General features: G+C 62.4%; 59 protein-coding genes and 1 pseudogene (2 of these 60 only partly in view). 29 read left to right on the forward strand and 31 right to left on the reverse strand.

Annotated elements, in window-relative coordinates; all coding sequences use genetic code 11:
* On the reverse strand, positions 1–231 hold the beginning of the coding sequence (locus tag AC1RQ5_RS18635; RefSeq protein ID WP_493200903.1) for a glycosyltransferase family 2 protein. The gene continues 1,236 nt to the left of window position 1, outside the view; only the first 231 of its 1,467 coding nucleotides appear in the window; the start codon lies at positions 229–231; its stop codon lies off the left edge, out of view.
* Between the two features lie 163 nt (positions 232–394).
* Between AC1RQ5_RS18635 and AC1RQ5_RS18640 the strand changes: the two genes are divergently transcribed.
* Entirely contained in the window at positions 395–979 is a 585-nt protein-coding gene (locus tag AC1RQ5_RS18640; RefSeq protein ID WP_493200904.1) for a cytochrome b, read from the forward strand.
* Here the strand turns inward: AC1RQ5_RS18640 and AC1RQ5_RS18645 are convergent.
* Positions 976–1,875, reverse strand: a complete 900-nt coding sequence (locus AC1RQ5_RS18645; RefSeq protein WP_493200906.1) for a DMT family transporter — start codon at positions 1,873–1,875, stop codon at positions 976–978. The two genes, AC1RQ5_RS18640 and AC1RQ5_RS18645, sit on opposite strands and share 4 nt — an antisense overlap.
* A gap of 744 nt (positions 1,876–2,619) precedes the next feature.
* Here AC1RQ5_RS18645 and AC1RQ5_RS18650 point away from each other — a divergent pair.
* From AC1RQ5_RS18650 to AC1RQ5_RS18660, 3 genes are all read left to right on the forward strand, one after another.
* Positions 2,620–6,357, forward strand: coding sequence for a vitamin B12-dependent ribonucleotide reductase (locus AC1RQ5_RS18650; protein WP_493203469.1), 3,738 nt, complete (start codon positions 2,620–2,622; stop codon positions 6,355–6,357).
* A 103-nt stretch (positions 6,358–6,460) separates the two neighbouring features.
* Positions 6,461–7,732, forward strand: coding sequence for a pentapeptide repeat-containing protein (locus AC1RQ5_RS18655; protein WP_493200907.1), 1,272 nt, complete (start codon positions 6,461–6,463; stop codon positions 7,730–7,732).
* A gap of 40 nt (positions 7,733–7,772) precedes the next feature.
* Positions 7,773–8,021, forward strand: a complete 249-nt coding sequence (locus AC1RQ5_RS18660; RefSeq protein WP_493200909.1) for a DUF2442 domain-containing protein — start codon at positions 7,773–7,775, stop codon at positions 8,019–8,021.
* A 134-nt stretch (positions 8,022–8,155) separates the two neighbouring features.
* On the opposite strand, the gene AC1RQ5_RS18665 is transcribed toward AC1RQ5_RS18660, so the two are convergent.
* The 3 genes from AC1RQ5_RS18665 to AC1RQ5_RS18675 all read right to left on the reverse strand — a co-directional run bounded on the left by AC1RQ5_RS18665 (position 8,156) and on the right by AC1RQ5_RS18675 (position 9,189).
* Positions 8,156–8,401 carry a DUF3551 domain-containing protein gene (locus AC1RQ5_RS18665; RefSeq protein WP_493200910.1) on the reverse strand — a complete coding sequence of 82 codons (246 nt, stop codon included), beginning with the start codon at positions 8,399–8,401 and terminating at the stop codon, positions 8,156–8,158.
* Positions 8,402–8,669: 268 nt separating this feature from the next.
* Complete coding sequence (locus AC1RQ5_RS18670; protein WP_493200912.1) at positions 8,670–8,897, reverse strand: hypothetical protein; 228 nt, start codon at positions 8,895–8,897, stop codon at positions 8,670–8,672.
* A 106-nt stretch (positions 8,898–9,003) separates the two neighbouring features.
* Positions 9,004–9,189 (reverse strand): hypothetical protein, encoded by a 186-nt coding sequence (locus tag AC1RQ5_RS18675; RefSeq protein ID WP_493200913.1) that lies wholly within the window; start codon positions 9,187–9,189, stop codon positions 9,004–9,006.
* Between the two features lie 131 nt (positions 9,190–9,320).
* Between AC1RQ5_RS18675 and AC1RQ5_RS18680 the strand changes: the two genes are divergently transcribed.
* Positions 9,321–9,497 (forward strand): hypothetical protein, encoded by a 177-nt coding sequence (locus AC1RQ5_RS18680; protein WP_398476644.1) that lies wholly within the window; start codon positions 9,321–9,323, stop codon positions 9,495–9,497.
* A gap of 69 nt (positions 9,498–9,566) precedes the next feature.
* Positions 9,567–10,805 (forward strand): sensor histidine kinase, encoded by a 1,239-nt coding sequence (locus tag AC1RQ5_RS18685; protein ID WP_493200915.1) that lies wholly within the window; start codon positions 9,567–9,569, stop codon positions 10,803–10,805.
* Between the two features lie 35 nt (positions 10,806–10,840).
* Here AC1RQ5_RS18685 and AC1RQ5_RS18690 read toward each other — a convergent pair whose 3' ends face one another.
* From AC1RQ5_RS18690 to AC1RQ5_RS18705, 4 genes and pseudogenes are all read right to left on the reverse strand, one after another.
* Complete coding sequence (locus AC1RQ5_RS18690) at positions 10,841–11,542, reverse strand: alpha/beta fold hydrolase (RefSeq protein WP_493200917.1); 702 nt, start codon at positions 11,540–11,542, stop codon at positions 10,841–10,843.
* Between the two features lie 41 nt (positions 11,543–11,583).
* Positions 11,584–11,886 carry a type II toxin-antitoxin system HicB family antitoxin gene (locus AC1RQ5_RS18695; protein ID WP_493200919.1) on the reverse strand — a complete coding sequence of 101 codons (303 nt, stop codon included), beginning with the start codon at positions 11,884–11,886 and terminating at the stop codon, positions 11,584–11,586.
* Positions 11,886–12,083, reverse strand: coding sequence for a type II toxin-antitoxin system HicA family toxin (locus AC1RQ5_RS18700; protein WP_398476652.1), 198 nt, complete (start codon positions 12,081–12,083; stop codon positions 11,886–11,888). The genes AC1RQ5_RS18695 and AC1RQ5_RS18700 overlap by 1 nt, the downstream gene beginning before the upstream one ends.
* 12 nt (positions 12,084–12,095) lie before the next feature.
* A pseudogene (locus AC1RQ5_RS18705) lies at positions 12,096–12,562 on the reverse strand (translation initiation factor 2).
* Positions 12,563–12,767: 205 nt separating this feature from the next.
* Between AC1RQ5_RS18705 and AC1RQ5_RS18710 the strand changes: the two are divergent.
* The 9 genes from AC1RQ5_RS18710 to AC1RQ5_RS18750 all read left to right on the forward strand — a co-directional run bounded on the left by AC1RQ5_RS18710 (position 12,768) and on the right by AC1RQ5_RS18750 (position 20,320).
* Positions 12,768–13,859, forward strand: coding sequence for a TRAP transporter substrate-binding protein (locus AC1RQ5_RS18710; RefSeq protein ID WP_493200920.1), 1,092 nt, complete (start codon positions 12,768–12,770; stop codon positions 13,857–13,859).
* A 131-nt stretch (positions 13,860–13,990) separates the two neighbouring features.
* A complete protein-coding gene (locus AC1RQ5_RS18715; RefSeq protein WP_493200922.1) occupies positions 13,991–14,947 on the forward strand; it encodes a Bug family tripartite tricarboxylate transporter substrate binding protein in 957 nt (318 codons plus the stop codon).
* Positions 14,948–15,381: 434 nt separating this feature from the next.
* Positions 15,382–16,065, forward strand: a complete 684-nt coding sequence (locus AC1RQ5_RS18720; RefSeq protein ID WP_493200924.1) for a lytic transglycosylase domain-containing protein — start codon at positions 15,382–15,384, stop codon at positions 16,063–16,065.
* 137 nt (positions 16,066–16,202) lie between these two features.
* Positions 16,203–17,198: a DUF808 domain-containing protein gene (locus tag AC1RQ5_RS18725; RefSeq protein ID WP_493200925.1), complete on the forward strand. Its 996-nt coding sequence runs from the start codon at positions 16,203–16,205 to the stop codon at positions 17,196–17,198.
* 51 nt (positions 17,199–17,249) lie between these two features.
* Positions 17,250–17,831, forward strand: coding sequence for a hypothetical protein (locus AC1RQ5_RS18730; RefSeq protein WP_493200927.1), 582 nt, complete (start codon positions 17,250–17,252; stop codon positions 17,829–17,831).
* 91 nt (positions 17,832–17,922) lie between these two features.
* On the forward strand, positions 17,923–18,597 hold the full coding sequence (locus tag AC1RQ5_RS18735) for a nitroreductase (protein ID WP_493200929.1): 675 nt from the start codon (positions 17,923–17,925) through the stop codon (positions 18,595–18,597).
* Positions 18,581–19,099, forward strand: a complete 519-nt coding sequence (locus AC1RQ5_RS18740) for a 2'-5' RNA ligase family protein (protein WP_493200930.1) — start codon at positions 18,581–18,583, stop codon at positions 19,097–19,099. The genes AC1RQ5_RS18735 and AC1RQ5_RS18740 overlap by 17 nt, the downstream gene beginning before the upstream one ends.
* A gap of 131 nt (positions 19,100–19,230) precedes the next feature.
* Complete coding sequence (locus AC1RQ5_RS18745; protein ID WP_493200931.1) at positions 19,231–20,025, forward strand: YggS family pyridoxal phosphate-dependent enzyme; 795 nt, start codon at positions 19,231–19,233, stop codon at positions 20,023–20,025.
* 91 nt (positions 20,026–20,116) lie between these two features.
* Complete coding sequence (locus tag AC1RQ5_RS18750) at positions 20,117–20,320, forward strand: hypothetical protein (protein WP_493200932.1); 204 nt, start codon at positions 20,117–20,119, stop codon at positions 20,318–20,320.
* A gap of 7 nt (positions 20,321–20,327) precedes the next feature.
* Here the strand turns inward: AC1RQ5_RS18750 and AC1RQ5_RS18755 are convergent, their stop codons facing one another.
* From AC1RQ5_RS18755 to AC1RQ5_RS18765, 3 genes are read right to left on the reverse strand one after another with little or no spacing between them, the layout of a single operon-like run.
* Complete coding sequence (locus tag AC1RQ5_RS18755) at positions 20,328–20,813, reverse strand: cupredoxin domain-containing protein (protein WP_493200934.1); 486 nt, start codon at positions 20,811–20,813, stop codon at positions 20,328–20,330.
* A gap of 47 nt (positions 20,814–20,860) precedes the next feature.
* A complete protein-coding gene (locus AC1RQ5_RS18760) occupies positions 20,861–21,220 on the reverse strand; it encodes a hypothetical protein (RefSeq protein ID WP_398476674.1) in 360 nt (119 codons plus the stop codon).
* A gap of 60 nt (positions 21,221–21,280) precedes the next feature.
* Entirely contained in the window at positions 21,281–21,568 is a 288-nt protein-coding gene (locus tag AC1RQ5_RS18765; protein WP_493200937.1) for a hypothetical protein, read from the reverse strand.
* 382 nt (positions 21,569–21,950) lie between these two features.
* Between AC1RQ5_RS18765 and AC1RQ5_RS18770 the strand changes: the two genes are divergently transcribed.
* On the forward strand, positions 21,951–22,925 hold the full coding sequence (locus tag AC1RQ5_RS18770) for a Bug family tripartite tricarboxylate transporter substrate binding protein (protein WP_493200939.1): 975 nt from the start codon (positions 21,951–21,953) through the stop codon (positions 22,923–22,925).
* Positions 22,926–22,982: 57 nt separating this feature from the next.
* On the opposite strand, the gene mqo is transcribed toward AC1RQ5_RS18770, so the two are convergent.
* The gene (gene mqo / locus AC1RQ5_RS18775; protein WP_493200940.1) at positions 22,983–24,704 is read right to left on the reverse strand and encodes a malate dehydrogenase (quinone); all 1,722 of its coding nucleotides are present in this window, start codon (positions 24,702–24,704) and stop codon (positions 22,983–22,985) included.
* 448 nt (positions 24,705–25,152) lie between these two features.
* On the opposite strand from mqo, the gene AC1RQ5_RS18780 reads away from it, so the two are divergent.
* On the forward strand, positions 25,153–25,557 hold the full coding sequence (locus AC1RQ5_RS18780; RefSeq protein WP_493200941.1) for a GFA family protein: 405 nt from the start codon (positions 25,153–25,155) through the stop codon (positions 25,555–25,557).
* A gap of 86 nt (positions 25,558–25,643) precedes the next feature.
* A complete protein-coding gene (gene yghU / locus AC1RQ5_RS18785; RefSeq protein ID WP_493200943.1) occupies positions 25,644–26,525 on the forward strand; it encodes a glutathione-dependent disulfide-bond oxidoreductase in 882 nt (293 codons plus the stop codon).
* Positions 26,526–26,600: 75 nt separating this feature from the next.
* On the opposite strand, the gene AC1RQ5_RS18790 is transcribed toward yghU, so the two are convergent.
* The 9 genes from AC1RQ5_RS18790 to AC1RQ5_RS18830 form a co-directional block, all read right to left on the reverse strand.
* Positions 26,601–26,840, reverse strand: coding sequence for a hypothetical protein (locus tag AC1RQ5_RS18790; protein WP_398482399.1), 240 nt, complete (start codon positions 26,838–26,840; stop codon positions 26,601–26,603).
* Positions 26,841–26,937: 97 nt separating this feature from the next.
* Positions 26,938–28,014 (reverse strand): alpha/beta hydrolase, encoded by a 1,077-nt coding sequence (locus AC1RQ5_RS18795; RefSeq protein ID WP_493200944.1) that lies wholly within the window; start codon positions 28,012–28,014, stop codon positions 26,938–26,940.
* A gap of 91 nt (positions 28,015–28,105) precedes the next feature.
* Positions 28,106–28,519 carry a group III truncated hemoglobin gene (locus AC1RQ5_RS18800; RefSeq protein WP_493200946.1) on the reverse strand — a complete coding sequence of 138 codons (414 nt, stop codon included), beginning with the start codon at positions 28,517–28,519 and terminating at the stop codon, positions 28,106–28,108.
* A gap of 69 nt (positions 28,520–28,588) precedes the next feature.
* Entirely contained in the window at positions 28,589–29,383 is a 795-nt protein-coding gene (locus AC1RQ5_RS18805) for a class II aldolase/adducin family protein (protein WP_493200947.1), read from the reverse strand.
* A gap of 27 nt (positions 29,384–29,410) precedes the next feature.
* Positions 29,411–30,391, reverse strand: a complete 981-nt coding sequence (locus tag AC1RQ5_RS18810; RefSeq protein WP_493200949.1) for a Bug family tripartite tricarboxylate transporter substrate binding protein — start codon at positions 30,389–30,391, stop codon at positions 29,411–29,413.
* 137 nt (positions 30,392–30,528) lie between these two features.
* Positions 30,529–30,858: a DMT family transporter gene (locus AC1RQ5_RS18815; RefSeq protein ID WP_398482408.1), complete on the reverse strand. Its 330-nt coding sequence runs from the start codon at positions 30,856–30,858 to the stop codon at positions 30,529–30,531.
* The gene (locus tag AC1RQ5_RS18820; RefSeq protein WP_493200950.1) at positions 30,858–31,121 is read right to left on the reverse strand and encodes a hypothetical protein; all 264 of its coding nucleotides are present in this window, start codon (positions 31,119–31,121) and stop codon (positions 30,858–30,860) included. Before AC1RQ5_RS18820 ends, AC1RQ5_RS18815 begins: the two co-directional genes overlap by 1 nt.
* Positions 31,122–31,132: 11 nt before the next feature.
* A complete protein-coding gene (locus AC1RQ5_RS18825) occupies positions 31,133–34,276 on the reverse strand; it encodes a multidrug efflux RND transporter permease subunit (RefSeq protein ID WP_493200952.1) in 3,144 nt (1,047 codons plus the stop codon).
* 11 nt (positions 34,277–34,287) lie between these two features.
* Positions 34,288–35,391 (reverse strand): efflux RND transporter periplasmic adaptor subunit, encoded by a 1,104-nt coding sequence (locus tag AC1RQ5_RS18830; protein ID WP_493200954.1) that lies wholly within the window; start codon positions 35,389–35,391, stop codon positions 34,288–34,290.
* 256 nt (positions 35,392–35,647) lie between these two features.
* Here AC1RQ5_RS18830 and AC1RQ5_RS18835 point away from each other — a divergent pair, with 256 nt between their 5' ends.
* Positions 35,648–36,211, forward strand: coding sequence for a TetR/AcrR family transcriptional regulator (locus tag AC1RQ5_RS18835; protein WP_493200955.1), 564 nt, complete (start codon positions 35,648–35,650; stop codon positions 36,209–36,211).
* Positions 36,212–36,288: 77 nt separating this feature from the next.
* The gene (locus AC1RQ5_RS18840) at positions 36,289–36,753 is read left to right on the forward strand and encodes an MEKHLA domain-containing protein (protein ID WP_493200957.1); all 465 of its coding nucleotides are present in this window, start codon (positions 36,289–36,291) and stop codon (positions 36,751–36,753) included.
* Positions 36,754–36,759: 6 nt separating this feature from the next.
* On the opposite strand, the gene AC1RQ5_RS18845 is transcribed toward AC1RQ5_RS18840, so the two are convergent.
* The 5 genes from AC1RQ5_RS18845 to AC1RQ5_RS18865 form a co-directional block, all read right to left on the reverse strand.
* The gene (locus tag AC1RQ5_RS18845) at positions 36,760–37,035 is read right to left on the reverse strand and encodes a hypothetical protein (RefSeq protein ID WP_493200959.1); all 276 of its coding nucleotides are present in this window, start codon (positions 37,033–37,035) and stop codon (positions 36,760–36,762) included.
* Positions 37,036–37,212: 177 nt separating this feature from the next.
* Positions 37,213–37,941 carry a GrlR family regulatory protein gene (locus tag AC1RQ5_RS18850; protein WP_493200960.1) on the reverse strand — a complete coding sequence of 243 codons (729 nt, stop codon included), beginning with the start codon at positions 37,939–37,941 and terminating at the stop codon, positions 37,213–37,215.
* Positions 37,942–38,007: 66 nt separating this feature from the next.
* On the reverse strand, positions 38,008–38,997 hold the full coding sequence (locus AC1RQ5_RS18855) for a Bug family tripartite tricarboxylate transporter substrate binding protein (RefSeq protein ID WP_493200962.1): 990 nt from the start codon (positions 38,995–38,997) through the stop codon (positions 38,008–38,010).
* A gap of 93 nt (positions 38,998–39,090) precedes the next feature.
* Positions 39,091–42,327 carry an efflux RND transporter permease subunit gene (locus AC1RQ5_RS18860; RefSeq protein WP_493200963.1) on the reverse strand — a complete coding sequence of 1,079 codons (3,237 nt, stop codon included), beginning with the start codon at positions 42,325–42,327 and terminating at the stop codon, positions 39,091–39,093.
* 212 nt (positions 42,328–42,539) lie between these two features.
* Complete coding sequence (locus AC1RQ5_RS18865; RefSeq protein ID WP_398482427.1) at positions 42,540–43,748, reverse strand: efflux RND transporter periplasmic adaptor subunit; 1,209 nt, start codon at positions 43,746–43,748, stop codon at positions 42,540–42,542.
* 203 nt (positions 43,749–43,951) lie between these two features.
* Here AC1RQ5_RS18865 and AC1RQ5_RS18870 point away from each other — a divergent pair, with 203 nt between their 5' ends.
* From AC1RQ5_RS18870 to fabG, 6 genes are all read left to right on the forward strand, one after another.
* Positions 43,952–44,539 (forward strand): TetR/AcrR family transcriptional regulator, encoded by a 588-nt coding sequence (locus AC1RQ5_RS18870; protein WP_493200965.1) that lies wholly within the window; start codon positions 43,952–43,954, stop codon positions 44,537–44,539.
* Between the two features lie 129 nt (positions 44,540–44,668).
* Positions 44,669–45,886, forward strand: a complete 1,218-nt coding sequence (locus AC1RQ5_RS18875; protein ID WP_493200967.1) for a sensor domain-containing diguanylate cyclase — start codon at positions 44,669–44,671, stop codon at positions 45,884–45,886.
* A gap of 113 nt (positions 45,887–45,999) precedes the next feature.
* A complete protein-coding gene (locus AC1RQ5_RS18880) occupies positions 46,000–46,422 on the forward strand; it encodes an endonuclease domain-containing protein (protein ID WP_493200969.1) in 423 nt (140 codons plus the stop codon).
* Between the two features lie 181 nt (positions 46,423–46,603).
* Complete coding sequence (locus tag AC1RQ5_RS18885) at positions 46,604–47,779, forward strand: MFS transporter (protein WP_493203471.1); 1,176 nt, start codon at positions 46,604–46,606, stop codon at positions 47,777–47,779.
* A gap of 52 nt (positions 47,780–47,831) precedes the next feature.
* The gene (locus AC1RQ5_RS18890; RefSeq protein ID WP_493200971.1) at positions 47,832–49,046 is read left to right on the forward strand and encodes a multidrug effflux MFS transporter; all 1,215 of its coding nucleotides are present in this window, start codon (positions 47,832–47,834) and stop codon (positions 49,044–49,046) included.
* Between the two features lie 16 nt (positions 49,047–49,062).
* Positions 49,063–49,743 (forward strand): 3-oxoacyl-ACP reductase FabG, encoded by a 681-nt coding sequence (fabG, locus tag AC1RQ5_RS18895; protein WP_493200972.1) that lies wholly within the window; start codon positions 49,063–49,065, stop codon positions 49,741–49,743.
* Positions 49,744–49,963: 220 nt separating this feature from the next.
* On the opposite strand, the gene AC1RQ5_RS18900 is transcribed toward fabG, so the two are convergent.
* Both AC1RQ5_RS18900 and AC1RQ5_RS18905 read right to left on the reverse strand, forming a co-directional pair.
* Entirely contained in the window at positions 49,964–52,108 is a 2,145-nt protein-coding gene (locus tag AC1RQ5_RS18900) for a DEAD/DEAH box helicase (RefSeq protein WP_493200974.1), read from the reverse strand.
* A gap of 211 nt (positions 52,109–52,319) precedes the next feature.
* Positions 52,320–52,796: an MgtC/SapB family protein gene (locus AC1RQ5_RS18905; RefSeq protein WP_493200976.1), complete on the reverse strand. Its 477-nt coding sequence runs from the start codon at positions 52,794–52,796 to the stop codon at positions 52,320–52,322.
* Positions 52,797–52,929: 133 nt separating this feature from the next.
* On the opposite strand from AC1RQ5_RS18905, the gene AC1RQ5_RS18910 reads away from it, so the two are divergent.
* Both AC1RQ5_RS18910 and AC1RQ5_RS18915 read left to right on the forward strand, forming a co-directional pair.
* Positions 52,930–53,613, forward strand: a complete 684-nt coding sequence (locus AC1RQ5_RS18910; RefSeq protein WP_493200978.1) for a DUF2161 domain-containing phosphodiesterase — start codon at positions 52,930–52,932, stop codon at positions 53,611–53,613.
* Between the two features lie 127 nt (positions 53,614–53,740).
* A complete protein-coding gene (locus AC1RQ5_RS18915; protein WP_398482985.1) occupies positions 53,741–54,040 on the forward strand; it encodes a hypothetical protein in 300 nt (99 codons plus the stop codon).
* Positions 54,041–54,235: 195 nt separating this feature from the next.
* Here the strand turns inward: AC1RQ5_RS18915 and AC1RQ5_RS18920 are convergent, their stop codons facing one another.
* Both AC1RQ5_RS18920 and AC1RQ5_RS18925 read right to left on the reverse strand, forming a co-directional pair.
* The gene (locus AC1RQ5_RS18920; RefSeq protein ID WP_493200980.1) at positions 54,236–54,871 is read right to left on the reverse strand and encodes a GNAT family N-acetyltransferase; all 636 of its coding nucleotides are present in this window, start codon (positions 54,869–54,871) and stop codon (positions 54,236–54,238) included.
* 169 nt (positions 54,872–55,040) lie between these two features.
* Complete coding sequence (locus AC1RQ5_RS18925; protein WP_493200982.1) at positions 55,041–55,439, reverse strand: PaaI family thioesterase; 399 nt, start codon at positions 55,437–55,439, stop codon at positions 55,041–55,043.
* A gap of 104 nt (positions 55,440–55,543) precedes the next feature.
* Here AC1RQ5_RS18925 and AC1RQ5_RS18930 point away from each other — a divergent pair, with 104 nt between their 5' ends.
* Positions 55,544–55,815 carry the 5' portion of a cobalamin-binding protein gene (locus AC1RQ5_RS18930; RefSeq protein WP_493200983.1) on the forward strand. The gene runs 511 nt beyond the window's last position, so the window shows 272 of its 783 coding nt (coding positions 1–272); it begins with the start codon at positions 55,544–55,546; its stop codon lies off the right edge, out of view.

Consider the following 55,815-nt stretch of genomic DNA (forward strand, 5'->3'; position numbering starts at 1 on the left):
CGCCAGTGGCAAGGTCTGGCGGACCACATAGAGCATCAGCAGCGTGTCATAGGCGATGTAGACCATCCCCGCCGACCACGCCCAGATACTGCTCAACCACAGCGATCTGCCGAACAGCACAAGCCACAAAGCCAGTACGGCAAGATAAATCAGCAAGCTGATCACCGGCATCCGCCGCGGCGTGATGCGAGGCGATGCCGCGGCAAAGGCCTGTTGAAGCGCGTTTGTCATGCCGTCGATCAAAGGGGCCCGCCGGAATAAAGCTTTACGTTAGAAGCTACGAGCGAACTGTGATCGGGTTGCGTCGCCGCGGCTAAATAGCGCGTGATCATCGTTGGGCGAAAACACGAATACGTCATGCACGTCACCACAAATCGCGTTTAGACTTATTCCTATGAGCTCCACAGAATTACCGGTCCGCCGTTACACCCGCGTTGCGATGTTCCTTCATTGGCTGATCGCTTTGCTGATCATCATCAATGTCGCGCTGATCTGGAGCGTCGATTACATCCCCGAAGAGCGAATCCGGCTCGTCATCGACAGCCACAAGTCGTTCGGCATCACCGTGCTCGGCCTCGTGCTGATGCGCCTGTTATGGCGTGCCGCCAACCGGCCACCGGATCTGCCCGACACCTATCCGCGCGCCGAGAAGACCACGGCCCATGCCGCCCATATCGCGCTTTACGTGCTGATGATCGGACTGCCGCTGTCGGGCTGGATGCATGACAGCGCGTGGAAGGCCGCTGGCGAGATCAAGATGTATCTGTTCGGCCTGTTCGAATGGCCACGCATCGGCTGGATCATGAATACGGATCCTACCTTTAAGGAACGCCTTCACGGGATCTTCGGCGGCATCCATCACTGGCTGGCTTATGCGCTTTATGCGCTGGTCGGCCTGCACATCGCTGCTGCCCTCAAGCATCAGTGGTGGGATGGACATCCGGAATTACAGCGCATGTGGCCGGGCAAGGAGAGCTAGCCTTTCGTCGCCAGCGCCACGCCGGCCAGCGTGAAGCTCAATGCCGCGATCTGCACGATTCCGAGCGGCTCATGCAGCATGACGGACGCTCCCACCACGCCGATCACCGGCACCGCCATGGTGCCGATCGCCGCGACGGAAGCCGGCAGCAAGGTCAGCGCCGCAAACCAGCTCACATAGGCAACGCAAAAGCCGATCAGCCCGACATAGGCGAAAGTCCCCCAGCCGACATAGGTCACGGCCGCTGGATGCGCAGTCTCGCAGACGAGGCCGATCAGCATCACCGGGAAACTGCCAAGCACGATCTGCCAGCCAGCGGATGCCAGCAGCGGCATCTTCAGCGGATACTTCTTGCCGAGCACCGTGCCGCCCGCGAAGCCGAATGCACCGGTCACGGCCATCACGAGGCCCAGCAACTTCTGCTGGCTGACCTCGACGCCGTCCCCGAGCATCAGCGCGGCAATGCCGGAAAACGCCATCAGCATCGCGATGATGCGCCGGAGTGACAGGGTCTCGCCAAGAATCTGCCAGGCGAGCACAGCGGCCCAGATCGGCATCGTATAGGCGATGACCGCCGCCTCGCCGGCCGGCAGCCACAGCAGCGCCAGGCTCATCAGCGCCATCCAGCCAAACACATTGAGCATGGAGAGCCCGATCAGGCGCCCCCACTGCCCCGCTGGCACGCGCAGGCTCTCGCCGCGGAGCAGCCCGAGGACAAGCAGCACCAGCCCGCCGATCACGCCTGCGGCCCCGCGTCCGGTCAGCGGCGGCCATTCGGTGAGCATAAGTTTGGTCATCGGCCAGTTGAAACCCCAACCGATCGAGGTGACGACGAGAAACAAAAGGCCAAGCGACGCGATTCGCGGACGCGAATCTGTAGAGGTGGGATTGGTCATGAAACGGGCATTCCGGCGGACGAATCGGCGTCACCATGCGCGCAATCGCGCCTTCCGACCACCGCCAGTCGTGGGAACCCACCATCCCGCTGCCGCACGCCTGAAAGTCATCCGGATGCAATGCCAAAATGCAACACTTTGCCTGCCTGTGAACAGCGGGCATGGAGCGGTTTGCAGACACTTTGCAAAAAATTTTCGGCTTGGGATTCCGTGAGGACTCACCGATAGTTGGCCTTGTTCAGGGCGTGGCCGAGCCCCCTGGTTATCCACCCTTTCCACCATATTTAGTATTTGATTCAGGAACCGTCACTAATCCTTGACGTGAGAGATCGGTTTGGCCTAATTTTCGGACTGTCCGGTGCGAGCAGTTAGTCGTCTCCCCGGGCGCTCCCAAAACGGGTCCTGACCGGTCACTTCGTCCCTCCAAGGAGGTTACGGGGATCGGGGATCTGCGCCCTGATCACCAGAGCTTTGGAGCAGCAAAAATGGGCCGGCAAACCGGCCCAAACCACGCGTTGAGGCGTTAGGATCAGGCGGAAACGCCGGGTCCTGGGATGCATGACCCCGGCAGTTCCGGGCGGCCGCAAATGGCCCCGCCATGCTCCAGAACAGAGATAAAAGGACCGGTTTCACCGGCAAATCCTGCGGCAATCTTGAGGCAGCCTCGCGGCAAACTTGAGACTGCTAACTGAAATCACCGACCCACCAGATGTGGTGTCGGCCATGAGACGGGGCACGACGACGATGCAGATCACACGCCGCTACACCACCGAAGGACAGTCGCCCTATGCCGGGATCGACTTCCGTCACACCACCTCCGAGATCCGCAATCCGGATGGCTCGGTCGTGTTCAAGCTTGAAGGCGTCGAGGTCCCCGAGTCGTGGTCGCAGGTCGCCTCCGACGTGCTGGCCCAGAAATATTTCCGCAAGGCCGGCGTCGCCGCCAAGCTGAAGAAGGTCGAGGAAGAGTCCGTGCCGTCCTGGCTGTGGCGCTCGGTGCCGGACACCGAGGCCCTCGCCGCTTTGCCCGAGAAAGAGCGCTTCGTCAGCGAACTCTCGTCCAAGCAGGTGTTCGACCGCCTCGCCGGCTGCTGGACCTATTGGGGCTGGAAGGGCAGCTACTTCACGTCGGAAGCCGACGCCCACGCTTTCCATGACGAGCTGCGCTACATGCTCGCCAAGCAGATGGTCGCGCCGAATTCGCCGCAGTGGTTCAACACCGGCCTGCACTGGGCCTATGGCGTCGACGGTCCCGGCCAGGGCCACTACTATGTGGACTGGAAGACCGGCAAGCTCACCAAGTCGAAATCGTCCTACGAACATCCGCAGCCGCATGCCTGCTTCATCCAGGGCGTCGAGGACGATCTGGTCAATGAAGGCGGCATCATGGACCTGTGGGTGCGTGAAGCCCGTCTGTTCAAATACGGCTCGGGCACCGGCTCGAATTTCTCGAAGCTGCGCGGCGAAGGCGAGAAGCTGTCGGGCGGCGGCCGCTCGTCGGGCCTGATGTCGTTCCTCAAGATCGGCGATCGCGCCGCCGGCGCCATCAAGTCGGGCGGCACCACGCGCCGCGCGGCCAAGATGGTCGTGGTCGATGCCGACCATCCGGATATCGAGACCTATATCGACTGGAAGGTGAAGGAGGAGCAGAAGGTTGCTGCCCTCGTCACTGGTTCGAAGATGAACCAGAAGCACCTCAAGGCCATCATGAAGGCCTGCGTGAATTGCGAAGGTTCGGGCGACGACTGCTTCGATCCCGAGAAGAACCCGGCGCTGCGCCGCGAGATCAAGCTCGCGCGCCGTGCGCTGGTCACCGACAACATGATCAAGCGCGTCATCCAGTTCGCCAAGCAGGGCTACAAGGATATCGCCTTCGACATCTACGACACCGACTGGGATTCTGAGGCTTACCTCACCGTCGCCGGCCAGAACTCCAACAACTCCGTCTCGCTCAAGGACGACTTTTTGCGCGCGGTGGAGACGGACGGAAACTGGGACCTGATCGCCCGCAAGGACGGCAAGGTGATGAAGACGATCAAGGCCCGCGATCTGTGGGAAAAGATCGGCTATTCCGCCTGGGCCTCGGCTGATCCCGGCCTGCACTTCAACACCACCATGAATGACTGGCACACCTGCAAGTCATCCGGCGATATCCGTGCGTCGAATCCGTGCTCGGAATACATGTTCCTGGACGATACGGCGTGCAACCTCGCCTCGGCCAACCTGCTGACCTTCTACGACACCGCCTCCTCGACCTTCGACATCCATGCCTATGAGCATCTCTGCCGCTTGTGGACCATGGTGCTCGAAATCTCGGTCATGATGGCCCAGTTCCCCTCGAAGCCGATCGCTGAACTCTCTTACGAATTCCGCACCCTCGGCCTCGGCTACGCAAACATCGGCGGCCTGCTGATGACCATGGGTCTGTCCTATGACTCGAAGGAAGGCCGCGCGCTGTGCGGCGCCCTCACCGCTGTCATGACCGGCGTCAGCTATGCGACCTCGGCCGAGATGGCCAAGGAGCTCGGCCCGTTCCCCGGCTACAAGAAGAACGCAGCCCATATGCTGCGCGTCATCCGCAACCATCGCCGCGCCGCCCATGGCGACAGCCATGGCTATGAGAAGCTCGCCGTCAGCCCGGTGCCGCTCGACCACGCCTCCTGCCCGCAGGCGGATATCGTCGAGCGCGCCAAGCTTGCCTGGGACAACGCCCTCGAACTCGGCGAACTCCATGGCTATCGCAACGCCCAGACCACCGTCGTGGCGCCGACCGGCACCATCGGCCTGGTCATGGATTGCGACACCACCGGCATCGAGCCCGACTTCGCGCTGGTGAAGTTCAAGAAGCTCGCCGGTGGCGGCTACTGGAAGATCATCAACCGCGCCGTGCCGGCAGCACTCCGCAAGCTCGGCTATAGCGAGGCCCACATCGCCGAGATCGAAGCCTATGCCGTCGGCCATGGCTCGCTGAGCAATGCGCCGGGCATCAACAGCTCGACGCTGAAGGCCAAGGGCTTTACCGACGAAGCGCTGAAGAAGGTCGAGGCAGCACTGCCGACCGCCTTCGACATCAAGTTCGCCTTCAACAAGTGGACCTTCGGCGAGGACTTCCTCCGCGACACCCTGAAGATCGAGGCGGAAGCCATCGCAGCCCCCGGCTTCGACCTGCTCGCCGCCCTCGGCTTCACCAAGCGCGAGATCGAAGCCGCGAACGTGCACATCTGCGGTGCCATGACCGTGGAAGGCGCGCCGCATCTGAAGGCCGAGCACTACAGCGTGTTCGATTGCGCCAATCCCTGCGGCAAGATCGGCAAGCGCTATCTCTCGGTGGAAAGCCACATCCGCATGATGGCGGCCTCGCAGCCCTTCATCTCGGGTGCGATCTCCAAGACCATCAACATGCCGAACGATGCCACGGTGGAGGACTGCAAGTCCGCATACCTCTTGTCGTGGAAGCTCGCGCTGAAGGCCAACGCGCTCTATCGCGATGGCTCGAAGCTGTCGCAGCCGCTCAACTCGCAGCTCATCGCTGATGAGGACGAGGACGAGGATGCGCTGGAGAACCTGATGGAGAAGCCGATGGCGGCCCGCACCGCCGCGATCTCCGAGAAGGTGGTCGAGCGTCTGGTCGAGCGCATCGTCGTCATGCGCGAGCGCGAGAAGATGCCGGATCGCCGCAAGGGCTACACCCAGAAGGCCGTGGTCGGTGGCCACAAGGTGTACTTGCGCACCGGCGAATATGATGACGGCCGCCTCGGCGAGATCTTCATCGACATGCACAAGGAAGGCGCCGCACTCCGCTCCTTCATCAACAACTTCGCCATCGCCGTGTCGCTGGGTCTCCAGTATGGCGTGCCGCTGGAAGAGTATGTCGACGCCTTCACCTTCACCCGCTTCGAACCCGCGGGCCCGGTGCAGGGCAATGACAGCATCAAGTTCGCGACCTCGATCCTCGACTACGTGTTCCGCGAACTCGCTGTCTCCTACATGTCGCGTTTCGATCTCGGCCATGTCGACCTCTCCGAGACCGGCTTCGACGCGCTCGGCAAGGGCGAGGACGAAGGCAAGGCGCCGGATGAAGCGAGCAAATATGTCTCGCGCGGCCTCACGCGTTCGCGCACCGACAATCTCGTCGTCATGCGCGGCGGCGCCACCGCCGTCTCGGCCAACAATGACAGCGCCCCTGCCGGCGGCAGCCGCGTCACCGCCTTCGCCGGCGGCCATGCGGAAGGCGCCGTGGCGCTGAAGACCGCAGAGCCGACGGTGGCCCTGTCACCGACCGAAAAGCTCGAGGCGCAAGCCTGGAGCAAACCCGGCACGGCCGCAGCCGCAGCGGCTCCGAGCAAGGCCGAGCGTCGTGCGGAAGCGAAGGCCAAGGGCTATGAAGGCGACATGTGCGGAGAGTGCAGCAACTTCACGCTGGTGCGGAATGGGACTTGTATGAAGTGTGATACTTGCGGCAGCACCACGGGCTGCAGCTAAATATTAAAGCTAACCATGGAAAGGCCGCTCGAAGGAGCGGCCTTTTTAGTACTGGGAATAAATAACTTGAATCGGTTGGAAGGCAGCTCAGAGGCCGTCGAGAATGCCTGAGATTGTATTAGAAACCTCCGCGCCCCGCGCCAATCAGAGCAACGAATGTGTAAAGACGGCGCTCAGCCACCACGAAGCGAAGAGCGGACTTTGGGACCTTTTCTTTCTAAACCGCGCAGCGCTGACCAACACCCCAGCTTTTCTTCGAGCTTGGACCACAATCTTAGCTTTCGCGATCGTACTCCTCTTTGCTGCCTGCATAATATTCAGCTTCGCCATACTCTGGCGATTAGCGTGGGACTCCATCCAACTTCCCAATCCGCTATACCAAGAAGCCACCCGTAACTTCTTTCTGGCATTTGCAGCAATATTTGGCGCTCCGTTTTTGGTTTGGCGAGCAATCGTGGCCCATCAACAAGCAGCAGCGGCGACCGAACAAGCTCGCGTCTCTCTGGAAAATCATTTTACCGGCATATTCGCAAAATCCGTGGAATTGCTTGGTGCTGAACGTGAAAAGACGAAGATCGACGCTGAAGGAAAATCAACAAGTCATTCAGCCCCAAATACAGAATCTCGCCTCGGCGCGCTCTACTCTCTCGAGAGACTCCTCAACGAGAGTTTTAAAGATCAAAGAGCAATTCTGGAAACCTTGTGCGCATATGTTCGAGAGAATAGCCCTCTCGATATCCCTACTGACGAGCAAGAAGAACGAGCTTTCTTCCGCGGCGAGTATCCGCCATCTCCAAGTCGACGTACCGACGTTCAAGCTGCGATCACGATTATTGGCAGAAGATCAAGAGAGGTAATCGATCGAGCGATCATCGAACGATGGCAGCTAGATCTACGCCGGACAAATCTCGTAGCTTATGATTTTTCTAGTCTAAACTTTGATCAATCAGACTTTAGCGGTTCATTTTTGAACGGCGCAATAATGAGCGACTCAAGCTTTGCCAACTCAAAGTTTGAGCGCACGTTTCTTCGCACAGCGAAACTGGATCGAGCTGACTTTAGATCATGTCAGCTGACCCACACTGATCTTTCCTATGCAAAGGTGGAAGGCACTGACTTCAACAACGCCACATTCAATCAAACAGATTTACGAAGATCGAGCGTCACTAGTTTCACGATCGAAGGTGCTGACCTTGAACATGCCTTTGGCGATTTTCTCCGATATGCAATTGAGAGCGTACAAAAGAACGGAATAAATGATGTCAATGCGCAGGAGATATTCTCCGTCGTCGAACTCCTGCAAAAGGCGAAGCACAACGACGAGACACGCTTTTCCAAAGCAACAATCGATGCACTAGCGCTCGCCTCTAATTAGCAACCACTGATGAACTGCACTTTCATCCCTCGAGCAAGCCATGACCATTTCGGCAACTAGCGTCCGCTTCGATGACGTCACCATGTGGGTCGAACTGACCGACGGGCGGACGCTTGGCGTGCCCCTCGCCTGGTTTCCGCGCCTGCTCCGCGCGACGCCCGAGCAACGCGATCAGGTCAAGATCAGCCGCCTCGGCCTGCGTTGGGAAGCGCTCGACGAGGACATTTCCATCGCTGGCCTGATTGCTGGGCGCGGCGATGTCACACAGCACTCCGAAAGCGCGGCGTAGCTCTGATCATAGGATGGGTAGAGCGGAGGCGCGGTGCGCCGGAGCGAAACCCATCGGCGGAGATTGCCGCGGTGACGGAATGATGGGTTTCGCTGCGCTCTACCCATCCTACGGCTGCCTACGGCTGCGCGCCTTTACCGAGCTCGCCGTGGCTTCGGCATGCGCTCATCCTGATACGATCCATACGCCATCCACGAATTGCGCACGCAATCGCCGCCGACGCCGCTGACCGACGCCTGACACTGATTGAGCGATGTGAATGAACAATCAGGCGTGCCGTCGGTCACCGGGGTGCGCTGGCACCAGGGATAATCTGGCGCCGCAGAGGCCGACGCCGCGCTCAGGAGAACGATCGCTGACGCGATGATGAATGTCCGCATGTTTCAATTCCTTCAATCACGGAAGGAAAAGGCCGGATGCGGCGAACGGTTCCCGGCTTCCGATGCATGCCAGAGCTATCGGCCATGAATGGGGATGGTACTCGGCCTGCATGGTTCGAGACGCCCGCGTCGCGGGCTCCTCACCATGAGGGTCTTTTATGGTGCCAAGCACTCTACCCCCATCCTGAGGAGCGGCCTTATTATGCCGCGTCTCGAAGGATGGCTGCAGTCTTCAGTCCGTCGACTTATCGCAAAAGAAAAGCCCGCACTAGGCGGGCCCTGCAATTACTCCAGATGGGGTGTTCATCGCCGGGATCATGGCGTCCAGTCGTTCGAAGATGATCGAGCCGGACTCATCGACCGCCACCTTCTCGGTGACATTGCAATCCCGGCAGATGAAGAGCCTTGCTTCCTCGCTCGGATTGCCCCCGTCCGTCAGATAACCCGCAAATGCACGCGCCTCGCCGCAGTCCGGACACTGTACCGGTCCTCTCATCGCAGTCCTCCTCAGTCCCAACGCAACGAGAATGGCCCACGGGGCCAGTTGGTTCCGCACCTGAGGCGAATTCGTGTCGGCCGCGAGGCAGCCCGCAATGCGCGGACTAGTGGGCCGCTTTCGGCGCACCGGCGCTGGCGGCGGGCGCCTTCCCTGCGTCGGCTGACGGCGCAAGCGTCGCGGCATGAATGACGAATCCGAGGAAGAGCAGCGCAATCACGCCAGCGACGATCGCGCCAGCGTTGCTGTCGGTGCCGGCGTCTTTCAGGGCATGATCGGGGGCGGAAGCCATGGTGGGTCCTTTGCTTTGTGACTAGGATGCTTGGCAAATCGTGCGACGATCATACGCGTCGAACGACGACATTTCCACCGCACGCCTGATCGCCGGACATGGCGATAGCCCCCACATTCGGAAACCGCCCCATGAAACTCCACGACCCCGCCGACAATGTCTGGACCGCGCAGCAGGACGAGGAGCTCAAGCTGCAGCTGGCCAATGGCCGCAGCATCAACGAGGTCGCGCTGCGCATGAAGCGCTCGCCCCTCGCCGTGCGGACGCGTGTCAACAAGCTCGGGATCCGCGAGGTCAAGGAGGGCTAGGCGCCGTCCGGCTGGAACGAAGCCGAACACCGCGCGTTATGGCGCGAATCCCAACCACAGGAAGGCCCCATGGGCACGCTTCGCATCGTCTCGACGACTGATCCGCTCCCCGCCGCCGCGGACGCGCAGGCCGCGCTGTCGGATATCGATCTGCTCCATGCCATCAGCATGGACCTGATCGGCGAGCAGGACCCGACGGCGCTGTATGGCAAGATCGTCGATGCGGCCATTGCGATTACCGGATCGCAATTCGGCACGATGCAGCTGCGGCGCCAGCCCGACGACGGCGGCGCGCCCGGACTGCATCTCCTGGTCTCGCGCGGCTTGACGGATGACGACCGGGCGGTCTGGCAGTGGGTCAGCCCCACCGCTCATAGCAGCTGCACCAAGGCGCTGCACACCGGGCGGCGGGCGATCATCGCCGATTACGAGACCTGGGACGAGATTGCCGGCACGGCCGATCTCGACGCGTTTCGCCGCGCCGGCATCCGCTCCGCGCAGACGACCCCGCTGCTGTCCCGGGACGGCACCCTGCTCGGGATGATCTCGACCCATTGGCGCACCCCGCACGAGCCGTCGCAGCGCGATCTCCGCCTGCTCGACATCCTGGCGCGGCAGGCGGCGGACCTGCTCGAACGCACTCTTGCTGAAGAGGCTCTGCGCGAGCGCGAACAGGAGCTTCAGAAGACAGTTGAGGTGCTGCGCGAAACCCAACAATTGCAGGAAGTGCTCACCAGCGAACTCGGCCACCGCGTCAAGAACCTGTTCGCCATGGTCAGCGCGATCACGACGCACACGCTGCGCGGATCCACCGACCGCTTCCGGGCGCAGACCCTGCAACATCGCCTGACGGCGCTGAGCTCGGCGCATGACATCCTGCTGCAATCGAGCTGGAAGCCGGCGCCACTGAAAGACGTGGCCCTGGCCGCCGTCGCCAATGCCGGCATCAAGGATCGCGTGCAGATCGACGGCCCGCATGTGACCCTGGGCTCCAAGGCGGCGCTCAGCCTGGCGCTGCTGATCCATGAACTCGCGACCAACGCGCTGAAATACGGATCGCTGTCGCTAGGCGCCGGCCTCGTCGCACTGACGTGGCGGATCGACGGCGCTGCCGATGCCGAAACACTGTATGTGACGTGGACCGAGACCAAGGGCCCGAAGGTCGAACCGCCCACGGATACCGGCTTCGGCTCGCGGCTCATCAATGCGGGCATTTCCGGCCTCGGCGATGTCATCCTCGCCTACAAGCCCACCGGGCTGGAGTGTCAGATGCGCGCGCCGCTGCAGGACCTGCAGGGCGCCGAATAGCGCTACGATCCGCGCATCACGCGCCGAGCGATCAATCAGTCCCTGCCCGGCGCCGTCGCTCTCGCAAGCCACGGCGCGATGATCGCCAGCAGCTCGGCCGGCGTCTCCATCGGGATCATGTGGCCGGCACGTTCGACAACGATCAGCTCCGATCCCGCGATGCCCGCATGCAGCTCTTCCGACTCCGCCACCGAGCGCAACCGGTCGGAGCGCGCGGCTATGATCAGCGTCGGACAGGCGATGTCGCCAAGCCGTTCCTCGCTTTGCCGGTCCAGCATGGACTGCCGGCGAAACACATCGCCGCCGAGGCGTGCGCTCATGGCCTGAATGCGGGTGATCAGGACGTCATCATTGCTGCGGTCGGGATGCAGCGACGGCGTGACCCCGGCCCGGCTGAGACCGCCAAAGCCGGCGTCGGCGATCTGTGCCACCGCCATGGCCTTGCGGCGCATCTGCGCATGTGTATCGGCGCGGGCGGAGGTGGCGATCAGGATCAAGGCGGACACGCGCTCGGGCGCCATCCGCACGATCTCGCGCGCCACATAGCCGCCCATGGAGAAGCCGATCACCGCGAAACGGTCAGGCGCCGCAGCCAGCGCCCGCGCCGCCATCTCGGCCATGGACGTGTCGCGGCTGGTATCCGCATGGACGATCGGCGCAAAAGGCTGCAGCCCAGGCACCACATCGCGCCAGAGATCGTCGTCGAGCATGAAGCCGGGAATGAGGAGAAGAGCCATCGGGGCACTTACGCCCGAGATGTGCCGGACTTCAAGCTACGCTACGCTGCCGTCACCTGATCGCTGTGCGGCGTGACAAAGGCGATCACGGCGTCAGTCGCGTCCGCAACGAAATCAGCATTATCGCGCAAGGCTTCGATTGTTTGCGGCTGCGGGATGGCGTCGCCATCGGCGCGCATCATGGCAAGATGACCAGCGAGCGCCTCGCCAGCATTGGCGATGGCTTCCTCGAACGTATCGCCGGCCGATATGCAGCCCGGCACGTCGGGGAAGCTGACGCCATAACTCGTATCCTTGTCCTTGTGGACGAGTGCGATGTACCCCCTGATATTATCCTTAGTCATCAGCGTGGCTCCTTCAGACCGGCCTGCCGGTAGATAGAGCGAACCGTTTTCGGATGCAGGTCGCGCTTCGGATGCGGCACCGTCACTTTACCCGATTTGATCGCATGCTTGAAGTGGTGGTGGCTGCCGATCGCGCCGATGAAGCGCCAGCCATCGGCTTCCAACTCCCTTATCAAATCGCGCGAGTTAACCGGCATCGGCCATGGGCATCAGGTTCCCGTGCGGGGTGCCGCAACCGGCGGCGGCACTGGGCGCGGGCGCGGCGGCACGCGACGAACAGGCGGTGGCGCAACTGGAATGGGCTGCAACGTCACGATCACCGGGTTAGGCTTGTGATCCATCGCTGCGCCCGTAGCGGCGTCTACGCCCATGCCGACAATGCCACCCAACAGAAGGTTTCCGGCAAAGCCAGCGCCGCCGCTGCCCGAGATATCCTTGGTCAACGGAATGACCTGCGGCTCGAAGCCCTCCTTGCTCACCGTCACGACGATATCGGCGTTACGTTTCGCTTGGACGACGCAAGGCGTGACGCAGGTTGTCGGCACTTCCAGGCGGCAACATCGGCCACCGCACCGGATGGCGTTGAAGCAATCGAAATGCTCTCCGTGGTGCCCCTGGTCACCGAGGCGCAACCGCCCAATGCGATGCAAAGCATCGCGCTAAAAAACAAACGCATGAAAAAATCCCCCGTAATGCGAGCATCAAAGCGCAACTATAGGATGATGACAAGCAGCATTGCATCGACTTTAGTCGCGCTGGCAGGATGACCACGGAGGCCATTTCTTCATCCCGCAGCGCAGCTTTACACCCCGCCAAACACCCCCGAAGATCGGCGCACGAACAACAATAACGGGCGAACTGCCCGGTCAGGGGAAACATCCATGAAACGTCGTGACTTTCTAAAAATGTCGGCTGTCGGCGCGGTGACCGCAGGTGCCGTCGCCTCGCCCGCCATCGCGCAATCCTCGCCCGAAGTGAAATGGCGGCTCACGTCCAGCTTTCCGAAATCGCTGGATACGCTCTATGGCGGCGCCGAGCTGTTCGTGAAGCAGGTCGCGGAGATGACCGACAACAAATTCCAGATCCAGCCTTTTGCCGCCGGCGAAATCGTGCCGGGCCTGCAGGCGCTGGATGCCGCGTCGAACGGCACGGTCGAGATGGCGCACACCTCCGCTTACTACTATGTGGGCAAGGATCCGACCTTCGCGATCTATACGGCGGCGCCGTTCGGGCTGAACACGCGGATGCAGAATTCCTGGTGGTATCAGGGCGGCGGCGATGCGCTCGGCAATGCGTTCTTCGCCAAATACGGCGTGATAGGCATTCCCGCCGGCAATACCGGCACGCAGATGGGCGGCTGGTTTCGCAAGGAGATCAAATCCGTCGACGACCTCAAGGGACTCAAGATGCGCATCGCCGGCATTGCCGGCCAGGTGTTGCAGAAGGTCGGCGTGGTGCCGCAGCAGCTCGCCGGCGGCGACGTCTATCCGGCCATCGAGAAAGGCACGATCGATGCGGCGGAATGGGTCGGCCCGTATGACGACGAGAAACTCGGCCTGCAGAAGGTCGCGAAGTTCTACTACTATCCCGGTTTCTGGGAAGGCAGCGCCATGCTGCACAACATGGTCAATCTCGCCAAATGGAATGAGCTGCCGAAGCATTATCAGACGGTGATCGCGAATGCCTCGGCCAATGCCAATCTGTGGATGAGCGCACGCTATGACATGCTGAACCCGGCGGCGCTGAAACGGCTGATCGCCAGCGGCACCCAGCTGAAGCCCTATCCCGTCGATATGATGGATGCCTGTCTCAAGGCGACCAACGAGCTGTGGAGTGAGATCTCGGCGAAGAACGCCGACTTCAAGAAGACCATCGAGGCGATGCAGGCCTATCGCAACGATCAGTATCTGTGGTGGCAGGTCGCCGAGCACACCTTTGACAGCTACATGATCCGCTCGCGCCCGCGCGGCTGAAGCATTTGCGAAATCCCGGACGACGCGTGACGTCCTCCGGGATTCCACCGCAGATAGCTTTCGCACAAACTATTTGACACCGCAGGGTGTCCTCCGCCCTATGCGCAAAACATCAGGGAGAGGACACCGTCTTGCGGAATATTCTGATTGCAGCTTCCATGCTGCTGGGCATTACACCGGCACTTGCTGCGGACTACCCCACACGCCCGATCCGTCTCATCGTGCCGCTGCCGGCCGGCTCCTCCACCGATGCGATTGCGCGGGTGTTTGCCGACAGCGTCTCGGCAAAACTCGGCCAGCAGTTCATCATCGACAACAAGACCGGCGCCGACGGTGCCATCGCCGCCACCGAGGTCAAGCGCAGCGCGCCGGATGGCTACACGATCATGCTGGCGTCCAACAGCGCCATGTCCGGCGTGCCCGCCTTGCGCAAGGCTCCGCCCTATGACGTGACGGCCGACTTCAGCCCGATCGTCAATATCGGCCGCTACAACTTCTTCCTCTATGTGAACAGCGATGTCCCGGCCAAGACGCTTAGCGAATTCATCACCTATGCCAAAGCCAATCCCGGCAAGGTCGCTTATGGCGCCGGCAACACCACCGGCCGCCTGTCGGTGGCTTCGCTCGCGATGGCGAACGGACTCGACATGACCCATGTCCCCTATCGCGGCGAACCGCCGGCGATCACCGATCTCGTCACCGGCCGCATTCAGGTCATGCTGGCCACGTCAGGGATCGGGATGGGCCACGTGAAGGAAGGCAAGCTGCGCGCGCTCGCGACCATTCTCGAACAGCGCAGCCCGTCTTACCCGGATATTCCGACCATGGCGGAGGCCGGCTTCCCCGACCTCAAGATCACCGCCTGGGCCGCCGTGTTCGGCCCGCGCGACATGCCCGCCGATGTGATCGCAACGCTCAACAAGGCGTTTCGCGAGGCCATGAACGATCCGGCGGTGAAACAGCGCATGCTGGAACAGGACATCACGCTGACGCCCTCGACGCCGGAAGAACTCGGCGACATGGTCAAGCGTCAGCTCGACATCCACCGCAAGATCGTGTCGTCCGCTGGCATTGAACTGATGCCGTGATGGGCATTGCGATGCGGCCGCGCAGCTGGAGCGTTTTCAGATTGAGATGGCCACCAGCCTCGTGGTGAGGAGGCGCGAAGCGTCGTCTCGAACCATTAGATGGCGGGGCTGAGTCTGCGGCCATCCTTCGAGACGCCGCTGCGCGGCTCCTCAGGAAGAGGAGGAGTTCGTGGAGAGGCCCCGCCATCTCAAAATGAAAGCGCTCTAGACCGCTCGCCAGACATGTCCCCCGGATTCCGCGTCCCGGCATCCGGAGAGGCACTCGCGCTGTCGTCGGTTGCCGCCGCAAACAACACAGTCTACCGTCGCGGATGCCTTCGTCGCGCGCCAGTTCTCCCATCCGCAAAGCGCGCAAGAAATCAGGCCGGATCAGATTTGCCGCGCGGTGGCTGCGACGACGATGGGCCACGACATCCACCTGGGTTCGGGTCCTCGTGATCGCCACCACGATCCTGATCAGTCTGCCACTCGTCAATCTCGTTGTTCAGGTCATCCGCAAGCCGACCGAGCTGTGGTTTGTTGCCGACGGAACGCTCGCCAAACAACCTGCCGAGACCTGGCGGCACTACGGTGCGTCGTTCCGCGAATTTTCCACGGACCGCATCAGCCCTGACTTGCTGGCGGCGCTGACGCAGACCGAGAGCACCGGCAATCCCGTCGTGCGCACCTATTGGCGCTGGCGGTGGAGCTGGAATCCGGCGGCATGGTACAAGCCTGCGTCCAGCGCCGTCGGCCTGTTGCAAATGACCGACCCGGCCTTTGCCGAGGCCTCGCGCTTCTGCATCCGCGACCATCGGGTGATTTCGGACTGCTGGTTCACCAGCCTGTATTTTCGCACGCTGCCGAGCCACGCCATCGAGCTTGCCTCGATCTATCTCGATCGCCAGGTCGCCGGCGTCATGGCCACCACGCCGGGCACCACGGCGAGCCCACAGCAGCGACAGGATCTCGCCGCGCTGATCCATCTGTGCGGCGCCCGGCCCGCCCGCGCATTCGTGCGCCGCGGCTTCCGGCCGCTGCCGGGCGAGCGCTGCGGCGATCATCTGGTTGCCCTCTATCTCGGCAAGGTCAACGCCATGGCGCAGCAATTTGCACGGCTCGCCAAAGCCGGCGACTAGCGAGTGCCACGGCCACTGCGGAACCCGATGGCTGCGACATCATTGACATCGGCCGCAATAGGCAACGCGCGCGTCGCACGATAAGCATCCCTGCCGCCATCTGCCGCCCTGCGGCTTCATCCCAGCCAGAGGCCGCCATGAGCGTTGGACTAATCGCACTGCTCGACGATATCGCAGGTCTCGCCAAGGTGGCAGCCGCCTCGGTCGACGACATTGCCGGACAGGCAGCGCGGGCCGGCGCCAAGGCGGCAGGCGTGGTCATCGACGATGCCGCGGTGACGCCGCGCTATGTGGTCGGCTTCGACGCCGCGCGCGAACTGCCGATCATCCGCAAGATTGCGATCGGCTCGCTGCGCAACAAGCTGCTGATCCTGTTGCCGGCGGCGCTTCTGCTCAGTCTGTTTGCGCCATGGGCGATCACGCCATTGCTGATGATCGGCGGCGCCTATCTGTGCTTCGAGGGCACCGAGAAAGTGGTCGAGGCGGTCATGCCGCATCACGCGTCGGAGGCCGCTGCGATCACGACGCAGGCTGTCGATCCCCAGACGCTGGAAAACGACAAGGTCGCCGGCGCGATCAAGACCGATTTCATCCTGTCGGCAGAGATCATGGCGATCACGCTGGCGGCGATCCCGCCGGGCCCCTTCGCGACCCGCGCCACGGTGCTGGCCGTGGTGGCGATCGGCATCACCGTCGTGGTCTATGGCGGCGTGGCATTGATCGTGAAGGCAGACGATGTCGGCCTGGCACTGGCCAAGAGCGATCCGGGCTCGGTGTGGGGCCGGTTCAAGGCCGGCACCGGCCGCGCATTGGTCAAGGGCATGCCGTATTTCCTGCGCGTGCTCGGCGTTGTCGGCACCGCCGCGATGATCTGGGTCGGTGGCGGCATCGTCGTCCATGGCCTCGCCGAATATGGCCTGACCGGCATCGAGCACGCCATTGCCGCTGCCGCCACATGGGCAGCGCGGGCGGTACCGGCGATCGCGGGTGCGGTGACGTGGATTGTCACGGCCATCGGCTCCGGCATTGTCGGCCTGCTGCTTGGCGCGGCGCTGATTCCGGTGGCGACCGCCATCGTGGCTCCGCTGTGGGCACGGCTGCGGAGGCCGAACCGCGTAACGTCCGCGTCATGAGCTGACCGGCTCGCTTTGCTCCGGGTCCCCCCCCGTCACCCATGAGGACAGATGCTGTCGCGCCTGCAACACGTGCTCCGCTCGGTCAGCGATGGCCTGAGCGCCTACAAGGACAATCCGGATCCGCTGGCGGTGCTTTCCAATACGGTGGCGCTGGTGATTGCCGGCAACCAGCCGTTCTATCCGCTCTATCTGCATGCGATCGTCGGCTTCGCGGCATGGCCGGCCTGGCTGACGCTGCTGACGATGCCGCTATTCGCGGCGGTGCCAGCGGTGGCGCGGCGGCATCCGCTGGCCGGGCGGATGATGCTGCCGGTGGTGGGCGTCGCCAATGGCGTGTTGGCGGTCAAACTGATCGGGGTCGATACGGCCGTCGAGCTATTCCTGCTGCCCTGCGTGTTGCTTGCGACGCTGCTGTTTCGCCCCACCGAAAAACTCGCGATGGCGGTCGTGGTGGTGTGTCCGTTTGCTGCCTATCTGGTGATCGATCCCTTGGTCGGCCATCCGCTCGCCGTGTATAGCGCCGCGGAATATCGATCGATCATCGGCATGCACGCCTTCAGCGTCGCCTCGCTGTTCGCGCTGATCGGCTTTGTGTTTCCATCGCAGACGGCGGTCGATAACAGGCGCTGATCGCGCGCGCATGCATGAGGCGATTGCACTTGGCACCGGAAAGCTGGATTATCCCGGCAAGACAAAAACGCCTCAGGGAGCTTCCACGCCTATGCAGTTCGATGACGTCATTCTCGGCCGCCGCAGCATCCGCGGCTACAAGCCTGATCCGGTCCCGCAAAAGCTGATCGAGGAAATCATCAATCTGGCGATGCGCGCGCCGTCCTCGATGAATACCCAGCCGTGGAATTTCTACGTCATCACCGGCGAGCCGCTGAACAGGATCCGCGCGGGCAATACCGAACGCATGGTCGCCGGCGTTCCGCAATCGCGCGAATTTCGTACCGGGCAGCCTTTTGCCGGCCATCACCGCGACCGCCAGGTCGGCGTCGCCAAGCAGCTGTTCTCGGCCATGGGGATCGCGCGCGACGACAAGGAGATGCGGCAGGACTGGGTGCTGCGCGGCTTCCGCCAGTTCGACGCCCCGGTGTGCGTGATCGTGACCTATGACCGCGTGCTGGATGGCAGCGACGACACGCCGTTCGATTGCGGCGCCGTGGCCACCGCCCTCGTCAATGCCGCCTGGTCGCGCGGACTGGGTGCCGTAATCAACAGCCAGGGCATCATGCAGTCGCCGGTGGTGCGCGAACATGCGGGGATTGCCGACGACCAGATCATCATGAAGAGCATCGCGCTCGGCTGGCCCGATGACACGTTCCCGGCCAATGCCGTGGTGTCCGAGCGCAAGTCGGTGGCGGAAGCGACGCGTTTTGTCGGATTCGACTGAGCCTGTTTACATTCTCACCGCGCAGCTCGATGCTGAAAGCTTCGCATGGCTCGACACGCTGCGCCGAACGCATTTTCCGCCCGAGCGGAACGTGCTGTCGGCGCATTTGACGATGTTTCATCGACTGTCGCCATTGCAGGTCGCCCGCCTGCAGGCGATGCCGCTGCCCAGCGAACCGATCCCGCTGCAATTCGACGGCGTGATGTTTCTCGGCTTCGGCAACGCGATCTGCGCGACGTCACCCAGGCTCGAACAATTGCGCGCAGATGTGAAAGCCGCCATCGGCGACGGGCTGTCGCGCCAGGACGGGCAGCGCTGGCGGCCGCATGTGACCATTCAGAACAAGGCCGCTGCGCAAGCGGCCCACACGCTGCACGCGGCGCTGACGCAGGATTTCCAGATGCGGATGGGATCAGCGTGCGGATTACAGGTGTTTGAATATCTCGGCGGCCCGTGGCAACTGACACGATCGCTGCCATTCAAAGATGCGCCTGCAGATTAGTCCTGGCGATCTCGCCATCAAACTGGACTGCCAAGATCGGGTGTAACCGGATATTTCAATGGTCCGGCGATGTCTGTAAACCGCATCCGCAAGACCGGCGACCGCGCGTTCTGACCGCCACAGGTGACATGATGGACACGACCCTTGATTTCGGCACGGCGCTTTCGCCGGACGACATCGCCCGCTTCGGCCGCGATCCGGAAGCGGTCTTCCGCAACAATCTCGCGGCCGTCGAAACCCGCATCGCCGACGCCTGCGCCCGCGCAGGACGCGAGCGGGAATCGGTGCGGCTGCTGCCGATTACGAAAACCGTCCCCGCCCATGTGCTCCGGCTGGCGTTCCAGGCGGGGATCCGCGACTTCGGCGAGAACAAGATTCAGGAGGCGACCAGCAAGCGCGACGTGTTGATCGATCTTCCCATCGCATGGAGCATCGTCGGCCACCTGCAGACCAACAAGGTGAAATATCTCACGCGCTTTGCGCGCGAATTCCACGCGCTCGACAGTATGCGGCTTGCCGAGCTGCTCAATACCCGGCTGGAGCGGGAGGATCGTTTTCTCGACGTCTATGTTCAGGTCAACACATCGGGCGAAGAGAGCAAATTCGGCCTGCATCCCGACGCGCTGCCGTCCTTCGTCGATGGCCTCGATCAATTCCCGCGCCTTCGGCCGCGCGGACTGATGACGCTGGCATTGTTCAGCGATGACATGGCACGCGTGCGTCCCTGCTTCGCATTGCTGCGACGGCTTCGCGATCAGGTGGTCAAACGCAATGCTGGGCTGGTCGAGCTGTCGATGGGCATGACCGGCGACTTCGAAGCCGCGATCGAGGAAGGCGCCGATGTCGTTCGCGTCGGACAGGCGATCTTCGGCAAGCGGCCGACGCCCGACGGGCACTACTGGCCCGACTTTCCCAAAGCGGGATAATGGCCGGCCCCGTGGCACTCGTTAACTTTTTCTTTGGCCGATCGGAACCAACGGACGCCAGCGCCATTGAGAGCCATCACAGGAGGCCCCGATGCAGAGCCCCGCGCCCTCGCCTGACCGTTCCAGCGCCATTGCCTTTGTTGCTTTTGCCGCCGCCGCCACGGTCTGGATCGGCATTATGGCGGTTCAACCGAAGCCGGAAGGCCTGCAGGCCTCCGTCGTGGTCATGTCCAAACAGATCGCCATGACGCTGCCGCGGCCGGCCTGGGTGGAGCTGGCCGACCTGTCGCGCTGAGCCAGCGTTACTTGACGGTGATCGTGCCCGTCATCCCAGCCTCGCGATGGCCGGGGATCAGGCAGGCATATTCAAATTCACCGGCCTTGGTGAATTTCCAGACGATGTCGCTCGCCTTTTTCGGATCGAGCAGTTTTGCATTCGGGTCGTCATGCTTCATGGCGCCGGCCTTCATGGCCTCGGCATGGGCGAGGTTTTCGTCCGTGGTGGCCAGCACGAATTCATGTTCGAGTTCGCCGGAATTGCGCAGCACGAATTTCACCTGCTCGCCCTTGCGCACGTCGAGCTTGCTCGGCACGAACAGCATCTTCCCATCGCTCTCGGTCATCGCGACATTGACGATCCGCGCCGGGCGCTTGGGATCACCGGGCTCGCCCGCAGCGAATTTGGCAGCGGCGCCGTGATGTCCGTGATGACCGGCATCCGCAAAGGCCGGCATGGTTGCCGACATCGCGAGAGTCGCGACAATCACGGTGCTGGAAAATATCTGCATGGTTCGTCGTGCTCCATCATGCGCCGCGCCGCAGCGGTCAATTTGGGTTAGCCGCAGTTCCAGATCGGCCCGATCGGAGTCCGCGTGTAGCAAGGCCCCATGCTGCCGCCATTGAACTGGCCGCGATAAAAACCGGGCTGGCCGGGATAGCGCCACTGGCCTTCCCACCAATTGTAATATTGCGGTGTCTTGTCGATGTACCAGTGGCGGCGATCGCGCTTGGCCATTTTCAGGTCCGCCTGCTTCTGCATGAAAAGCGGCACACTGTTGTTGATGGGCTGGCGATAGCCCGGCAGGAAGCCGTAGCCCTGCCATTTCTGGGGCTTCTTCTTGGGTGCCGCCGCCATCGCATCGGCTGCAAACAGCGACATAGCGGCAATCAGGCAAAGGCAAATCAGGCGTGACATGCGCAAATCATAGCCGCTGCATTGCACGAATGCCACTGACACCTCGCCGCGCCCCGTCTGTCAGCTCTCGACACGCCGCATTCTTGCGCACAACTCGGCCGTGTGATCCACCACCGGCACCAATGCCGGCGCGTCCGGAACAGTCTCGCGTGGCGTATGGCCGGTCCGGGTCAATGTGGCCAGTGACGCCATCACCGCGGGCGCTGCCACGCGCGCCACCTGCGCCACACCCGCCGCCATGTCGAACCGGGGATGGCTGACCACCATCTCCACCACCAATGCGAGACCGGCCAGACCCAAAGTGCGCTTGCGGGACTTGATGGATAGTTTGCGAAACTTCATCGCCATGACAGGCTCATTCGGGCTCGAGGGCTGCGCAGCCGTTCGGCGCGCATCGACGGATCGTCCTGCCTCAAGATACGCGCGACTGTGGCAATACGTTTCGCAGCCGCGAACAACACTGCTCGCAAGTGATCACGTTGCGCGGAGGCGCGCGTGAGTTTGGAATCGTGCAAAATTCCACGCGACGGTCGCGCCGTATCCCGCAGCCGCCATTCGTCTAGTTTCCCGCAAGGCAACACATGTATTAGCTTACCCTCAGGGAATCCGATGCGCTCGCGCGCGCCGGACGGGCCGACAACGACAAGAATATAACACGTTGCGATTTCGGGACCGGCGCTGCGGCGCTCCCCGCCGTCTCGGAGATCGCACCGGACATCGAGGAAATGCAATGACACGAGGTTTCGCCCGCGCCCTCGGCGCAGTCGCCATCCTGCTGGCCGGCGCCGGCAGCGCCCATGCGCAGGCCTGGCCGAACAAGCCGATCCGCATGGTCGTGCCCTATACGCCCGGTGGCTATACTGACCTGATGGCGCGCCTGGTCTCAGAGAAAATGGCGACGGCGCTGGGCCAGACCATCGTGATCGAGAACAAGCCGGGCGCCAATGCCGTGATCGGCACCGACGCCGTCGCCAAGGCGGCGCCTGACGGCTACACTTTCGGCACCGTGATCGCGGCACATTCGGTGAACCCGACGCTCAATCCAAAACTGCCCTATGACACGATGAAGGATCTCACCTATGTGTCGCTGACCTCGGTGGCGCCGCTGATCCTGATCGCGACGCCGTCGCTGCCCGCCAAGGACATGAAGGAATTCATCGCGCTGGCGAAATCGAAACCCGGTCAGCTGAATTTCGCCTCCAGCGGCATCGGCTCGGCCGCGCATCTCACCATGGAAATGTTCAAGAGCCGCGAAGGCGTGAACCTCCAGCACATCCCGTATAAGGGTACGGCCGGCGCATTGCAGGATACGGTCGGCGGCCAGATCAATGTGATGTTCGACGTGATCGGCCCGCTGATGTCGCAGGTGAAGTCCGGCAATGCCAAGGCGCTGGCCGTGGCCGCCAAGGAACGCGTGCCGGCAGCTGGCGATACTCCGACCATGGCAGAGGCCGGCGTACCCGATTTCGTCTCCGGGACATGGTCAGGCATCATCGCGCCCGCGGGCACACCGCAGGAGATCGTCGATCGCGTCGCTGCCGAGGCCAAGAAGGCGCTCGCGGATCCTGAATTGCGCAAGAAGCTCGACGATCAGGGCATCGTGCCACAGGGCTCGACGCCGGAGGAGTTCAAGACCTTCGTCACCAGCGAAATCGCGCGCTGGAAGAAGGTCATCACCGACGCCGACATCAAGCCGGCGCAGTAACTGCACATGTCGTTCCGGGGCGCGTCAGATCGCGCGCCCCGGAATGACGATAGCTCGCTATGGCGCGAGATCGTGGACGCGCTTCTGCGGTTCGGCCTCGGGCGCGGTGGACGCGGCGCTGGCGGGTGCGGCTTTCGACAACGCAGCCACATCGATCTGCGGCGGCGTCGGCAGTTGCAGCTGTTCGGCGGTGGATGCCCAGGTCATCTGCACGCGCTCCGGATCGCCGTTCAGTTCTGTGCCATAGCTCGGCACGATCTGGCGCAGCTTGTCCTGCCATGCGGGCGTCGCCACCTTGTCGGCGAACACCTTCTGCAACAGCGTCAGCATGATCGGCGCAGCCGTCGAAGCGCCCGGCGACGCGCCGAGCAGCGCTGCAATGCTGTTGTCCTGGGCGCTGACGATCTCGGTACCGAGCCGGAGCACGCCGCCCTTCTTGGCGTCGCGCTTGATGATCTGCACGCGCTGGCCGGCCTGCCACAGGCGCCAGTCCTCTTTCTTCACCTGCGGGAAGTATTCGCGCAGCGCGGCGAGACGATCGGCATCGGACAACATCAACTGGCCGGCGAGATATTCGACCAGCGGATATTCGTCGATGCCGACCCGGATCATCGGCCAGGCATTGTCCGTGGTCGTCGATGACAGCAGGTCGAGATACGACCCTTCTTTCAGGAATTTGGTGGAGAAGGTGGCAAACGGCCCGAACAGCAGCACGCGCTTGCCACCGAGCACGCGTGTATCGAGATGCGGCACCGACATCGGCGGCGAGCCCACGGATGCCTTGCCATAGGCCTTGGCGAGATGCTGCATCGTCACGCTGGGATTTTCGTTGACCAGGAACGAGCCGCCGACCGGGAAGCCGGCATAGTCGCGGCCTTCCGGAATGCCGGACATCTGCAGCAGATGCAGCGCACCACCGCCGGCTCCGATGAACACGAAGCGTGCGTCGATCGTCGCGTCACCGCCCTTGGCGCTGCGCGTGGAGACGCGCCAGCTGCCATCGGCATTGCGCTGGATCGCCTTCACTTCGGTGGAGAGCTGCAGGTTGAAATTCGGCTGGCTCTGCAGATGGCTCACGAACTGGCGCGTGATCTCGCCGAACTCCATATCGGTGCCGAGCGGGCTCCAGGTGGCGGCGATCTTCTGCTTGGGATCACGCCCTTCCATCATCAGCGGCACCCACTTCTTGATCACCTCGGGATCCGTCGAATAATCCATGCCGGCGAACAACGGGCTCGCCTTCAGCGCTTCGTGGCGCTTGCGCAGGAATTCGACATTCTCATCGCCCCAGACGAAGCTCATATGCGGGGTATGGTTGATGAAGGAGCGTGGATTCTTCAGCACGCCGTTCTTGACCTGCCAGGCCCAGAACTGGCGCGAGATCTGGAAGGCTTCGTTGATCTTGATCGCGTTGGAGATGTCGATCTTGCCGCCGGCCCTTTCCGGCGTGTAGTTGAGCTCGGCGAGCGCGGAATGCCCGGTGCCGGCATTGTTCCAGCCGTTCGAGCTCTCCTTCGCGACACCGTCGAGACGCTCGACCATTTCCATCGACCAGGTCGGCTCGAGCTCGCGCAACCAGACGCCGAGCGTGGCGCTCATGACACCGCCGCCGATCAGGAGGACATCGACCTTCTTGGTTGCCGCGGCGAATACGGACGATCCGGGCACGGCGGCCACCGCCAATCCCGCCAGCGCCGTTCCCATCAGTTGACGACGATTCATCGCCAGATCGAATGTGGGTGTGCCGGATTGCGCGGAGTTGTTGTCGTCCTTGATCATCATATCACCTTCGATTCAAAGATACGTTGCAAAAGGAAATTGCCCGCGCGCGGCAAATGCAGCGCAACCTCAAACGGTCGATCCATCCCTTGATTTTGTCCCGGACGACACAGGCGCAGACTGCGAACCAGCGGGCGCAGCCTCGACATGCGGTCGGTATCTTCGCAGCGCCGTGGCGCCGTCCACAGGGGGCCGGGCACCGTGCAATCAGCTGGGCGCCTGCCCCAAGACTCGCGGACTTATTGCAGGCAATATTGATAAAACGCAACCGACCCGCGCGCATGTTAGACAGGTTCGCAACCGACTTCCCTAAGTCGTGATGCGCGGAGCGCCAAATTCGACCAAGTGCCCAGCGGTATCCTGAGACGGGCGCCATTTGCCGCAAGCGAATGCGATTGTCGGCGCGAAGGACACGCTGCTAGCCTTGCGCGACAATTGGAGGTGCTTCATGGAACTCACCTGCCCCTGCAATGCCGTCACATTGCGGATTTCGGCCGAACCGATTGCGCAATTCTGGTGTCACTGCGCCGATTGCCAGATCGTCCACGGCGCGGCCTATGCGGCGGAATCGATTTATCCGGCCGCCGCCATCGAAATCGTGTCGGGCGAAACGACGACGTTTGCGCTGAAGACGACTCCGCGGATCAGCTGCGCCCGATGCGGCACTCGGCTGGTCGTCGAACTGGCCGCGATCGAAATGCGCGCGGTCAACGGCTATCTGCTCAAAGACGACTTCAAGCCTAGCCTGCACATCCATTGCCGCGAAGCCGTTGCGCCGGTGAAAGACGGCCTTCCCCATTTCGCTACTATGCCGGCGGCCTTCGGCGGCGAGGACAGCATGGTGGACTGGTAGCCCCAAAAGGCACCGCCCGGCCACTTGCATGCATTTGCATCCATCCCTAACTGTTCCCGACCTTCCCTCTGCGCCGGAGCAGCCCGATGACCGATGCCCCCTATACGCCCCCGAAAGTCTGGACCTGGAACAAGGAGAATGGTGGCGCTTTCGCCTCCACCAACCGGCCGACCGCAGGCGCGACCCATGAGAAGGAGCTGCCCGTCGGCAAGCATCCGTTCCAGCTCTATTCGCTGGCCACGCCGAACGGGCAGAAGGTCACGATCGCATTCGAGGAGCTGCTGGCAGCCGGCTATAGCGGCGCAGAATATGACGCCTGGCTGATCAAGATCGACGGCAACCAGTTCGGCTCCGGCTTTGTCGACATCAATCCGAACTCCAAGATCCCGGCATTGGTAGATCGCAGCGGTGCGAAGCCGTTCCGCGTGTTCGAATCCGGCGCCATCCTGGTGCATCTCGCCGAGAAATTCGGCGTCTTCCTGCCGAAGGATGGGCCCGAGCGCGCCGAGACCCTGTCCTGGCTGTTCTGGCAGATGGGCAGCGCGCCGTTCCTGGGTGGCGGCTTCGGGCATTTCTATGCCTATGCGCCCACCAAGATCGAATATGCCATCGACCGCTATGCGATGGAGACCAAGCGCCAGCTCGACGTGCTCGATCGCCAGCTGGCCAATAACGAATTCATTGCCGGCAAGGACTACAGCATTGCCGACATGGCGATTTTCCCCTGGTATGGCGGCCTCGCCGAAGGCGTCATCTACAACGATGCTGCGACCTTCCTCGATGTGGCCAGCTACAAGAACCTGCAGCGCTGGACCAAGGCCGTCGGCGATCGGCCGGCGGTGAAACGTGGCCGCATGGTCAACCGCGCCATGGGCGATCCCGCCCGCCAGCTGCGCGAACGCCATGACGCCAGCGATTTCGAGACCAAGACGCAGGACAAGATCGAGGCGCAGGCGGGCAAGGCCTGATCTGCCCGAGACAAGAAAAAGCCCCGCGCGAGCGGGGCTTTTTACATGTGTGTGACGTGCGATGCGCCTGCGCGCTCAGCCCTTCATGCACTTGTCGATGGAGCTCTTCTTGGCGGCGCCGGCGAGCGGCTTGCCTTCGGCGCTCTTGGCATTGGCCTCGCAGCACTTCTTCATGTGGCTGGTCTTGGCGGCGCCGGCCAGCGGCTTGCCGTCAGCCGAGGTGGCGGTGCAGGCAGCGCCTTGCGCCGATGCCGATGTGATGCCCGGCGCGGCTGCGAACATGCTCAAGAGGACGAGGACAGACAGGCGTTTCATCTAGCGACTCCCGATTTGTTGGAACAATAGCCTAGCGCAATCGCACGACGCTGCAATGGCATCGATGCGGCATCAATTTACCGACGCATTCGCGCGTTTATTTTCCAAGATGTTTGTCGAAGAAGCGCGAAATTTCCTCGAAGGCCTCCTTCGATTCCGGCGCCGTGTCATCGCGATAATATTGCGCATGTGATTGGCCCTCGAACACCTGCAGCGCCGCCTCCACACCAGCCTGACGCAGCTTGCGATGGACGCGAACCGTATTGCTGAGCAAGAGATCCCGCGTTCCACTCGTCAGGATGGTCGGCGGAAAATTGCTCATGTCGCCATAGACAGGCGACAACAACGGATCCTTGAAGTCATGCCCGGCGGCATAGACCTTGGTGCCGGCATCACAAAAGCCGTCCGGCGAGACCAACACATTATCGAGCATGGCATTGGTGACGAAGGTGTCGCCGACCTTTGTGACATCGGACATCGGCGTACCCGGCGCGATCGCGCCCGGCAGCGGCAGACCGTCCTGCTTGGCTTTGAGCATCATTTCCAGCGTCAGTGCCCCACCCGCCGAACTGCCGAAGACAGCGACGTTCTTCGGGCTGGTGCTCTTGATGACGGATTTATAGACGGTCATGCCGTCATCCAGCGCCGCAGGGAAATAAGCCTCGGGCGGCATCCGGTAATCCACCGCGATCACCTTGGCGCGGGCGAAGCCGGCCATAAACAGCGCCTCGGGCAATGCGGCCTCGCCGGGATTGAGGACATAGCAGCCACCATGCACATGGATGAAAACACGATTGGCATTTTCTGGCGCGATGGTCTCGGGCGTGACAATGAAGGCGCGGACACCGTCGATGGTGGTCTTCTCGACCTTGACCTTCAGCCGCTCCATCATCCCCGGCAGGTTCTTGATGGTGGCCGCAGCGCCGGCATCGGCGACGACCTTCCACTCCTCACCGGTCTTTGGCAGCACGTTCCAGTTTGTGCGCAGCGGCATGCCGATGATCTTTTGCAGTTGAGGGCTGACCGTTGTCGGCACCGGCACGGATTTGGCGGGGACCTGCAGGGCATTCTCGCTCGCGCCTTGCGCATGCGCGGGCATTTGCGCTGCCATCAGTGCAAAGGCGACGATCGGCAACAGATGGCAGTGGCTTCCCAGGGAGCGTGAGACGGGCATGGTTTCCTCGTGTGTTGGTGGCTTTTGCAGCACCTTGAACACTGTGACGCTACGTCCGCCCCTCCCCCGAAGCAACGACACAAATACGCAATCAAACGCTGTGGCGCGGCCTTGCGATCTCGCCGCGGGTGGTGGCGACGCCCATCTCGAAACTGTCGGCGATGCGGCGGGCGCGCAGGTTGATGGCGTCGGCGACGTCCTTGTCAAAAATCTCGCGCACGGTCGGCTCGAACAGCAGCAGCCAGCGATCAAAATGTGCGCCGGTCAGCGGCAGCACCAGATGCGGGCGCATCGGCCGGCCGTTATAGCGGCCGGTCTTGAGCATCATCGACGACCAGAAATCGGTCAGCTGCGCGAGATGATGATCCCAGTCGGCCACCGCCGCATTGAAGACCGGGCCGAGCAGATCGTCTTCCCGCGCACGGCCATAAAAGGTCTGCACCAGGAGCGCGATATTCTCCTCGGTCAGGGACGGCTGGAAGCTCGTGAAACCCGGCTCTGTCATGCCGGTGATGTAAGCGACGGCGGCTGCCGCGGCAACCGCCGTCTCCTGCCGAATTGATCCAGCGCAAACTCAGTTGCGATAGGATGGATCGGCCCTGTCGAGCTTGCGCAGCAGCGCCGGCCAGGCCAGTTCGCCGCTGAGGCCGGGGACATTGTCGCGCGGCTTCATGCGGTCATAGGTGTCCTGCAGCACATGCTGCGGCGGTGTGACGAGCTTCGTGCTGCACGACAGAGCGGCGACCTGCACCTCGCAGGCCCGCTCCATCCTGAACAGCACGTTGAAAGCCGATGCGATGGTCTTGCCGACCACCAGCAGGCCGTGATTGCGCAGCACCATCGCCTCGTGATCGCCGAGATGGGCGATCAGGCGCTCGCGCTCTTCGGGGTTGTCAGCGATACCCTCAAAATCGTGATAGGCGACATGAAGGAAGCGCATGCAGGTCTGCGCCACCGGCAGCAACCCACATTCCATCGCCGAGACCGCCATACCGGCCACCGTATGGGTGTGGGCGACGCAATCAACATCGTGGCGCGCCATATGGATCGCGCTGTGAATGACGAAGCCCGCGGCATTCACGCTGTAGTCGGACGCGTTGAACAGCGTGTTGCCGTCGAGATCGATCTTGACCAGGCTCGACGCGTCGATTTCCTCATAGAGCATGCCATAGGGATTGATCAGGAACTGATCTTCCGTACCGGGCACGCGGCAGGAGATGTGGTTGGCGATCATCTCGGTCATCCCATACATCGCCGTGAGGCGATAACAGGCCGCGAGATTGACGCGGGACTGCCACTCCTCCGGGCTGACCTGCTCCTGCACGGAGCGGACGACTTTGACGGCGGGTGCGCTGACGGCTGCATTCATGGATAGTCTCCCTTGTCTGTCTTGCGGTCAGTCGACCGTGATCTTCGCATCGCGAATGAGCTTGCCGAGGCGTTCGCTTTCGCTCTTCACATGGGTGTCGAGCTCCGCCTGTGTCATCGGCCAAGGCTGATTACCCATCGGATCCATCTTCTTCGCGAATTCCGGCGTCTTGATCACCTTGTTGATGGCGGCACCGAGCTTGTCCAGCACCGGCTGCGGCGTGCCCGCAGGCGCGAAGACGGCGAACCAGGTGGAGCCGACGATGCTGGGGAAGCCGAGCTCCTTGAAGGTCGGGACATCCGGCAGCTGCGGCAGGCGCTCCTCGGATAGAACCGCAATCGCGCGATACAGGCCGGCATTGTGGTTCGGCACCGTGTTGGTCAGCGCTTCCACATTGCTATCGACGACGCCGGCGAGGAGATCGTTCATCGCGGGCGCCGCACCACGATAATGGACATGCTGCAACTTCACGCCGAGCCCGCGAGCGACGATCTCGCCCATCAGATGCACGGTGCTGCCCGGCCCATTGGTGGCGTTGTTGACTTTGTTGGGATTGGCCAGCGCATAAGCGCGAAATGCGGCGACGTCCTTGGCCGGAAAGTCCTTCTTCACATTGAAGGCGAACGGCACTTTCACCACCATGGCGACCGGCGCGAAATCCTCGAGCTTGTATTTGATCGAGGCGAGCAGATGCGGATTGGTCGTGAAAGTGGTCGCTGCTGCAAACAGCAGCGTGTAGCCATCCTTGTCGGCGCTGGCGACATATTGCGCGCCGATGGAGGTCGACGCACCGCCGCGGTTCTCGATGATCACCTGCTTGCCCAGCTCGGTGCTGAGCTGTTCGGTGAGAACACGTGCGACGATGTCGGTCGTTCCGCCCGGCGGAAATGGCACGACCATCGTGATGTTGCGATCCGGATATTGCTGCGCCTGCCCCGGCGCCACTGATAGCAGCGATGCGGCCATGGCCGCGGCGATGGCAATGCATCGACCTGTGGTAATGCTCACGTTCACTCCCCTTTTGCGCCGTTTCATCGCGCCCTTGGGCGACGTGAAACGGCATTATCGGCAGAGGCTAGAGCAACAGCGAAAGCGATGCGAGGGTTAAATCAGCCGATCAGCTATCGGAATATGCGGATAGCCAATCAGTGTGCGGTGGCTTTCGAAAACACATTGATGACGACCACCCCGGCCACGATCAGACCGAGGCCGCCCAGCGCCGGCATATCGAGTTTCTGCCCCTGGAACACCCAGGCAATCGTGGTGATCAGCACGATGCCGACGCCGGACCAGATCGCATAGGCAATGCCGGTCGGGATTTCACGCAATGCGAGCGAGAGGAAGTAGAACGAGATAGCATAGCCCGCGGCCGTGATCAGCGAAGGCACGGGTTTGGTAAAGCCCTCGGAGACTTTCAGGAAGCTGGTGGCGATGACCTCGCAAAGGATGGCAACCGCCAGATAGAGATAGGTCATCACGCTCGCCTCGCCTGGTTCGTCTGTTGCTTTACGTTCGCCACGCGCACCAGATAATCGCGATGGATCGCCTGCACGGTAACACGGTCGTCGAACTTCACCCGCATGCTGTTCGGCGAGCCCATGCCGACAATCACGCCCTCCCGGGCGCCATAGCTCGGATGCCGCTCCAGACCGAGCGGCGACATGCGGACCCGGTCGCCATAGGTCAGGCGATCCGGATCGAGCTCGCGATCGAATTCATAGATCATGCTGCGAGGCATATCGAATCTCCTCAACTCGCCCGAGACGCTGCATCCTGCGATGCTGCGGCTTCCTGCTTGCCACGCTGCTTCGACGGCATCCGCTTCAGCACGAAAACGTAGAACACCGGCACGAACAGCACTGCGAGCACGGTGGCCGAGATCATGCCACCGAGCACGCCGGTGCCGATCGCGTTCTGGCTGCCGGCGCTGGCGCCGGTGGCGATCGCCAGCGGCGTCACGCCGAGAATGAAGGCAAGCGAGGTCATGAGGATCGGGCGGAATCGGAGATAGGCCGCTTCGATCGCCGCCTCGCGCAGCGACTTGCCTTCGGCATGTAGTTCCTTGGCGAATTCCACGATCAGGATCGCGTTCTTCGCCGACAGGCCGATGATCGCGATCAGGCCGACCTTGAAATAGATGTCGTTCGGCATGTCGCGCAGCATCACCGCGAGCAACGAGCCGATAATGCCAAGCGGCACCACCAGCATCACCGACAGCGGGATCGACCAGCTTTCATAGAGCCCTGCCAGCAACAGGAACACGAACAGCACGCTCAACCCCAGCAGGAACGGCGCCTGATTGCCCGACTCGATTTCCTGCTGCGACTGCCCCGCCCATTGATAGCCGAAGCCATCGGGCAGCTGCCCAACCAGCCGCTCCATTTCCTTGATGGCGTCGCCGGACGAGAATCCGGGCGCCGCATCGCCGGCGATACGGATTGACGGATAGCCGTTGAAGCCGACCACCTGCACCGGCCCCTTCGCCCATTCCGTCCGCGCGAAGGCCGAGAGCGGCACCATGCCGCCGCTGGCATTGCGCACGTTCAGCTTCAGCAGATCGCTTGCCTGCATGCGGCGATCGTCTTCAGCCTGAATGGTTACGCGCTGCATGCGACCGGCATTGGGGAAGTCGTTGATGTAGGACGAGCCCAGGCTCGCTGACACAGTGGCATTGATGTCGGCGAAGGACACGCCAAAGGTATTCGCCTTTTCGCGATCGATGACGAGATTGAGCTGCGCCGAATTCGACAGGCCCTCGATACGCAACCCGACCAGCACCGGACTCTTGGCACCCGCCGCCATCAACTGGCTTGCGGCGGCAGACAGCGCCGCCGAGCCGCGGCTGCTGCGGTCCTGCAGGCGGAAGGTGAAGCCAGTGGAATTGCCGAGCCCTTCGATCGGCGGTGGCGATAGCGCAAAGGCCATCGCGTCACCGATCTTGGCGAATTCGGCATTGGCGCGTTTCACGATTTCCGGCGCAGCATCCTTGGCCTTGCGCTCGCTCCAGTCCTTCAGCGTCGGAAATGCTATGCCCGAGCTCAGGCCATTGCCAGAGAAGCTGAAGCCGAGCACGGTGAACATGCTGGCAACGCCCTCCTCCTTCATGAAGACGCTTTCAACCTGCTTGACGGATTCCAGCGTGCGCGACTGGCTCGCTTCCGGCGGCGCCTGGATGTCGGTGATGACATAGCCCTGATCCTCCGTCGGCAGGAATCCCGATGGCAGCCGCACATAGGCCCAGCCGAGACCGACCAGCAGCGCGAGATAGACCACCATCATGCGGCCTGTGCGATTTGTCACCCAGCCGACCGTGCCGCGATAGCTGCCTGCGAGGCGATCAAAGCCGCGATTGAACCAGCCGAAGAAGCCGCCCTTCTCGTGATGGCCCTTCGGGATTGGCTTCAGGAATGTCGCGCACAAAGCCGGCGTCAGCGTCAGCGCTAGGAATCCCGAGAACAGGATCGAGACCACCATGGTCAGGCTGAACTGCCGGTAGATGATGCCGACCGCGCCGGGGAAGAACGCCATCGGCACGAACACCGCGGTGAGCACCAGCGTGATGCCGATGATGGCGCCGCTGATCTGCTTCATGGCCTTGATGGTCGCTTCGCGCGGCGACAATCCCTCCTGAGCCATCAGCCGCTCGACATTCTCCACCACGACGATGGCGTCGTCGACGAGAATGCCGATCGCCAGCACCATGGCGAACATGGTCAGCACATTGATGGAGAAACCGGTCGCGAGCATCACGGCACAGGTGCCAAGCAGAGCAATGGGCACCACGATGGTGGGGATCAGCGTGTAGCGGATATTCTGCAGGAACAGGAACATCACGATGAAGACAAGGCCGATCGCCTCCGCCAGCGTATGCAGCACCTTCTCGATGGACGCCTTGACGAAGGGCGTCGTGTCATAGGGGATTTCGTAGGTCAGCCCCTTCGGGAAGAATTTTGAAAGCTCCTTCATCTTGGCGTTTACGGCTTCCGACGTTGCGAGCGCATTGCCCGTCGCCGACATCTGCACGCCGATAGCGGCCGCCGGCTTGCCGTTCAGGCGGCTGGCAAAATTGTAATCCTCGCCACCGACCTCGACGCGCGCGACATCGCGCAGCCGCACCGAGGAGCCGTCGCGATTGGCACGCAGCACGATGGCGCCGAACTCGTCGGGCGTGCCGAGTTGTCCCTTGACCAGCACGGGCGCCGAAACCTCCTGCGACACCGGATTGGGCGTCGCACCAATACGTCCTGCCGAGACCTGCGCATTCTGCGCCGTGATCGCGGCAGTGATGTCGGAAGATGTCAGGCCAAGACCGAGCATCTTGTCGGGATCGATCCAGACGCGCATGGAACGCTGGGTGCCGAACAGCTGCCCCTTGCCGACGCCGGGTACGCGGCGGATTTCGCTGAGCACATTGCGCGTGATGTAGTCGCCGAGCGCGATACTATCCATGCTGCCATCGGTGGCCTGCATGGAGATGAACAGCAGGAATGCGATCGAGCCTTCCTCGACGATGATACCCTGTTGCGTGACCGCCCGCGGCAGCCGCGACTCCACGCGGCGGATGCGGTTCTGCACATCCACCGTTGCCTGCGCGATGGTCGTGCCCGGCTGGAACGTGACGTCGATCTGGATCGCGCCGGTCGCGTCCGCGGTCGACTCGAAATACATCAGGCCGGGAATGCCGTTGAGCTGATCCTCGATCAGCCGCGTCACGCCCTGATAGATTTCTTCGGCTGACGCGCCGGGATAATTGGTGGTGATGGCGATGCGCGGCGGCGCGATGCTCGGATATTGCGCCACCGGCAAATTCGGAATCGCCAGCGCGCCGGCGATCATGATGAAGATCGCGACCACCCAGGCAAAGATCGGCCGTGCGATGAAAAAATTCGACATGACGTGACGCCCTACTTCGCTGCCGTCTGGCTGCGCCAGGGTTTCGGATCGACGGTGGCGCCGGGCGCGAGCGTCTGGAAGCCTTCGACCACGACACTGTCGCCGGCCTTCAGCCCCTCCCTGATGATCCAGCGTCCATTGACGAGACGCGACGGCGTCACGCTGCGCAGCTCGGCCTTGCGCTCGGCAGTGACGACATAGAGCTGTGCCTGACCGCCGGGATCACGCTGCAGCGCGCGTTCGGGGACCGACAGCGCATCCTTCTGCTCGCCCTGCACGATCTGCACCCGCACATACATGCCCGGCAACAGATCGCCTTCCGGGTTGGGGAATTCACCACGCAAGGTGACCTGACCGGTGGTCGCATCGACGGCCGCTTCGGAGAACAGCAGACGTCCCTGCTGTGCATAGTCCGAACCATCATCGAATTTGAGACGGACGTCGGCGGCATCGCCGCCCTGCGCTTTCGCGCTCGCCTGCGCGGCGCGCTTCAGCGTCAGCAATTCGTTCGCCGACTGGGTGAAGTCCGCATAAACGGGCTCGAGCTGCTGGATGGTCGCCAAGCTCTCGCTGCCGCCGACACTGACCAGTGCGCCTTCGGTGATCAGCGCACGGCCGATACGGCCGGTGATCGGCGCGCGGACTTCGGTGTATTGCAAATCAAGCTGCGCGGATTCGAGACCAGCACGGGCCGACATCTCATCGGCTTCCGCCTGCGCGAGTTCGGCCACGGCGCGATCATAGAGCTGGCCCGTGGTGACATCGCGTTCCTTCAACTGGACCTGACGATCCGCCTGCTGCTTCGCCAGCACGCGCGTGGCCTCGGCGCGCTGCAAGACTGCCTTCGCACTGGTCACCCGCACGCGGAACGGCGCGGGATCGATGCGATAGAGCACATCGCCCTCCCGAACGATGGTGCCCTGCTTGAACACCCGCTCGACGACGATGCCGGCCACCCGCGGCCGCACTTCGGCGATCCGGGTCGGTGCGATACGGCCGGGCAGATCGTTGACGATCCGCAGCGTCTCGGGCGTCACCGTGACGACGCCGACCGATGTCGCAGGTGGCGCCTGATCGGCGCCGGCCTTCTTGCCATCGCCGCAACCTGCGAGCATGAGAGCAATGGCCAGAGCGCCGGCTAAGCGCACGGGAAACGTCGATATCTCAATCACTTATGCCACCATCAAAGAAAAACGCCGGAGCTGGCTTGAGGGCGCTCACGGCGGGAAACTGCATGCGGTCATTGACTCGCGCCAGAAACATACCATCCGGTTGGTTTGCGTTTCAAGTCGTTTTCGTGCATTGCAGCAGAGCACGATCCCGTGAGCGATAGCGCTTGCACCGACCACCCCCGCCCAGCCAGATGAGCCGATGAGCGAAGGCCACGAACGCAAAAAACAACCCGAGCTGGTCCGCCGCGCGCTGATCGACCATGCCGCACGCCTCGCGACGGAATGCGGGCTACAGGCCGTAACCGTGCAGGCAGTGGCGGATGCAGCGGGCGTCACCAAAGGTGGGTTGTTTCACCACTTCCCGAACAAGCAGGCGCTGATCGAGGCGGTCCTGAAGGATCAGCTCGACAAGTTCGACGCCATCATCGAGGAAACGCTGGCACAGGATGGCGACAGCCATGGCTGCTTCACGCGGGCTTATGTGAACGCCAATTTTTCCATGGCCGAATATGCACCAGCGCTGGAGTCCACCTGCGTCGCCTTGCTCACCGATCCCGTCGCCCGCACCCATTGGGCGAACTGGCTGCGTACCCGCCTCAAGCGGCATCACGCGACAGATAGCGCACCTGAACTGGAAATCGTGCGCTACGCCGCGGATGGCGTCTGGCTCGCGGATCTGCAGCAGGTCCCGGCCGATCTGCGGATTGATCGCGACGAGTTGCGCAAGCGGTTGCTGACCATGGCGACCATGCGTCCGGAGTAACGCAGCACCGCTGATCTGGCCGATGTCCTGCTTGGCATTGCGGGCTATCTCGACGTCACCAATGATGCGAGATGCCCGTGACTAACGTAACGCCCCCACCTTCAGCCGCACTCGATGCTGCCTTCTTCAGGCTCCTCAGCCACAGCTACGCACGAACCGTGGGCAAGCCATTGATCGGCACCGGCCAGGACGCGGCATGGCTCTATAACGACGCGCCATTTGCCGTGCTCGCCCACAGCACCGTTGCGGATCCCATCTTCGTCTATGCCAATCGCACGGCACAGCGTTGCTTCGAATATGGCTGGGATGAGTTCATCACCATCCCCTCGCGCCTGTCTGCCGAAGCCCCCAATCGCGAGGAGCGGCAACGCCTGCTCGATGCCGTCGCGCGCAACGGCTTCATCGATAACTATCGCGGCATGCGGATCGCCAAATCCGGACGCCGGTTCTGGATCGAAGGCGGCATCGTGTGGGAATTGACCGACGAACACGGACAACGCCGCGGTCAGGCAGCGCTGTTCACGTCCTGGACGGATGTGTGAGCGCGGTCAGCGATTGCCGCCAAAACTGCTCTTGATCTGATACAGCAGCGTCAGCACCCAGCACAGGGCGAACGACCCCGCGAGACCGTAACCGGTGCGGCGGTCGATCAGTGACAAGCCGGTCCAGAGATAGATCCGATAGAGCCAGAGCCCGGCAAGGCCGACGCCGAGCAGACAGACCAGCAGTTTCACGAAGCGCGCATTGGCCACGCCGACCGCAGCAAACATGATGGTCAGCGGAACCAGAAACAACTGGCAGACGGCAATCAGGCTTTCGTTCACGGCAGGCTCCAGGAGAATCGCAGCGGCGACTCAGTCGGGGCACCCTAATCGGCCAATTTGAAACAAATGGTTGCCCAAGGCTGATCGTAGGATGGGTTGAGCGAAGCGATACCCATCACGGCCGGGCGCTTGCGGTGACGGGTATCGCTGACGCTCAACCCATCCTACGCACTGCGTCTATGCGACCTCAGCCACCAGCAGTTCCGCCTTGCGGATCAGCTTCAGGCTCGCCTGCAAACGCAGGCTGCGCTTGCCGGCCAGCGCGGTGGCTTCCAGTTCGGCGCCCTTGTCATCGCAGGTGCCGGAAAAGCCGATGCCGATCTCGTAGCCGCCGAACACCGGAACCTCGCCCAGCGACGGCGTGTGTTCCTGATTGAGGATCTCGCCCTTCCAGCGGCCGTCGGCCGAGGAATAGGAACCGAGATAATAAAAGGACGCATCGCCGCCAAGGATCCAGCCGTCCTGCAACAGCATCACGCCGGTCAGGCCGCCATCGATGCCATCAAGGGTGCGCAGCTGGATCGAATAGAGGCCATTGGCAATACCGCCCTCGCCGACTTCACCGGCCGGCGGCAATTCGCTTTCGTCGAGGCTGGTCATCAGCGAACGAAATGACGCGCCCGGCATCTGCGGCGAGCCGCCCTCGAAGCGATAGGTCTCGCCGCAAGCGACGCCTGTGACCTTGATGGTCGCGACATCCTGGCCGAGCAGCGATTCATAGTCAGGCTCGAAGCAATGCCGGCGGCTCTCGATCTCGGCAAACACCTTGTCGCCTTCGAAACGATAAGTGCCGATATGCGCGAAGCCGGAATTGCCGCCGAGCATGGTGCCGTCGCGCACATACATCACGCTGCGGCCGACCGCCTCGTTGACGTGGTACTCGCACTTGTAAAATCCGGTCCGCACCGACCATTCCCCACTGCACCGCGGCTAGTGTAGCCGAGATTGCGCAGTGAAGGAAAGCGCACCGTGTCAGCTTGGCGTAATTCCTGCTGCCTTGATCACAGGCAGAAGCCGGGTTTCTTCCTTGTCGCGGTATGCGGTGATATCGGCAGTTGAAGTCGGAAATGGCTGCGCGCCGAGTTCGGCGTATTTCGCGGCCAGAGCCGGATCCTTCAAGGCCTGCAGCGACAACTCATTGATACGTGAGACGAGATCCGGCGGCATGCCTGCGGGGCCACACACGGCCACCCATGACGTGAGCTCATAACCAGGCAGGACTTCACCCATCGCCGGCACATCCGGCAGCGCCGGACTGCGATTGGTCGTCGTCACGGCCAGTGCCCGGACGGCGCCGTCCTTGATCTGCTGCAGCGAGCCCGGAAGATTGTCGAACAGCGTATCAACGCGGCCGGCCAGCAGATCGACCATCGCGGGATTGCCGCCTTTATAGGTGATGTGCTGCAGATCGATCCCGGCTGCGCTCTTCATCATCTCGCCGGACAGATGCAGCGTGGTGCCGATGCCAGGCGATGCGTAGCTGTATTTGCCGGGATTGGCTTTTGCGAGCGCGATGAATTCCTTGAGATCCTTCACCGGCAGATCCTTCTTCACCACCAGCACGTTCGGCAGCTTCCAGAGCCCGCTGATGAAGGTAAAATCCTTGCCCGCCTGGAATGGCAGCTTGGCATAGGTGCCGACGGCGATGGCGTTGGTGGCAATGGAGCCCATGCCGAGGCCATAGCCATCCGGCTGCGATTTCGCGACAGCGTCGGCGCCAAGCACGCCACCGGCCCCGCCGCGGTTCTCGACCACGAATTGCTGGCCGGTTAGTTCGGACATTTTCTGACAATAGATGCGCGACAGCGTGTCGGTGGCGCCACCAGCCGCGAAGCCGACGTAATAGCGAACGCTACGGTTCGGCCATGCGCCTTGCGCTCTGGCCACATGCGGTGCGGCGATCGACGCGCCAAGGATAGCAAGCGCGTGGCGACGAGACATGGTGAGGCGATCGGTCGTCATGTTTCTCTCCCGACATCCGCGCCCCGTGATGCCGCAGAAATTGCGGCATCCGGAATTTTTGTGCGCGTGTTTACGTGAGAGACAGTCTGAGCGTCACGTGTGCGTTGTCAACGTGGCGTGCGGGCGCGGCTCGCTATCATGCGATCCCGGAGCCAGCGGCGCGTCATGATCCACCGTGGCTTCGCCATGCTGGGTCAGCGGGCGGTTGCCCGACATGGCGCGCAGCAGCACGTAGAACATCGGCGTGAAGAAGATGCCGAAGGCCGTGACGCCGATCATGCCGGCAAACACGGCGACACCCATGGCCTGTCGCATTTCCGAGCCGGCGCCGGTGGAGGTCACCAGCGGCACCACGCCCATGACGAACGCCATCGACGTCATCAAAATGGGGCGCAGACGCAGACGGCTCGCCTCGATTGCCGCCTCGATCGGCTTTCGCCCTGCGAATTCGAGCTCGCGGGCGAATTCGACGATCAGGATGGCGTTCTTGGCGGACAGACCGACAAGCACGATCAAACCAATCTGGGTGAAGACGTTGTTGTCACCCTTGGTGATCCACACGCCGAACATCGCAGCCAGCAACCCCATCGGTACGATCATGATGATCGACAGCGGCAACGTCAGGCTTTCATACTGAGCCGCGAGCACCAGGAACACCAGCAGCAGCGCCACCGGGAACACGATCAGCGACGAATTGCCGGCGATGATTTCCTGATAGGTCAGCTCGGTCCATTCGAAGTCGATGCCTTTCGGCAGCGTCTCCTTGGCCACACGCGCCACCGCATCCTGTGCCTGTCCGGTCGAGAACCCCGGTGCAGCGCCGCCATTGATGTCGGCGGACAGGAAACCGTTGTAGCGCATGGCGCGTTCCGGACCCGCACTCTCCTTCACGCGCAGCAGCGTGGAGAGCGGGATCATCTCGTTGCTGTCCGAGCGCACCTTCAACTGGCCGATATCGTCAGCTCGCGCGCGATACTTTGCGTCGGCCTGCACGCGCACCGAATAGGTGCGGCCAAACTTGTTGAAGTCGTTCACGTAGAGCGAACCGAGATAAATCTGCATCGTGTCGAAGATCGAGGTCACGGGCACATTGAGCTGGCGCGCCTTGGTGCGATCCACATCCGCATAAAGCTGCGGCACATTGATCTGATAGCTCGAGAACAGGCCGACCAGTTCCTTCTGCTGCATCGCCTTGGCAACGAAGGCCTTGGTAGCGTCGTTCAAGGCCTCATAGCCAAGGCCAGCGCGGTCCTCGATCTGCAGCTTGAAGCCGCCGATGGTGCCAAGGCCCGCCACCGGCGGCGGCGGGAACATGGCGATGAAGGCATCCTGCATGCCGGCATATTTCTTGTTCAGCGCCAGCGCGATGGCGTTGCCGGACAGCGCAGGATCCTTGCGCTCATCGAACCCCTTCAGGCCGATGAAGACGATGCCGGAATTCGACGAGTTGGTGAAACCGTTGATCGACAAGCCCGGAAACTGGATGGCGTTCTCGACACCCGGCTCCTTCAGCGCGATCTCGCCCATCTTGCGGATCACCTCTTCGGTGCGATCCAGCGTGGCGCCATCCGGCAACTGCGCGAAGCCGACCAGATACTGCTTGTCCTGGCCGGGCACGAAGCCCCCCGGTACCGCGTGGAACAGATAACCGGTGACACCGACCAGCGCGAGATAGAGGCCCATGACGATGGCACGGCGCGAGATCACGCGCTTCACGCCGCCACCATAGGCGTCCGACGACCGCGTGAAGAAGCGGTTGAAGCGCACGAAGAACCAGCCGAGCGTCTTGTCCATGAAGCGCGTCAGCGGATCCTTCGGCGCGTCATGCCCCTTCAGGAGAAGAGCTGCGAGCGCGGGCGACAGCGTCAGCGAGTTGAAGGCCGAAATCACGGTGGAGATCGCCACCGTCAACGCGAACTGCTTGTAGAACTGGCCGGTCAGACCGGTGATGAAAGCCAGCGGCACGAACACCGCGACTAGCACCAGCGCGATCGCAATGATCGGCCCGGTGACTTCGCGCATCGCCTGATAGGCGGCTTCCTTCGGGTTCAGTCCCCGTTCGATATTGCGTTCCACATTTTCGACGACGACGATGGCATCGTCCACCACGATGCCGATGGCCAGCACGAGGCCGAACAGCGTCAGCGCATTCACCGAGAAGCCGAAGATGTGCATGATCGCAAATGTGCCGACAACCGACACCGGCACCGCGATCAGCGGAATGATCGACGCGCGCCATGTCTGCAGGAACAGGATGACCACGAGCACGACCAGCGCGATGGCTTCCAGCAGCGTGTGGATGACAGCCTCGATGGACGCACGGACGAATTGCGTGGGGTCATAGACGATGTCGTAGGCGACACCGTCCGGCATGTTCTCCTTCAGCTCCTTCATCGTCTTGCGGACATTGTCGGAGATCTGGATCGCATTGGAGCCCGGCGACTGGAAGATCGGGATAGCCACCGCAGACTTGTTGTTCAGGAGCGAACGCAGCGCATAATCGGCAGCGCCGAGTTCGATGCGGGCGACATCGCGCAGGCGCACGACCTCGCCATTGTCGCCATTCTTGACGATAATCTCGCCAAACTCTTCTTCGGTCTGCAGGCGCCCCTGCGCATTGATCGAGAGCTGCAGGTCGAGGCCGGGCTCATTGGGCGAACCGCCCACCTGCCCTGCCGCCGCCTGCACGTTCTGCGCCCGGATCTCGCGCACCACGTCGCCCGGCGACAGGCCGCGCTCGGCAACCTTCTGCGGATCGAGCCAGACGCGCATGGAATAATCGCCCGAACCGAACAACTGCACCTGGCCGACGCCTTCGATGCGCGCCAGGCGATCCTTCACGTTGAGGACGGCGTAATTGCGCAGATAGGTCATGTCGTAGCGGTCGTTCGGCGACAGCAGATGTACGACCATGGTGAGGTCAGGCGCGCTCTTGATCGTCGTCACGCCTAGCGCGCGGACTTCTGCCGGCAAGCGCGGCTCGGCCTGGGAGACGCGGTTCTGCACCAGCTGCTGCGCCTTGTCGGGATCGGTGCCGAGGCGGAAGGTGACGTTGAGCGTCATGCGGCCGTCGGTGGTCGCCTGGCTGCTCATATAGAGCATGTTCTCAACGCCGTTGATCTGCTCTTCAATCGGTGTCGAGACCGTTTCGGCGATCACCTTCGGATTGGCACCGGGATAATTCGCGGTCACCACCACGGTGGGCGGCGCCACTTCCGGATATTCCGAGATCGGCAAGACCGGCATGGCCAGGAGACCGGCGAGGAAAATCACCGCGGACAGCACGCCGGCGAAAATCGGGCGGTCGATGAAGAGTTTTGAGAAGTTCATGGGAAAACTCAATGAAAGAGAAGCTGGCGCCCTGCCTTCTCCCCGCATGCGGGGAGAAGGTGGCCCGGCGAAGCGGAGCGGAGCCGGGACGGATGAGGGGAGCCTCCGCAGACTCGCGATCGCGGAGAGCCCCCTCACCCGTCCGGCCCATCGATGCTTCGCATCGAAAGGCCGGACGACCTCTCCCCGGTGGAGAGAGGTGACAAAAAACGTTAGTTAGCGGCGACGGTCTTCGTCTGCGGCAGAGACGCAGAATTCATCGCCACCATTTCCGGCTTGATGGTCACGCCGGGACGGACGCGCTGCAGTCCGTTGACAACGATACGCTCGCCAGCCTTCAGGCCGCTGAGAATGATGCGCATGCCATCGACCGAAGCACCGAGCTGAACTTCGCGATATTCAGCCTTGTCCTTGCCATCGACCACCATCACGAACTTCTTGTTCTGGTCGGTACCGACGGCACGTTCCGAGATCAGCAGCGTCTGTTCCGGCTTCGGCTGGCCCATGGACAGGCGGGCGAACTGGCCCGGCATCAGGCGGCCATCGTGATTGTCGAACACGGCGCGCACGCGCACTGTGCCTGAGCGTGGATCGACCTGGTTGTCGATGAACTGCATCTTGCCCTTCATCGGCGAGCTATCCGTGATCGTCGTCATCTGCACGGGAACACGCTCGATGTCATTTGGGGTCTTCTCGTCGGCAAGCGTCTTCAGCGCGCGCGACACCACCTGCTCGTCGGCATTGAAGCTGGCATAGATCGGATTGACGGAGACGAGCGTGGTCAGCAGCGGCGACGACGGCCCGGCGGCGATCAGATTACCAACGGTGATCTCGATCTTGCCGACGCGGCCCGACACCGGCGCGCGCACTTCGGTGTAGCTGAGATTGAGCTCGGCGGTCTTCAGCGCAGCTTCGGTCGCTGCGAGATTGGCTTCGGCTTCATGGAACGCGTTGGAACGGTTGTCGAGATCGCGCTGGGTGATGCTCGACGTCGTGAGCTGCTGACCGCGGCCATAATCGGCCTTGGTCAGGATCAAGCGCGCGCGGGCGGCAGACACCTGCCCCTGGGCGCGATCGACTTCGGCGGCGTAGAGCGCGGGATCGATCTGCACGAGCAGATCGTCCTTCTTCACCAGCGCGCCTTCGCGAAAGTGGATCGCCTGGACGGCGCCGGCCACGCGGGAGCGGATTTCCACCCGTTCAATGGCCTCCAGCCGGCCGGAAAACTCGTCGGACGGCGTCGTCGCCTTGGCTTCGACCAGTGCCACCGAGGCCGGAACCGCCGGAGGAGCGGCCGGCGCCTGTTCCGCCTGGGCTGCGAATCCGGACAGATCCCAAAGGGCGGCGCCGCCGCCCAAACTTACGGAAACAACGAAGATTCCGGCGCCAAGTGCGATGTTTCGGACAAGAGAATTGGCCATCGTGAACCCCATTTAATTTTCTAAGGGCTTGAGAAAGCCCTGTCATTCCAATAGCTAAGGATGGACGCACCGCGCCGGCGACCCGATTTCCGGAAGCCTTGCTGCGATGCACATATTCGTAACGCCCGGTATAGATGGCCTATCGACATCCAGTGTCAAGGGACTTATCTACTGAGTGGTAGAAATCTTTGGAGGACCTGGCGATGGCCATGGGACGTCCGCGTGAATTCGATGTCGATGCCGCCCTGGACCTCGCGCTGCATGTATTTTGGCGCAAGGGCTACGAGGGCGCGTCGATGGCCGACCTCACCGAGGCCATGGGCATCACCAAGCCGAGCCTCTATGCGGCTTTCGGCAACAAGGAAGAGCTGTTCCGCAAGGCGCTCGATCGTTACGTCGATGGACCCGGCGGTTACTTCCGCACCGGCCTGGATAAGCCGACCGCACGCGAGACCGTCGAGCATATCCTGTACGAATCCGTGGAAGCGGTGACGGATCCGAAAAACCCAGGCTGCCTTGCCGTGCAGGGCGCGCTGTGTTGCGGTGATGCTGCCGAGACCATCAAGCAGGAATTGATGGCCCGCCGTTCCAAGGGCGAGGAAGATCTGCGCATCCGTTTCACACGCGCGATCGCCGAAGGCGATTTGCCGACGGAATCGGATGCCGGCGATCTCGCGCGCTATGTATCGGCAATTCTGCAGGGTATGGCTGTGCAGGCCGCCGGCGGCGCGCCTCGCGCGCAATTGCGCAAGCTCGCCGACATGGCGATGCGTAGCTGGCCACCGGTATAGGTACCATTCTCCGCTGCGACATTGTTGTTAAGCCAAAACGCTTTCGTGCGTTGGCGCGTGCGTGCGGATCATGCATGATCCCCGTGGGAACGGGATGATGGGATGAGACTTCGCACCACGGACTGAGCAATGCAGGTGAGTAATTTTCGGGAGAGCGACCGCCTGACCGCGCTCGACCGCTACGACATTCTCGACACCCCACCCGAAGAAGCTTTCGATCGCATCACGCGCCTGACGCGCAATGTGTTCGACATGCCGATGTCGGTCATCAGCCTGATCGACGGCCATCGCCAGTGGTTCAAGTCGCGCCAGGGCTTTGAAGCCTGCGAGACCGGCCGCGACACAGCATTGTGCAACTACACTATTCGCGAGACCGGCCCGCTCGTCATCCGCGACACACTCGCTGATCCACTTTACTGCGAGCATCCCGCGGTGATCGGCGAGCCGCATGTCCGCTTCTATGCCGGTGTGCCGCTGCGTGTCGCCGGTGGCCATGCCATCGGCACGCTCTGCACATTCGATTCCGTGCCGCGTGCATTCACATCCGATCAAGCCGCCATGCTGGAAGACTTTGCCAGCATCGTACTGAGCGAGCTCGAATTGCGCACGTTGTTGATGGAGGACAGCCTCACCGGCGCGCTGTCCCGCCGCGCTTTGCGCGACGAGGCAAAACGCGCGAGTGCCCTCGCCGTCCGTCACGGGCACAATTTCAGCCTGGTCATGTTCGACCTCGATCACTTCAAGGCGATCAACGACAATAACGGCCATCATGTCGGCGACCGCGTTCTCAAGGCATGTGTAAGGGCGGTTCAAGACACGCTGCGCAAGGCCGACTCCATTGGCCGCGTCGGCGGCGAGGAATTCGCGATCCTGCTGCCGCATACCAATCGCGAGGATGCGATGGTGGTGGCCGAAAAAGTCCGCGAGGCCATCGCCAATGTCACCGTGCAAGGCAAGCAAAGGCTGATCCCGGTCTCCGCCAGCTTCGGCATCGCCACGCTGGACCGCAACGCATGCGACATCGATGAACTGCTCCGGCGCGCCGATACGGCGATGTATGAAGCCAAGCAGAGCGGCCGCAATCGCTGCGTCGAATGGCAGGCCCGCGAAGTGGCGCCCAGCAATCTGCGCCGTGTGTTCAAGGCCGGGCACATCTCGTTCAATGGTGGGCAGTCCACCATCGACTGCACGGTGCGTGGCCTGTCCGAGGTCGGTGCCAGTCTCGACGTGTTGAGCACCAAGGACATTCCCGAGCGCTTCAAGCTCAGCATCCCCATCGATCATCTTTCGCGCGCCTGTCACATTCTCGGCAAGCGCGAGCGCCACATCGAAATCGCCTTCGACTAGAAAACCACTGTTACTTGGACTAGCGTAAGGCTGGATTTTTCCACCCTCCCCTGCAGGGGGAGGGTCGCTCGCACAGCGAGCGGGGTGGGGTGAATGCAGTCGAGGGACGCGCAATGGTCACATCATCGCTCCGTCGTGCAGCCGCAAAGAGGCTCCGTAGCAATACGACGCTGCATGAGCGTATCTTGTGGCGAGCGCTGAAAGAGATGCCGCTTGTTGGTACGCATTTTCGACGGCAGGCGCTCATTGGTCCTTATGTCGTCGACTTCTTTTGTCCCGCCGCCCACCTCATCCTTGAACTCGATGGCGGTCATCACAACGAAGACGGTCAAGCCATCCGTGACCTGAAGCGGCAGCAATGGCTGGAAGCAGAAGGCTATCGCGTCATGCGTTTCTGGAACTCCGACATTGCCAATGAATTGCCGGCCGTGCTCGAGCGTATTTACGTCGAACTTTATGGCAGACGCGATGCGGAGCCAGTGCCGATGAAGCACCGCCGTCGCATTTGGGGGAAATCGGCCACCCCACCCCGATGAACGCAAGCGATGCTTTGCATCGCCTGCGTTCATCGACCCTCCCCCTGCAGGGGAGAGTTCACGACATCGAGATCGCCGCTGCGCGCATTGCTGCGTCCTGTACGCCGCCTTTGCGCTGAGTGCGCGAACATGACATTTCTCCTGATATTGCGCCGCAATATTTCCGCCCAGGAGAATTCCTATCCGCCTCTCCCTCCCCATTCTTGCCCTCGCGGCCGCCTCTTTTGGCATCGGCACCACCGAATTCGTCATCATGGGCCTGCTGCCGGATGTGGCGCGCAGCCTGTCGGTGACGATTCCGCAGGCCGGCTATCTCGTCTCCGGCTATGCCCTGGGCGTGGTGATCGGCGCCCCGCTGGTAGCGATGGCAACGGCCGGCATGCCGCGCAAGGCAGCGCTGCTGTCGCTGATGGCGCTGTTCACCATCGGTAATGTCGGTTGCGCCATTGCCCCCGATTACAATCTGCTGATGGCGGCGCGAATCGTGACTGCCTTTGCCCACGGCGCCTTCTTCGGCATCGGCGCTGTCGTCGCCAGCAATCTCGTGCCACGCGAACAGCGCGCGCAAGCCGTATCTCTGATGTTCGCAGGCCTCACCCTCGCCAATGTGCTCGGCGTCCCCTTCGGCACGGCGCTCGGCCAGGCCGCCGGATGGCGCATGGCGTTCTGGGCCGTGGTCGCCATCGGCGTCGTCGCCTTCATCGCCATCCTGCGTTACGTGCCTTCGGGCATGCCGGGCACAAAGGGCGGCCTCGGCCGCGAATTCCGCGCGCTCGGCCGTTGGCCGGTGCTGTTGCCGATGCTGATCTCCACCACCGCCTCGGTCAGCATGTTCAGCCTGTTCACCTACATCACGCCGCTCCTCGAAGGCGTCACCGGCCTGACGCCACACGGCGTCACCGGCGCGCTGCTGGCGATCGGCGTCGGCCTCACCATTGGCAATCTGATCGGCGGCCGCCTCGCCGACAAGAACCTGCTCTCCACCGTGATCGGCGCCTTCATCTGTCTCGCCATCGTGCTCGGCGCGCTCTCGCTCGTCGCGCATCTGGTGATCCCGACCATCGCATTGCTGGTGCTGTGGGGCGGCATTGCCTTTGCGTTGGTGTCGCCGCTGCAGATCTGGGTGGTGGATGCCGCCACCGACGCGCCCAATCTCGCTTCGACGCTGAACCAGGGCGCCTTCAATCTCGGTAACGCCGTGGGTGCCTGGATCGGTGGTATCGCCATCAATCTCGGCGTCCATTATGGACATCTGCCGCTACTTGCCGCTTGTGTGGCACTCGCGGGCCTCGCGATGGCGCTGACGACGTTGATCAATCGCAAGGTCTTGCCGGCACAGATCAGTCCGGCAGAATAGACCTATCGCGCAGCGTTTCGGCTGCGCCCACTCTCGTTTCAAGGACTTCATTGTGGCGCTCGGGCGCGAAACTTTTGCTTTCACCGCCTTCCTGGGCACCCTCACCGCACTACCGCCACTGTCCATCGATATGGGCCTGCCGGGTTTCCCGGCTCTCGAGGCGACATTCCCCGATGCCGCCGGGCGCAGTCCGCTGACGCTGAGCCTGTTCATGGCGGGCTTTGCCATCTCACCGTTGATTTGCGGTCCGCTCGCCGATCGCTTTGGCCGCCGCGCTACGCTCCTCGATGGCCTGCTGATCTTCTCGCTTGCCGCCGGCGCCTGTGCGCTTGCGCCGAACTTCACCGTGCTTCTTGTCTGCCGCTTGTTGCAGGGCTTTGCGGCGGGCGCCTGCGCGATCTTGCCCATCGCCATCGTCCGTGATCTGTTCGTACACGGTGCCGCCCGGCAAAAGCTGTCGCAGATCGCCGCCGTGCTCGGCATCGCGCCGATGCTGGCGCCCGTGCTCGGAGGCTGGATCATGACGTTTGCCGACTGGCGCGCGATCTATGCAACGCAAGCGATGGTCGGCGTCATCCTGCTGATCGTCGGCGCCATCGGGCTCGTCGAATCCCAGCCGGTCGAAAGCCGCCGTTCGCTCAATCCAAAACAACTCGCCGAGAGCTATCGCTTCGTGCTCACCGATCGCAGCTTCCTCGGCTATGCCCTGCTTTATGCCTGCGCATTTGCCTGCATGTTCGCGTTCATTTCCGGCGCACCGTCGGTGCTGATCGGCAGCCTCGGTCTTTCCACCACCGCCTTCGCGCTGTTGTTCGGCCTCACCTCCTGCGGCGTGCTGGTGGCGTCACTGATCTCCGGCCGGCTCAGTGCGCGTCATGTCTCCTCGCGCAAAATCATCGCCTTCGGCTTGATGTTGATGATGGCGAGCGCCCTTGCTGCGCTGTTGCTGGTGCCTGCCAAAGCCGTGACCGTCATCTCGCTCACGCCACTGATGGCGCTGACCATCTTCGCTTTCGGCATTCTCGCACCCTCGACCAATCACGAGGCGCTGGCGAACCTGCCCCATGTGGCCGGCTCCGCAGCCGGCGTCATGCGTTGCACCCAGATGGTGATGGGTGCCTTCGCCAGCGCCATGATCGCGGTGCTGGAACCGTTCGGCCACCCCGCTTTGGTAATGACCGGTCTGATGTCCGCGATGGCGCTTATCGCCGGCTGCATCTATCTTTGGGTTCTGCCCGCAGCAAAAGCGGGAGCGGATCACAGCTAGGCGGAGACGTTACCCGATGCAGAAAAAAGTCGTCGTCATCACGGGTGCTGCCGGCGCACTGGGCCGGGTTGTCGCCGATCGCGCGTTGAATGATGGAGCAATCGTCGCCGTGATCGATCACGGCCACAATGACATCTCCTCCACACCGCAGCGCTTGCAGATTGGCGGCGTCGACCTGTTGGATGCTGCGCAAGCCAGCAAGGCCATCGAAGATGTCATCGCGCAGTTTGGGCGCATCGATGTGCTGATCAACATTGCCGGTGCGTTCAAATTCGAGACCATCGCTGACGGTGACACCAAAAGCTGGGAGACGATGCATCGTCTCAACCTGCTCACGGCGCTGAACACATCGCGTGCTGCGATTCCGCATCTGATCAAATCGAGTGCCGGCCGCATCGTGAATATCGGCGCCATCGGTGCGCTCGACGCCGGCAGCGGCATGGGCCCTTATGCGGCGTCGAAAGCCGGCGTGCATAAACTCACGGAGGCTTTAGCTGCGGAGTTGAAGGGCAAGGTCACGGTCAATGCCGTGCTGCCCTCCACCATCGACACATCGGCCAATCGCCGGGATATGCCCAATGCGGATTTTGCAAAATGGGTGTCGCCTGATGAACTCGCCAGCGTGATCCTGTTTCTGGCGAGCGATGCGGCAAGTGCGGTGACCGGCGCCTTGGTGCCGGTACGCGGACGGGTGTGACGCTCTTGTGGGATGGGTAGAGCGAAGCGAAACCCATCGGCGGAGCCCGCTGCATCGACGGAATGATGGGTTTCGCTCCGGCGCTGACGCGCCTGCGCTCTACCCATCCTACGCGCTCGTCTCAGGCCTTGTAGGGTGGGCAAAGGCGCGTAGCGCCGTGCCCACCACTAAATGTCGTGCGAGTGGTGGTGGGCACGCTTCGCTTTGCCCACCCTACACCTCAGGCCTTGTTCTTCTTCTTTCCAAACGCCGGCTTGTCGAACTTCGCAGCACCTTCGCGCTTGGCCTTGGCCACGTAGGTCTTCTTTTCCTTGCGCGGCTTGTCGTGGAAGTTCGGCTTCTTGCTTTCGTAGCTCTTGCCTTCGCTGCGGGCTTCAAAAGGCTTCTTGCCTTCATAACCGCCGTCACGCTTGGGCTTGCGGTCTTCCCAGCTCGCGGAAGGCTCGCGGGCACGGTCGGCGTTAATCGGATCGTATTTCGGTTTGCGGTCCACACGCGGCCTGTCGTCAAAGCTCTTGGCGGCATAGGGCTTGTCGCTGCGCGGACGCTCGCGCGGTCCGTCTTCCTTCCACGACTTGCCCTTGTAGGAATCTTTCGGCTTGAAGTCCGGGCGATCGCCGTCGAACTTCTTGAAGTCGTCGCCCTTGCGGTGACGCTTCGGTGCGAAGTCGCGATCGCCACCGCGCGGCATCGGCGTGATGGGGCCGCCTTCCGGGCCATTAGGCAGCGCGTCGATGCGGATATTGTCTTCCTTGTCCGGGCGCTTGATCATGGTGACGAAGCGCTCGGCGGCGGCCGCCGAAATCTCGAACTCGGTGGCACCGTCATAGATCTTGATGGCGCCGACATCGTTCTTCTCGATGCCGCCACGACGGCAAATCATCGGTAGCAGCCAGCGGGCTTCGGCATTCTTCTGCCGGCCAATGGCCGCGCGGAACCACTGCGCACCCTCGCCCATCGGCTCATTCTTCTTCGGCGTCTTGCGGACGGGGCCACCATCTTCCGCCTTGCGGCGGCTGCCGGCGCGATCCTCGCGGTCGCGGGCACGGAACGTACCGGGATCCTCGACCTCTTCCGGCGACGGCAGACGCGAGCGATAAAGCCGCGCCAGCGCGGTCGCGATGGTCTCGGCCGGATGCCGCTCGAGCAGCTTCTTCGCGAAGACCGCATCGTCCTCGTTCGCCGCGTCGTCGAAAATCTTGTCCGACATCATGCGCTCTTCATCGAGCACGCGGATTTCATCCACGGTGGGGGCCGCGCCCCACACGGCTTCGGTTTCGGCCTGCTGCAGCAGGAATTCGGCGCGACGACGGCGCGACGGCGGCACCAGCAAAACGCTGATGCCCTTGCGCCCGGCGCGGCCGGTACGGCCCGAGCGATGCTGCAACACTTCGGGATCGTTCGGCAGTTCGGCATGGATGACAAGGCCGAGATTGGGCAGATCGATGCCGCGCGCAGCGACGTCGGTGGCGACGCAGATACGCGCATGACCGTCACGCAGCGCCTGCAGCGCGTGCGTGCGTTCGTTCTGCGACAGTTCGCCGGACAGCGCGACCACCGAGAAGCCACGCTCCATCAGCACGCCCTGCAGATGCTTCACGGCATTGCGGGTGTTGCAGAACACGATCGATGTCGGCGACTCGAAATAACGCAGCACATTGACCACGGCATGATCGACATCGTTCGGCGAGATGCGGATGGCACGGTATTCGATGTCCGAATGGCCACCTTCGCTGCCGGCGACTTCGATGCGGAAGGCGTTGTCCTGATATTGCTGCGCCAGCTTGGCGATGCCACGCGGCATGGTCGCCGAGAAAAGCAGCGTGCGGCGGCTCTCCGGCGTGGTTTCGAGGATGAACTCCATGTCCTCGCGAAAACCCATGTCGAGCATTTCGTCGGCTTCGTCGAGCACGACGGCCTTGATCTGCGAGATGTCGAGACGGTTGCGGCGAAGATGGTCGCACAGGCGACCGGGCGTACCGACAACGATATGCGCACCGGCGGACAGCGCACGCTGTTCGGTGCGCGGATCCATACCACCGACGCAGGAGACGACACGGGCGCCAGCCTGGGCATAGAGCCAGGTCAATTCGCCATGCACCTGCAGCGCAAGTTCGCGCGTCGGCGCCACGATGAGGGCCAGCGGAGCGCCGGCCTGCGGCAGCCGCTCGGCGCCCTCGAGAAGATCGGCGGCAATGGCGAGACCATAAGCGACGGTCTTGCCGGAGCCGGTCTGCGCGGAGACCAGCAGGTCGCGGCCGACGGCCTCGTCGGCCAGCACGGCGGTTTGGACGGGGGTGGATTCGCTGTAGTTGCGCTCAGCCAATGCACGGGCGAGCGCCGGAGGCGTCGATTCAAATGACACGGGATATGTAACCTTGGTTGCAGCAGGCCGCGTGTTGCGGCCAGGACTCATCGCGACGAGCGATGCTCGAAATCGAGATACTTGGACCAAACGGAAACGAATCGGCCGTCCTTCATTTGACGGTCACGTCGGGTCCAGGGAGTCCGGAGCGTATCGGGATGGCGGCTGTCTACGCTGCTTTGCAGCAAAAGACCAGCCCTCAATGCGCGGCCTACAATTCGCTATGGGATTTAGCTTTGGCGTCCTCCTTGCCACCCTCTTCCTTAAACGGAACCAGCAGCCAGAGGGTCAGGAAGGTAAACAGCGAAATGACCACCGCCACGTCATAGGAGCCGAGCCCAACCGCGGCACCCGTGGCACCGGTTGCCCACAGGCTGGATGCCGTGGCGGTACCGCGCACCGAGCCGCCTTCCTTCAGGATCGCACCGCCGCCGATGAAGCCCATACCGGTCATGAGGCCCTCGATGATGCGCGCCGTCCCTTCGGGGTGGCCGTTCAGAATGCCTTCGGTGGCCTGAACGATGCCGCAGGTCGCGAGCGCCACCAGCGGAAAAGTCCGCAGACCCGCGCTGCGTTCGGCGCGTTCGCGATTCCAGCCGATCGGAAGCGCTAAAATATAAGCAATCGAAAGAGCAACAAGATGCGGCAAAACACCAAAGCTATCAGTTGTTTCCAGCAATGTTTTCACGTGAGCTCCGATGGTGTTCGCAAGGTGCTTGAGAATGCCAAGTCGCGATGGCGCGGTTAAACTCCGCGCAGCGAGTCGCGGTTCCATCCACCGCCTGCCCGCTTCAATCTGTCACCACGGACCGGACGTCGCCTTGGAAACTTCGCTTTATCTCCCCGTCAAACGCTTCCTCGAAGGCCTCGGCTTTTCGGTGAAGGGCGAGATCCAGGGCTGCGATCTCGTCGCGCTGAAGGGCGAAGATCCACCGATCGTGGTGATCGGCGAGCTCAAGCTGTCCTTTAACCTGGAGCTGATCCTGCAGGCCGTGGAGCGCGCTGGCGCCTGCGACGAACTCTGGATCGCGGCAAAGATGTCGATCCGCGGCAAGGGCCGCGAGAGCGATGCGCGTTACCGCAATCTGTGCCGCCGCCTCGGCTTTGGCATGCTGGGAGTGACTGACGCGGGTACCGTCGAAGTGCTGGTCGAACCGCCGACCACTGCGCCTCGCCGCAATCCGAAGAAGCGCGCGCGTCTCGTCACCGAACACAAGAAGCGGATCGGCGACCCTGCCCTTGGCGGCAGCACCAAGACGCCGATCATGACAGCCTATCGCCAGCAGGCGCTCGGCTGCGCCGCCGCCCTCGCCTTGGGCCCGCGCAATCTGAAAGAGCTCAAGCCGGTCTATCCCGATGCGCAAAAGATCCTGCACCGTAATGTCTACGGCTGGTTCGAACCGGTCTCGCGCGGCATCTATGGACTGACGCCGACCGGCCATCAGGCCCTGGAAAAATGGCCGCAGCCGATCCGCGATCTGGCCGCGGACTCAGCTTTGCAATAAAGCTACCCATCAAAGCGGTTCGCAGATTCCCGGACGCATTGACGCATGGCAGCCTTGCCATGGGTTTTTCATATTGCAATGCAACAATCGCTTCGTTAGGAAGCAATATACAATCAGAGGCACGACGATGAGCGGCGAGTGGAATACGAAATATGGCACCCGGCGCGTGCGGCATGATCCGCCGACCCTGGACGAGGCCATCTTCGCAGCCATCGGCATCACGGAAGACCTCGACCAGCAGGCCGAGATCGCAGCCTCGCTGATGGGACTTCCGGTCGAGGACGTTCAGGCGCAGGTCAAGAAGGCCAGCCGCCCGACCGGCCTGTTGCGCGTCAGCCGCGTCATTGCCGGCGAACAGGGCGCGCAGCGCACCGTCGTCGTCGAGCGCCGTGTTACCCGCAAGATCGCCGTCGCCAAGCGCGCTTGATCCGGGACATCAGTTCAAACGAAAAAAGCAGGGCCAGTGCCCTGCTTTCTTTGTTTTGACCACTCGCTCATGCCCTCATGGTGAGGAGGCGCGCAGCGCCGTCTCGATCCATGAACTGGCCTGGCTGAAGCCTTCGCCGCCATTCTTCGAGACGCCGCTTCGCGGCTCCTCAGGATGAGGTGGGAGTGTAATTTATCAGTGCTTGCCGAAGCCGGCCGCGTTGAACCATGCACGCCAGGCCGCGCGATTATAGTCACCAACGGCCTTGGCGACATCGACCGCGCCAGCCTTTGCTGGCGGGGCAGCTTTCACGGGCTCCGCACTCAGATCGATCAGCCCCGTCGATTCGCCGTGACGAAACGACAGCTTGGCGCCGAACTTGCCGGCCAGCGCACGCATCGCATCGTTCTGCGCACCGGTGGTGACGCGCAGCGTCTTGTAACCCATCGACTTCGCCTTCGCGATCAGCTGGGTGAACAGGATGCTACCGACGCCCTTGCGGCGCATGCAGGATTCGACGCTGAAGGCGACTTCCGGCTCGATATTGACGAGATCGGCCTGATGCAGCTCGGCCGCACCGCGAATGACGCCATCTTCGAAATAGGCCAGGATCACGGTGCCATCCTGCACCGAACGCTCGGCATATTTCGCGACCCAGTCGTCGCACAGCGAACCGTTGAAACGGTCGCGGCGGCTGTCACGGTCGAGACGCAGCAGATGCTCCCGGAACAGCGGCAGCTCATGGGCAGCGAGGATGCGAACCGGTCCGCTCTTGGCTAAAGCCTTGGGCGCGCGGTTGGCGATTGCGATGATGGTTGCGGGGCTAAACATGATCAAATTCCGGCGGTTAGCCGCCTGGAACACCTGAGATTCTTGTACGACCCCAATATTGTGCATCGCACAACAAATTACAAGATCGAAGCCTGCGACAAGACCGCGCCCGCCGCAGGCGAGCTATGCAATAGCTTTGAAAGTTAACGAAAATTGACCATCCGCAGCCTCAGAGCACCAATTGGGTCTGCGTGACGACCCCCACCAGCTTGCCCTCCTCCGTCTCGATCCGGGTCTGCCAGACCTGGGTGCGACGGCCGCGATGGATGGGCGTCGCCGTGGCGCGGACGGTGATGCCGGCGGCCGCACCACCGACGAAATTGGTTTTGCTTTCAATGGTCGTCGTGCCCTTGGCGTCGTCCGGCAGGTTGATAACCGTGGCCGCGGCGCCCACCGCATCGGCCAGCGCCATCACCGCACCGCCATGGATGGTGTGGCGCGTGGTGCAGAGATCCTCGCGCACCAGCATGGTGGCGACCACGCGCTCGGGCTCGGCTTCGACAAAGGTGACGCCCATCGACACCGAGAACGGCATCGGAATGCTTTTGATCTTGTCGAGCAGAGTCATCACTTTCTCCCTGTAAGATCGTCCATCGTGGCGCGGACTGATGGCCTATGGAGACGGATGCGGCGCATCGTGACAAGCCCCCGTTTCCGCGGCATAGCGATGCCATGCGCAGCTACCCGCCCGAACGCATTGTCTGCCTCACCGAAGAGACCGTGGAGACGCTGTATCTGCTCGGCGAGCAGGACCGCATTGTCGGCGTTTCCGGCTATGCGGTGCGGCCACCGCAGGTGCGGCGCGAGAAGCCGCGGGTGTCGGCGTTCATCTCCGCCGATGTGCCAAAAATTCTCGCGCTGGAGCCGGATCTCGTTCTTTGCTTTTCGGATTTGCAGGCGGAGATCGCCGCGGCGTTGATCCGCGCCGGCGTTGCCGTGCATGT

Source organism: Tardiphaga sp. GW821-FHT12E02 (assembly GCF_058807155.1).

Excerpts from the sequence above, each read along its gene's own strand:
- AC1RQ5_RS18650 (WP_493203469.1), top strand. The coding sequence starts at position 2,620 with ATGCAGATCACACGCCGCTACACCACCGAAGGACAGTCGCCCTATGCC.
- AC1RQ5_RS18920 (WP_493200980.1), bottom strand. The coding sequence starts at position 54,871 with ATGTTTAGCCCCGCAACCATCATCGCAATCGCCAACCGCGCGCCCAAG.
- AC1RQ5_RS18875 (WP_493200967.1), top strand. The coding sequence starts at position 44,669 with ATGCAGGTGAGTAATTTTCGGGAGAGCGACCGCCTGACCGCGCTCGAC.
- AC1RQ5_RS18825 (WP_493200952.1), bottom strand. The coding sequence starts at position 34,276 with ATGTCGAATTTTTTCATCGCACGGCCGATCTTTGCCTGGGTGGTCGCG.
- AC1RQ5_RS18765 (WP_493200937.1), bottom strand. The coding sequence starts at position 21,568 with ATGGCGATGAAGTTTCGCAAACTATCCATCAAGTCCCGCAAGCGCACT.
- AC1RQ5_RS18690 (WP_493200917.1), bottom strand. The coding sequence starts at position 11,542 with ATGGCTCTTCTCCTCATTCCCGGCTTCATGCTCGACGACGATCTCTGG.
- AC1RQ5_RS18790 (WP_398482399.1), bottom strand. The coding sequence starts at position 26,840 with ATGAAACGCCTGTCTGTCCTCGTCCTCTTGAGCATGTTCGCAGCCGCG.
- AC1RQ5_RS18815 (WP_398482408.1), bottom strand. The coding sequence starts at position 30,858 with ATGACCTATCTCTATCTGGCGGTTGCCATCCTTTGCGAGGTCATCGCC.
- AC1RQ5_RS18755 (WP_493200934.1), bottom strand. The coding sequence starts at position 20,813 with ATGCAGATATTTTCCAGCACCGTGATTGTCGCGACTCTCGCGATGTCG.
- AC1RQ5_RS18835 (WP_493200955.1), top strand. The coding sequence starts at position 35,648 with ATGAGCGAAGGCCACGAACGCAAAAAACAACCCGAGCTGGTCCGCCGC.
- AC1RQ5_RS18780 (WP_493200941.1), top strand. The coding sequence starts at position 25,153 with ATGGAACTCACCTGCCCCTGCAATGCCGTCACATTGCGGATTTCGGCC.
- AC1RQ5_RS18670 (WP_493200912.1), bottom strand. The coding sequence starts at position 8,897 with ATGAGAGGACCGGTACAGTGTCCGGACTGCGGCGAGGCGCGTGCATTT.
- AC1RQ5_RS18860 (WP_493200963.1), bottom strand. The coding sequence starts at position 42,327 with ATGAACTTCTCAAAACTCTTCATCGACCGCCCGATTTTCGCCGGCGTG.
- AC1RQ5_RS18750 (WP_493200932.1), top strand. The coding sequence starts at position 20,117 with ATGCAGAGCCCCGCGCCCTCGCCTGACCGTTCCAGCGCCATTGCCTTT.
- AC1RQ5_RS18645 (WP_493200906.1), bottom strand. The coding sequence starts at position 1,875 with ATGACCAATCCCACCTCTACAGATTCGCGTCCGCGAATCGCGTCGCTT.
- AC1RQ5_RS18730 (WP_493200927.1), top strand. The coding sequence starts at position 17,250 with ATGCTGTCGCGCCTGCAACACGTGCTCCGCTCGGTCAGCGATGGCCTG.
- AC1RQ5_RS18805 (WP_493200947.1), bottom strand. The coding sequence starts at position 29,383 with ATGAATGCAGCCGTCAGCGCACCCGCCGTCAAAGTCGTCCGCTCCGTG.
- AC1RQ5_RS18745 (WP_493200931.1), top strand. The coding sequence starts at position 19,231 with ATGGACACGACCCTTGATTTCGGCACGGCGCTTTCGCCGGACGACATC.
- AC1RQ5_RS18665 (WP_493200910.1), bottom strand. The coding sequence starts at position 8,401 with ATGCGGACATTCATCATCGCGTCAGCGATCGTTCTCCTGAGCGCGGCG.
- AC1RQ5_RS18820 (WP_493200950.1), bottom strand. The coding sequence starts at position 31,121 with ATGCCTCGCAGCATGATCTATGAATTCGATCGCGAGCTCGATCCGGAT.
- AC1RQ5_RS18880 (WP_493200969.1), top strand. The coding sequence starts at position 46,000 with ATGGTCACATCATCGCTCCGTCGTGCAGCCGCAAAGAGGCTCCGTAGC.
- AC1RQ5_RS18640 (WP_493200904.1), top strand. The coding sequence starts at position 395 with ATGAGCTCCACAGAATTACCGGTCCGCCGTTACACCCGCGTTGCGATG.
- AC1RQ5_RS18725 (WP_493200925.1), top strand. The coding sequence starts at position 16,203 with ATGAGCGTTGGACTAATCGCACTGCTCGACGATATCGCAGGTCTCGCC.
- AC1RQ5_RS18700 (WP_398476652.1), bottom strand. The coding sequence starts at position 12,083 with ATGCCGGTTAACTCGCGCGATTTGATAAGGGAGTTGGAAGCCGATGGC.
- AC1RQ5_RS18800 (WP_493200946.1), bottom strand. The coding sequence starts at position 28,519 with ATGACAGAGCCGGGTTTCACGAGCTTCCAGCCGTCCCTGACCGAGGAG.
- AC1RQ5_RS18695 (WP_493200919.1), bottom strand. The coding sequence starts at position 11,886 with ATGACTAAGGATAATATCAGGGGGTACATCGCACTCGTCCACAAGGAC.
- AC1RQ5_RS18855 (WP_493200962.1), bottom strand. The coding sequence starts at position 38,997 with ATGACGACCGATCGCCTCACCATGTCTCGTCGCCACGCGCTTGCTATC.
- AC1RQ5_RS18795 (WP_493200944.1), bottom strand. The coding sequence starts at position 28,014 with ATGCCCGTCTCACGCTCCCTGGGAAGCCACTGCCATCTGTTGCCGATC.
- AC1RQ5_RS18925 (WP_493200982.1), bottom strand. The coding sequence starts at position 55,439 with ATGACTCTGCTCGACAAGATCAAAAGCATTCCGATGCCGTTCTCGGTG.
- AC1RQ5_RS18770 (WP_493200939.1), top strand. The coding sequence starts at position 21,951 with ATGACACGAGGTTTCGCCCGCGCCCTCGGCGCAGTCGCCATCCTGCTG.
- AC1RQ5_RS18710 (WP_493200920.1), top strand. The coding sequence starts at position 12,768 with ATGAAACGTCGTGACTTTCTAAAAATGTCGGCTGTCGGCGCGGTGACC.
- AC1RQ5_RS18680 (WP_398476644.1), top strand. The coding sequence starts at position 9,321 with ATGAAACTCCACGACCCCGCCGACAATGTCTGGACCGCGCAGCAGGAC.
- AC1RQ5_RS18915 (WP_398482985.1), top strand. The coding sequence starts at position 53,741 with ATGAGCGGCGAGTGGAATACGAAATATGGCACCCGGCGCGTGCGGCAT.
- AC1RQ5_RS18830 (WP_493200954.1), bottom strand. The coding sequence starts at position 35,391 with ATGCTCGCAGGTTGCGGCGATGGCAAGAAGGCCGGCGCCGATCAGGCG.
- fabG (WP_493200972.1), top strand. The coding sequence starts at position 49,063 with ATGCAGAAAAAAGTCGTCGTCATCACGGGTGCTGCCGGCGCACTGGGC.
- AC1RQ5_RS18735 (WP_493200929.1), top strand. The coding sequence starts at position 17,923 with ATGCAGTTCGATGACGTCATTCTCGGCCGCCGCAGCATCCGCGGCTAC.
- AC1RQ5_RS18870 (WP_493200965.1), top strand. The coding sequence starts at position 43,952 with ATGGCCATGGGACGTCCGCGTGAATTCGATGTCGATGCCGCCCTGGAC.
- AC1RQ5_RS18660 (WP_493200909.1), top strand. The coding sequence starts at position 7,773 with ATGACCATTTCGGCAACTAGCGTCCGCTTCGATGACGTCACCATGTGG.
- AC1RQ5_RS18685 (WP_493200915.1), top strand. The coding sequence starts at position 9,567 with ATGGGCACGCTTCGCATCGTCTCGACGACTGATCCGCTCCCCGCCGCC.
- AC1RQ5_RS18675 (WP_493200913.1), bottom strand. The coding sequence starts at position 9,189 with ATGGCTTCCGCCCCCGATCATGCCCTGAAAGACGCCGGCACCGACAGC.
- AC1RQ5_RS18655 (WP_493200907.1), top strand. The coding sequence starts at position 6,461 with ATGCCTGAGATTGTATTAGAAACCTCCGCGCCCCGCGCCAATCAGAGC.
- yghU (WP_493200943.1), top strand. The coding sequence starts at position 25,644 with ATGACCGATGCCCCCTATACGCCCCCGAAAGTCTGGACCTGGAACAAG.
- mqo (WP_493200940.1), bottom strand. The coding sequence starts at position 24,704 with ATGATCAAGGACGACAACAACTCCGCGCAATCCGGCACACCCACATTC.
- AC1RQ5_RS18865 (WP_398482427.1), bottom strand. The coding sequence starts at position 43,748 with ATGGCCAATTCTCTTGTCCGAAACATCGCACTTGGCGCCGGAATCTTC.
- AC1RQ5_RS18760 (WP_398476674.1), bottom strand. The coding sequence starts at position 21,220 with ATGTCACGCCTGATTTGCCTTTGCCTGATTGCCGCTATGTCGCTGTTT.